General features: G+C 65.2%; 57 protein-coding genes and 1 pseudogene (2 of these 58 cut by a window edge). 15 read left to right on the top strand and 43 right to left on the bottom strand.

Annotated elements, in window-relative coordinates; all coding sequences use genetic code 11:
* Nucleotides 1–699, bottom strand: partial view of a polymer-forming cytoskeletal protein gene (locus AC6I65_RS05190; RefSeq protein WP_497902988.1) — the 5' portion only. It extends 156 nt beyond the left edge of the window; only the first 699 of its 855 coding nucleotides appear in the window; it begins with the start codon at nt 697–699; its stop codon lies off the left edge, out of view.
* A 122-nt stretch (nt 700–821) separates the two neighbouring features.
* On the opposite strand from AC6I65_RS05190, the gene AC6I65_RS05185 reads away from it, so the two are divergent.
* A complete protein-coding gene (locus tag AC6I65_RS05185) occupies nt 822–2,360 on the top strand; it encodes an outer membrane protein assembly factor BamB family protein (protein WP_497902987.1) in 1,539 nt (512 codons plus the stop codon).
* 133 nt (nt 2,361–2,493) lie between these two features.
* Entirely contained in the window at nt 2,494–2,688 is a 195-nt protein-coding gene (locus AC6I65_RS05180) for a DUF5800 family protein (protein ID WP_497902986.1), read from the top strand.
* 39 nt (nt 2,689–2,727) lie between these two features.
* Here the strand turns inward: AC6I65_RS05180 and AC6I65_RS05175 are convergent, their stop codons facing one another.
* The 3 genes from AC6I65_RS05175 to AC6I65_RS05165 all read right to left on the bottom strand — a co-directional run bounded on the left by AC6I65_RS05175 (nt 2,728) and on the right by AC6I65_RS05165 (nt 4,125).
* Nucleotides 2,728–3,309, bottom strand: a complete 582-nt coding sequence (locus tag AC6I65_RS05175) for an NUDIX domain-containing protein (RefSeq protein WP_497902985.1) — start codon at nt 3,307–3,309, stop codon at nt 2,728–2,730.
* A gap of 196 nt (nt 3,310–3,505) precedes the next feature.
* Nucleotides 3,506–3,799 carry a HalOD1 output domain-containing protein gene (locus AC6I65_RS05170; RefSeq protein WP_497902984.1) on the bottom strand — a complete coding sequence of 98 codons (294 nt, stop codon included), beginning with the start codon at nt 3,797–3,799 and terminating at the stop codon, nt 3,506–3,508.
* The gene (locus tag AC6I65_RS05165) at nt 3,796–4,125 is read right to left on the bottom strand and encodes a DUF7344 domain-containing protein (protein WP_497903165.1); all 330 of its coding nucleotides are present in this window, start codon (nt 4,123–4,125) and stop codon (nt 3,796–3,798) included. The genes AC6I65_RS05170 and AC6I65_RS05165 overlap by 4 nt, the downstream gene beginning before the upstream one ends.
* Nucleotides 4,126–5,088: 963 nt before the next feature.
* On the opposite strand from AC6I65_RS05165, the gene AC6I65_RS05160 reads away from it, so the two are divergent.
* The gene (locus AC6I65_RS05160) at nt 5,089–5,757 is read left to right on the top strand and encodes a helix-turn-helix domain-containing protein (RefSeq protein WP_497902983.1); all 669 of its coding nucleotides are present in this window, start codon (nt 5,089–5,091) and stop codon (nt 5,755–5,757) included.
* Between the two features lie 345 nt (nt 5,758–6,102).
* On the opposite strand, the gene nucS is transcribed toward AC6I65_RS05160, so the two are convergent.
* Nucleotides 6,103–6,864 carry an endonuclease NucS gene (gene nucS, locus AC6I65_RS05155; RefSeq protein ID WP_497902982.1) on the bottom strand — a complete coding sequence of 254 codons (762 nt, stop codon included), beginning with the start codon at nt 6,862–6,864 and terminating at the stop codon, nt 6,103–6,105.
* Between the two features lie 148 nt (nt 6,865–7,012).
* Between nucS and AC6I65_RS05150 the strand changes: the two genes are divergently transcribed.
* Nucleotides 7,013–7,609: a hypothetical protein gene (locus tag AC6I65_RS05150; RefSeq protein ID WP_497902981.1), complete on the top strand. Its 597-nt coding sequence runs from the start codon at nt 7,013–7,015 to the stop codon at nt 7,607–7,609.
* Between the two features lie 50 nt (nt 7,610–7,659).
* Here the strand turns inward: AC6I65_RS05150 and AC6I65_RS05145 are convergent, their stop codons facing one another.
* Nucleotides 7,660–8,139 carry a DUF7984 family protein gene (locus AC6I65_RS05145; RefSeq protein ID WP_497903164.1) on the bottom strand — a complete coding sequence of 160 codons (480 nt, stop codon included), beginning with the start codon at nt 8,137–8,139 and terminating at the stop codon, nt 7,660–7,662.
* 404 nt (nt 8,140–8,543) lie between these two features.
* Here AC6I65_RS05145 and AC6I65_RS05140 point away from each other — a divergent pair, with 404 nt between their 5' ends.
* Together AC6I65_RS05140 and AC6I65_RS05135 are read left to right on the top strand one after the other, a co-directional pair.
* Nucleotides 8,544–10,487, top strand: a complete 1,944-nt coding sequence (locus AC6I65_RS05140) for a beta-CASP ribonuclease aCPSF1 (protein ID WP_497902980.1) — start codon at nt 8,544–8,546, stop codon at nt 10,485–10,487.
* Nucleotides 10,488–10,611: 124 nt separating this feature from the next.
* Nucleotides 10,612–11,091, top strand: coding sequence for a DUF8130 domain-containing protein (locus tag AC6I65_RS05135; RefSeq protein WP_497902979.1), 480 nt, complete (start codon nt 10,612–10,614; stop codon nt 11,089–11,091).
* Nucleotides 11,092–11,235: 144 nt separating this feature from the next.
* On the opposite strand, the gene AC6I65_RS05130 is transcribed toward AC6I65_RS05135, so the two are convergent.
* A complete protein-coding gene (locus AC6I65_RS05130) occupies nt 11,236–11,988 on the bottom strand; it encodes a glycosyltransferase family 2 protein (protein ID WP_497902978.1) in 753 nt (250 codons plus the stop codon).
* Nucleotides 11,989–12,133: 145 nt separating this feature from the next.
* Between AC6I65_RS05130 and AC6I65_RS05125 the strand changes: the two genes are divergently transcribed.
* Entirely contained in the window at nt 12,134–13,102 is a 969-nt protein-coding gene (locus AC6I65_RS05125; protein WP_497902977.1) for a beta-ribofuranosylaminobenzene 5'-phosphate synthase family protein, read from the top strand.
* Nucleotides 13,103–13,155: 53 nt separating this feature from the next.
* On the opposite strand, the gene AC6I65_RS05120 is transcribed toward AC6I65_RS05125, so the two are convergent.
* On the bottom strand, nt 13,156–14,892 hold the full coding sequence (locus tag AC6I65_RS05120; protein WP_497902976.1) for a hypothetical protein: 1,737 nt from the start codon (nt 14,890–14,892) through the stop codon (nt 13,156–13,158).
* Nucleotides 14,893–15,040: 148 nt separating this feature from the next.
* Here AC6I65_RS05120 and dph5 point away from each other — a divergent pair, with 148 nt between their 5' ends.
* Together dph5 and AC6I65_RS05110 are read left to right on the top strand one after the other, a co-directional pair.
* Nucleotides 15,041–15,814 carry a diphthine synthase gene (gene dph5, locus AC6I65_RS05115; RefSeq protein ID WP_497902975.1) on the top strand — a complete coding sequence of 258 codons (774 nt, stop codon included), beginning with the start codon at nt 15,041–15,043 and terminating at the stop codon, nt 15,812–15,814.
* Between the two features lie 9 nt (nt 15,815–15,823).
* Nucleotides 15,824–16,432 carry a GrpB family protein gene (locus AC6I65_RS05110; protein ID WP_497902974.1) on the top strand — a complete coding sequence of 203 codons (609 nt, stop codon included), beginning with the start codon at nt 15,824–15,826 and terminating at the stop codon, nt 16,430–16,432.
* Nucleotides 16,433–16,447: 15 nt separating this feature from the next.
* Here the strand turns inward: AC6I65_RS05110 and AC6I65_RS05105 are convergent, their stop codons facing one another.
* The 14 genes from AC6I65_RS05105 to AC6I65_RS05040 form a co-directional block, all read right to left on the bottom strand.
* Nucleotides 16,448–16,894, bottom strand: coding sequence for a PTS fructose transporter subunit IIB (locus AC6I65_RS05105; protein ID WP_497902973.1), 447 nt, complete (start codon nt 16,892–16,894; stop codon nt 16,448–16,450).
* Between the two features lie 3 nt (nt 16,895–16,897).
* Nucleotides 16,898–18,607: a phosphoenolpyruvate--protein phosphotransferase gene (gene ptsP, locus AC6I65_RS05100; protein ID WP_497902972.1), complete on the bottom strand. Its 1,710-nt coding sequence runs from the start codon at nt 18,605–18,607 to the stop codon at nt 16,898–16,900.
* A gap of 17 nt (nt 18,608–18,624) precedes the next feature.
* A complete protein-coding gene (locus AC6I65_RS05095; RefSeq protein WP_497902971.1) occupies nt 18,625–18,897 on the bottom strand; it encodes an HPr family phosphocarrier protein in 273 nt (90 codons plus the stop codon).
* Nucleotides 18,897–19,361: a PTS sugar transporter subunit IIA gene (locus AC6I65_RS05090; RefSeq protein WP_497902970.1), complete on the bottom strand. Its 465-nt coding sequence runs from the start codon at nt 19,359–19,361 to the stop codon at nt 18,897–18,899. The genes AC6I65_RS05095 and AC6I65_RS05090 overlap by 1 nt, the downstream gene beginning before the upstream one ends.
* A gap of 24 nt (nt 19,362–19,385) precedes the next feature.
* Nucleotides 19,386–20,507 (bottom strand): fructose-specific PTS transporter subunit EIIC, encoded by a 1,122-nt coding sequence (locus tag AC6I65_RS05085; RefSeq protein ID WP_497902969.1) that lies wholly within the window; start codon nt 20,505–20,507, stop codon nt 19,386–19,388.
* 24 nt (nt 20,508–20,531) lie between these two features.
* Entirely contained in the window at nt 20,532–21,440 is a 909-nt protein-coding gene (pfkB, locus tag AC6I65_RS05080) for a 1-phosphofructokinase (protein ID WP_497902968.1), read from the bottom strand.
* Nucleotides 21,437–22,198 (bottom strand): HTH-type transcriptional regulator GlpR, encoded by a 762-nt coding sequence (gene glpR, locus AC6I65_RS05075; protein ID WP_497902967.1) that lies wholly within the window; start codon nt 22,196–22,198, stop codon nt 21,437–21,439. The genes pfkB and glpR overlap by 4 nt, the downstream gene beginning before the upstream one ends.
* A gap of 77 nt (nt 22,199–22,275) precedes the next feature.
* Nucleotides 22,276–22,452, bottom strand: a complete 177-nt coding sequence (locus AC6I65_RS05070) for a hypothetical protein (RefSeq protein ID WP_497902966.1) — start codon at nt 22,450–22,452, stop codon at nt 22,276–22,278.
* Nucleotides 22,449–23,576, bottom strand: a complete 1,128-nt coding sequence (locus AC6I65_RS05065) for an ABC transporter ATP-binding protein (RefSeq protein ID WP_497902965.1) — start codon at nt 23,574–23,576, stop codon at nt 22,449–22,451. The genes AC6I65_RS05070 and AC6I65_RS05065 overlap by 4 nt, the downstream gene beginning before the upstream one ends.
* 48 nt (nt 23,577–23,624) lie before the next feature.
* Entirely contained in the window at nt 23,625–24,545 is a 921-nt protein-coding gene (locus AC6I65_RS05060; RefSeq protein ID WP_497902964.1) for a carbohydrate ABC transporter permease, read from the bottom strand.
* Nucleotides 24,542–25,471, bottom strand: a complete 930-nt coding sequence (locus AC6I65_RS05055; RefSeq protein ID WP_497902963.1) for a carbohydrate ABC transporter permease — start codon at nt 25,469–25,471, stop codon at nt 24,542–24,544. The genes AC6I65_RS05060 and AC6I65_RS05055 overlap by 4 nt, the downstream gene beginning before the upstream one ends.
* A 38-nt stretch (nt 25,472–25,509) precedes the next feature.
* Nucleotides 25,510–26,784: a sugar ABC transporter substrate-binding protein gene (locus AC6I65_RS05050; RefSeq protein ID WP_497902962.1), complete on the bottom strand. Its 1,275-nt coding sequence runs from the start codon at nt 26,782–26,784 to the stop codon at nt 25,510–25,512.
* Between the two features lie 294 nt (nt 26,785–27,078).
* A complete protein-coding gene (locus tag AC6I65_RS05045) occupies nt 27,079–28,059 on the bottom strand; it encodes an isocitrate/isopropylmalate dehydrogenase family protein (RefSeq protein ID WP_497902961.1) in 981 nt (326 codons plus the stop codon).
* A 658-nt stretch (nt 28,060–28,717) separates the two neighbouring features.
* On the bottom strand, nt 28,718–29,563 hold the full coding sequence (locus AC6I65_RS05040) for a helix-turn-helix transcriptional regulator (protein ID WP_497902960.1): 846 nt from the start codon (nt 29,561–29,563) through the stop codon (nt 28,718–28,720).
* 351 nt (nt 29,564–29,914) lie between these two features.
* Here AC6I65_RS05040 and AC6I65_RS05035 point away from each other — a divergent pair, with 351 nt between their 5' ends.
* From AC6I65_RS05035 to AC6I65_RS05025, 3 genes and pseudogenes are all read left to right on the top strand, one after another.
* A complete protein-coding gene (locus AC6I65_RS05035) occupies nt 29,915–30,973 on the top strand; it encodes a class I SAM-dependent methyltransferase (RefSeq protein ID WP_497902959.1) in 1,059 nt (352 codons plus the stop codon).
* A 191-nt stretch (nt 30,974–31,164) separates the two neighbouring features.
* Nucleotides 31,165–31,966, top strand: a pseudogene (locus AC6I65_RS05030) (helix-turn-helix transcriptional regulator).
* 184 nt (nt 31,967–32,150) lie between these two features.
* Nucleotides 32,151–32,975 carry a class I SAM-dependent methyltransferase gene (locus AC6I65_RS05025; protein ID WP_497902958.1) on the top strand — a complete coding sequence of 275 codons (825 nt, stop codon included), beginning with the start codon at nt 32,151–32,153 and terminating at the stop codon, nt 32,973–32,975.
* Nucleotides 32,976–33,006: 31 nt separating this feature from the next.
* Here the strand turns inward: AC6I65_RS05025 and leuD are convergent, their stop codons facing one another.
* The 11 genes from leuD to AC6I65_RS04970 all read right to left on the bottom strand — a co-directional run bounded on the left by leuD (nt 33,007) and on the right by AC6I65_RS04970 (nt 44,285).
* Nucleotides 33,007–33,633, bottom strand: coding sequence for a 3-isopropylmalate dehydratase small subunit (gene leuD, locus AC6I65_RS05020; protein WP_497902957.1), 627 nt, complete (start codon nt 33,631–33,633; stop codon nt 33,007–33,009).
* On the bottom strand, nt 33,626–35,047 hold the full coding sequence (leuC, locus tag AC6I65_RS05015; RefSeq protein ID WP_497902956.1) for a 3-isopropylmalate dehydratase large subunit: 1,422 nt from the start codon (nt 35,045–35,047) through the stop codon (nt 33,626–33,628). The genes leuD and leuC overlap by 8 nt, the downstream gene beginning before the upstream one ends.
* On the bottom strand, nt 35,044–35,367 hold the full coding sequence (locus AC6I65_RS05010; RefSeq protein WP_497902955.1) for a DUF7989 family protein: 324 nt from the start codon (nt 35,365–35,367) through the stop codon (nt 35,044–35,046). Before AC6I65_RS05010 ends, leuC begins: the two co-directional genes overlap by 4 nt.
* A gap of 16 nt (nt 35,368–35,383) precedes the next feature.
* Nucleotides 35,384–36,457, bottom strand: a complete 1,074-nt coding sequence (gene ilvC / locus AC6I65_RS05005) for a ketol-acid reductoisomerase (protein WP_497902954.1) — start codon at nt 36,455–36,457, stop codon at nt 35,384–35,386.
* The gene (ilvN, locus tag AC6I65_RS05000; protein ID WP_497902953.1) at nt 36,450–37,106 is read right to left on the bottom strand and encodes an acetolactate synthase small subunit; all 657 of its coding nucleotides are present in this window, start codon (nt 37,104–37,106) and stop codon (nt 36,450–36,452) included. The genes ilvC and ilvN overlap by 8 nt, the downstream gene beginning before the upstream one ends.
* A 67-nt stretch (nt 37,107–37,173) precedes the next feature.
* Nucleotides 37,174–39,000, bottom strand: coding sequence for a biosynthetic-type acetolactate synthase large subunit (gene ilvB / locus AC6I65_RS04995; RefSeq protein ID WP_497902952.1), 1,827 nt, complete (start codon nt 38,998–39,000; stop codon nt 37,174–37,176).
* A 427-nt stretch (nt 39,001–39,427) separates the two neighbouring features.
* Nucleotides 39,428–40,672, bottom strand: a complete 1,245-nt coding sequence (locus AC6I65_RS04990; protein WP_497903163.1) for a LeuA family protein — start codon at nt 40,670–40,672, stop codon at nt 39,428–39,430.
* Between the two features lie 445 nt (nt 40,673–41,117).
* Nucleotides 41,118–41,573 (bottom strand): thioredoxin-dependent thiol peroxidase, encoded by a 456-nt coding sequence (bcp, locus tag AC6I65_RS04985; protein WP_497902951.1) that lies wholly within the window; start codon nt 41,571–41,573, stop codon nt 41,118–41,120.
* A gap of 70 nt (nt 41,574–41,643) precedes the next feature.
* Complete coding sequence (locus AC6I65_RS04980) at nt 41,644–42,546, bottom strand: DNA replication complex subunit Gins51 (protein ID WP_497902950.1); 903 nt, start codon at nt 42,544–42,546, stop codon at nt 41,644–41,646.
* Nucleotides 42,543–43,718, bottom strand: coding sequence for a DNA primase small subunit PriS (priS, locus tag AC6I65_RS04975; protein WP_497902949.1), 1,176 nt, complete (start codon nt 43,716–43,718; stop codon nt 42,543–42,545). The genes AC6I65_RS04980 and priS overlap by 4 nt, the downstream gene beginning before the upstream one ends.
* An 87-nt stretch (nt 43,719–43,805) precedes the next feature.
* Complete coding sequence (locus tag AC6I65_RS04970) at nt 43,806–44,285, bottom strand: GNAT family N-acetyltransferase (RefSeq protein ID WP_312912230.1); 480 nt, start codon at nt 44,283–44,285, stop codon at nt 43,806–43,808.
* Nucleotides 44,286–44,445: 160 nt separating this feature from the next.
* Between AC6I65_RS04970 and AC6I65_RS04965 the strand changes: the two genes are divergently transcribed.
* The 3 genes from AC6I65_RS04965 (at nt 44,446) to AC6I65_RS04955 (ending at nt 47,741) form a co-directional block, all read left to right on the top strand.
* Nucleotides 44,446–45,012 carry an archease gene (locus AC6I65_RS04965; protein ID WP_497902948.1) on the top strand — a complete coding sequence of 189 codons (567 nt, stop codon included), beginning with the start codon at nt 44,446–44,448 and terminating at the stop codon, nt 45,010–45,012.
* A gap of 104 nt (nt 45,013–45,116) precedes the next feature.
* Nucleotides 45,117–46,208 carry a DoxX family protein gene (locus AC6I65_RS04960; RefSeq protein ID WP_497902947.1) on the top strand — a complete coding sequence of 364 codons (1,092 nt, stop codon included), beginning with the start codon at nt 45,117–45,119 and terminating at the stop codon, nt 46,206–46,208.
* A gap of 69 nt (nt 46,209–46,277) precedes the next feature.
* Complete coding sequence (locus AC6I65_RS04955; RefSeq protein WP_497902946.1) at nt 46,278–47,741, top strand: RtcB family protein; 1,464 nt, start codon at nt 46,278–46,280, stop codon at nt 47,739–47,741.
* Between the two features lie 30 nt (nt 47,742–47,771).
* On the opposite strand, the gene AC6I65_RS04950 is transcribed toward AC6I65_RS04955, so the two are convergent.
* The 10 genes from AC6I65_RS04950 to AC6I65_RS04905 all read right to left on the bottom strand — a co-directional run.
* Nucleotides 47,772–48,014 carry a hypothetical protein gene (locus tag AC6I65_RS04950; RefSeq protein ID WP_497902945.1) on the bottom strand — a complete coding sequence of 81 codons (243 nt, stop codon included), beginning with the start codon at nt 48,012–48,014 and terminating at the stop codon, nt 47,772–47,774.
* Between the two features lie 108 nt (nt 48,015–48,122).
* Nucleotides 48,123–48,887, bottom strand: coding sequence for an isopentenyl phosphate kinase (locus tag AC6I65_RS04945; RefSeq protein WP_497902944.1), 765 nt, complete (start codon nt 48,885–48,887; stop codon nt 48,123–48,125).
* On the bottom strand, nt 48,884–49,870 hold the full coding sequence (gene mvk / locus AC6I65_RS04940; RefSeq protein WP_497902943.1) for a mevalonate kinase: 987 nt from the start codon (nt 49,868–49,870) through the stop codon (nt 48,884–48,886). The genes AC6I65_RS04945 and mvk overlap by 4 nt, the downstream gene beginning before the upstream one ends.
* A gap of 180 nt (nt 49,871–50,050) precedes the next feature.
* Complete coding sequence (locus tag AC6I65_RS04935; RefSeq protein WP_497903162.1) at nt 50,051–50,557, bottom strand: YkgJ family cysteine cluster protein; 507 nt, start codon at nt 50,555–50,557, stop codon at nt 50,051–50,053.
* Between the two features lie 280 nt (nt 50,558–50,837).
* The gene (locus tag AC6I65_RS04930; protein ID WP_253433598.1) at nt 50,838–51,008 is read right to left on the bottom strand and encodes a hypothetical protein; all 171 of its coding nucleotides are present in this window, start codon (nt 51,006–51,008) and stop codon (nt 50,838–50,840) included.
* A 141-nt stretch (nt 51,009–51,149) separates the two neighbouring features.
* Complete coding sequence (locus AC6I65_RS04925) at nt 51,150–51,578, bottom strand: DUF8009 family protein (RefSeq protein WP_497902942.1); 429 nt, start codon at nt 51,576–51,578, stop codon at nt 51,150–51,152.
* A gap of 76 nt (nt 51,579–51,654) precedes the next feature.
* Complete coding sequence (locus AC6I65_RS04920; protein WP_497902941.1) at nt 51,655–52,521, bottom strand: adenosylcobinamide amidohydrolase; 867 nt, start codon at nt 52,519–52,521, stop codon at nt 51,655–51,657.
* On the bottom strand, nt 52,514–53,626 hold the full coding sequence (locus AC6I65_RS04915; protein WP_497902940.1) for an aminotransferase class I/II-fold pyridoxal phosphate-dependent enzyme: 1,113 nt from the start codon (nt 53,624–53,626) through the stop codon (nt 52,514–52,516). The genes AC6I65_RS04920 and AC6I65_RS04915 overlap by 8 nt, the downstream gene beginning before the upstream one ends.
* Entirely contained in the window at nt 53,616–54,659 is a 1,044-nt protein-coding gene (cobT, locus tag AC6I65_RS04910) for a nicotinate mononucleotide-dependent phosphoribosyltransferase CobT (protein WP_497902939.1), read from the bottom strand. Before cobT ends, AC6I65_RS04915 begins: the two co-directional genes overlap by 11 nt.
* Nucleotides 54,656–54,723, bottom strand: the final stretch of a protein-coding gene (locus AC6I65_RS04905) for an NTP transferase domain-containing protein (protein ID WP_497902938.1). It continues 637 nt past the right edge of the window; 68 of the gene's 705 nt are visible here — the last part of the coding sequence; its start codon lies beyond the right edge, outside the window — the gene reads right to left on this strand; its stop codon occupies nt 54,656–54,658. Before AC6I65_RS04905 ends, cobT begins: the two co-directional genes overlap by 4 nt.

The following is a 54,723-nucleotide window of genomic DNA, read 5'->3' as shown; positions in this document are numbered from 1 at the left end:
CGTCACGTCGCCGTGAATACGGGTTCCCTCGCCGACCGCGATGTCGCCTCGAGCCCGGAGGCTGCCGAAGACGTTGCCGTCAGTACCAACGGAAATCGTCTCCGCGCGGACGTTCCCGTGAAGTCGACAGTCGTCGCCGATCCGGGCTGGCGTCGAGACCCGCCAGGCGTCGTCGCTGACGGTCGCGTTCCGCGGGATGACGAGCGGCTCGGTTTCGGGTTCGGCGTCGTCGTCGACGACCTCGGAGATGAGTTGCTGGGCGGCGTCCTCCTCGCCGATCAGGAGGAGGTGTTTGAGGTACATGAACAGGAAGATGATCGTCGGCATCGGGTTGCGGATAACGATCCAGCCGTTGGCCTCGAAGCCCTCCTCGATGTCGACGTCGTCGCCGATGTCGAGGTCGCCCGCGACCTTGAGTTCGCCGCCGACGTGGACGCGTTCACCGAGGTAGGCGTCCTCGCCGACGAGGACGTTGTCGGCCACTTCACACCACATGTCGAGCCGACAGTCACCCTCGGCTTCGATCGATCCGCCGAACTCGGCACCCTCGCCGGCGAGGACGTTTCGTCCGCGAACGCCGAACTCGACCGTCGACCGACCGCCGACGAGTACGTCGCCGCCGGTTACGAGGTCGTGCTCCTCGGCTTCCGTCCCAGTCGGCACGACGAGTTCGTCGAGCGGATCGCTACTGAACGCCACACTCTGAGCAAATGTGACCCCCGGGTAATAAACCCCGCGCGAGCGTCTGACGTGCGGCAGACGAGTCCTCGATTCGTCACCGGGCCAGTAGATTTTTGCCCGTAATCTGAAATGTACGTGCCATGGAGACGCCACTTTCTCGTCGTTCGTACGTGGCACTAGCGGGTGCGACCGGCCTGTCGGCTTTCGGCGGGTGCGCAGAAACCAACGCTCGACCCGAAAGCGGCCGGGACGCTGGTTCTGACGGCGAAGGCGAAGTAGAAGACGGGAACTCCGAGACCAACTCGAACGCGTTGGACGACGCCGCATCGACGTTCGCCGACGGTTGGTCGACGTTTCGAGGCGACGCGGCGAGGACCGGCGTCAGGCCCGGCGAGGCGGGCCCAGGCGATTCGGTTTCGGTCTCCTGGGAACTGACGACAGCGGCCCTCGTCGCCGATCTGGAGGGGATCGACGCACCGAGCGAGACGAGCGCTCCGAGGTCAATCGCCACGTCCTCACCGATCCTGACCGTAGAACACGTCGTCTGGACGGTCGCGTACGACTTCGATCCCGAAACGGGCGATCGTGAGGGCACTATTCGCCTGCTCGCGGCAACTCGAGGCGGCGGGGAGATCGCCTGGTCGCAGGAAGCGGGAAAGGAAGACGAGGTCAGTTACTTCCGCCACGCCCCGGCAATCGACGGCAGCGCGCTGTACGTACCCTTCTCGAGTGAGGGCGACATCGGAATCGCCGTGTTCGACCCGATGACTGGCGAGCAATGGGATCGGTTCGAGTTCGGCCTGTCCCCCACCGCCGGTCACCCGCTCGTAGTCGACGGCACGATTTACGTCCGCGACGGCGGAGATCGTCGGGGAAAACTCCGGGCATTCGACGCCGAGACCGGGCGGTCACTGTGGTCCGTCGAATGTGCCCACCCCGACGCGGCCCGACCCGGGCTCACCGCGACCGAAGGCACGATCCAGTACTTTTCGCGGGCCAATCCCGACGAGTGCGAGTACGTCGCTCGAGCGCGGTCGGACGGCGCCGAACGGTGGCGAGCGCCAATCGACCTCCCGGCCTCTCGCGTCCTGAGGCCGGGTTCGCCGACCGTTCTCTCGTCGCCGACGGTCGTCGGCGGCTCAGCCTACGCGAGCGGGACGCTCGACGCGATGCTCCAGCGAGATACCGCACCGCTCGTCTCGTTCGACCCGGAGACCGGGGAAGAGCGCTGGCAGTACGAACCGTCAGGCCTCGAGAGCGATGACGATCCGACAGTGGGGCCAAACACTCCCCAGAAAGTAATCGACCAGCTACCGCCGTTCGCCGCGATATACGGATACCCGGTGATCGTCGACGGCCTCGCGGTGGTAACGGGCTACGGAGACCCGGCCGATGGATCGAACGAAAACGGAAGCGAGACCGGGAGTTACGTGTTCGCCGTCGATACCGACGACGGATCGCTCGCGTGGACGCTCGCGATCGATGCGCCGTCGTTCTCCCCCGTCGCGGCCGGCAACGTCGTTTACGTGTCCACCGACGAAGGCGTGGTCGCCGTTTCCACGAGTGGGGAACGTCTCGACTCGGCCTCGATCGGATTGCCCGTCGTCGGCCAATCGCCCGCCATAGGTGGCGGCACGCTGTTCGTGCCAACGATAGAGGGACTGGTAGCCCTCGAGTGAGTCGAAACCGGCCACGTTGGGCCTCGATCCGCGGTTTCAAGAAACGATATCGAGAAGCGGACCAGCGTACTCGGCCCTCGGCCGTGATTCGCGGTTCGCATCTTTTTTGCTCGCGCGTCGCTTCGATGGCGGCATGACCACGCTCGCGTTCGACGATGCTGGCGTCGACGTCGTCTACGAAGGAACCAAGTTTCGCCTCGAGCGCGCCCTCATCGAGGAAGCCGTCGGGAAACCCTACCCCGACGTGACCGACCACGAGGTGTTGCAGATGGTGGCCGAACAGCCGAACCTGCAGGGCGAACCGCGGCGAATCGCCGACATCATCTGAACCCAATTAGCGCGAAGCGTTCAACCACATCTCGATCCGTCAGCGGGAGGCATGCGACTGCAGCTCGAGCGCCGACCTGGCCTCCCGCAGAAGCCAGGGCAGACTCTCGTCACCGAACCGATCCACGTGTGACTCCCGGAGGACGGACGCCGAGGATTCGAACTCGTCAGGGGTGAAAAAGCGGGCGTCCGTCGCGTCCGACCCGGCCTCGAGCGTCCCGCTCGTCTTCGACCGGGGGACGGCGTACTCGACGTTGACCATGTGCTGGTCCGGAACCGGCTCTCCCGCTTCGTCGTGGACGTAGACTAGATCGTCGGGGTCGACGACGAGCCCGGTTTCCTCCTCGAGTTCGCGGGCAACGCCCTCCCGCATCGACTCGCCGAGTTCGATTCGACCGGACGGCAGTTTCCACTCTCCGGTGGCGCGAAAGTCCTCGACCAGGAGCAGGGCGTCGCCGTCGATGACGACGGCGCTCCCGCCCGGCGTGGGGTTGTAGAAGACGTAGTCGTCGCACGACTCGCAGCGGTAGACCATCGGCGTCTCGACCCTCGAATGCATCGGCGAATCGACGCCCTCGACCGGCGACCCGCAGTAGGGGCAGTACGACGGAGGTTGATTCATGGCAATACGTGTCATTCTGTAGCATTGTAATGCTTCCGTCGGATCGTTTGTGATGAATTACTCGACCTGGGTTATTCTGTGTTGATTTTTGCGATTACAACTACTGAGATGTTCTGCACCCTCGGATCAAAAATCACGGCAGTGGCCGTCTATCCGACACTGCCCCCAGAGCCCGTTCTGGACCAGCCTCGGCCACTTATTCGACTGATCGGCCCGTGACGCGAATCTCGACCCCGCCATTCCCCCAGAGTTCGACCTTAACCCCGTCGGTGCCGAACGTCACGGTCGTTCTCGACGGTGCGTCGTGGCGAAAGAGGGAATTGAGCGCGTCAGCGTCTATGTCTTCGTAGAGGACGAAATCCGCTCGCAAGAGGTCTTCCCCCTTATAGTCCTCGATGGCGTCGAGCACCGCTTCGGTCAACGAGCGATCCTGATCAGGGGTGAACCATTCCCGTGTCTGGCTCGTTTGCCTGGGCTTGTCTTGCGTCATGTGCTACTCACTCCTCCATGGCAGTTGGTGGAACCGGACTCGGAGAAGCGCCCCGCTATCTGTTCGAGTTGCGAGTGACCGTGATATCGGACCGTTTTGGTCCGCCTGTTGTAGTCAACGAGTCCAGCGTCGTCCAGTTTGGGGAGTGCAGCGTGGTGGAGCCGGATTGCAACCTGCGTCTCGTCTGCGTGGTCACGTCGGGCGAGCGCAATTGCAAGGTCATCGACGGTGGCGTGGTCTTCGGACGCATTTTTGAAGTACTCGATGACAAAACGAGAGTGCCGATTGGCGAGCGCGAGGAGGAGCGTATCTCTTCTGGGAATCATTGGCGAGGAGTCGGTTTCCGTGAACATGGTGTACTTAACTCTGAAGTGACCGCTCCAGGTGAGACTTCATTTTGGTTATACAACTTCTTTATATAGCATCGAGTCCAGGTCTTCAACACAGTGAGGGGATTACCGAGGATTCTCCGTGTCCCCCGCTGAAGTCGAAAGGCAGTTTGCCTGCTGTGAGGTCCCGGTTGCTGCTTGTGCGTACGTGTTGTGAGTGGATGGTTCACCGGGTTCGGCGTGAAACAAACGAAGTCGTCGTGCTGAATGGACCCTCTGTATACTGCACGACGCTTCTGACAACGATTCGGTAATTAGTCGAGTCTCTACAAGATACAGAGCACGAATGATGCACGACATTTGGCTCAATCTGCGAAGACGGTGATCGCTCAGTACAGATAATAGACGTAACGCCAGTTCAGAAGAATAGAGAGTCTGCCCTGTAACCCAGATAATCACACCAAGGATAAGTTACTGTAGCCTGTGGTGAAACCATGAACTATTCTGTAGAACATGAGTATCCGTTTCTATCCCCTCAAGCAACTATCGAATGTACCGACTGTCAAAGTGAGGATGGGAAAGTGACTAAAGTAACATATGAGACTGGGAAGATCTATTGGGCATTCGTTTGCGAGGACTGCATCAGAGAGTACGTTATGAGTTCGAATATTGCTGAAATCGACCGTGTACGGCTATCGTGAGATTTGGTCTGTAAGCGTTCGTATGTAGTGATTGGTCTCTTCCTGAAACGGCGAAATAAATGGGCTGGCCGTACTGCATACACCCTTTGAGTCGCTCATGTCGTTTTTGAAAGGAGCCAGGCAATTCATTTGGTATGTGCAGAACTCAGGGCGCGTAGTTAGCACGGCGAGAGCGATCGAAGCGGATTGACGGAGTCCTTCGTCCCCTCCACATTGTTCCATGGAAGAGTTTTACAATCAGTGTGACATCGTCCGAGTCATGGCGACTGAGGCGACCTATATCGTTCCATCCGATCAGTTTCCCCTCGGCACCGTCTTCGCACAACTCCCGGACGTGACGGTCGAACTGGAGCGACTGATTCCGTCACAGGACGTGGTGATCCCCTACTTCTGGGTGCGAGGAACGGAAGTTGAGGACATCGAGGCCGCGTTTGATGCCCATTCGGGCGTGAGGGACATCCAGCTCGTTGATTCCGTCGATGGCGAGTATCTCCTGCGTGTCGAGTGGTCGCTCGAGTACGACGACGTGCTGAGCGTGCTGACCGAGACCGGCGTTCCGCTCATCAAAGCGACCGGCACGAACCAGCAGTGGACGTTCGACATTCGCGGGGACACGCGAAGCGATCTTGCAACCTTTCAATCTCGCTGTCGAGAGTTAGACATCCCGGTCACGCTGACGAAACTGCACGCCCTGACGCCGGTCGAAACCGAAACCGAGTCAGCACTCACTGACAAACAACAAGACACACTGGTACTCGCCTACGAGCGTGGGTACTTCGAATCCCCGCGCGAAGTGACGATGGAAGAACTCGGTAACGAACTCGGCATCTCTCAGCAGGCCATCGCATCTCGGCTCCGCCGGGGGATGAAACACATCCTCGAGAGCACCCTCCCCGAAACGATGGAGTCCAACCGACGACCCGTTTAAAAATACATTGTATACCCAAAAGCAGTACTGACGGCATTACCTGTCGAAGAAGGAATAACTCATGCCCAATGGAAAGAGCAAACGGACAGCCGTCACGTGTCTCAATTGCGGATCTGCCTATGCTGCGAAGCAATGGCCTGACGGCACGGCACAACCGATCGGGGCGAGAAACGGTTGTCAATGCGGGTCAACCGAATTTCAGGCCGTCGAAAAGACGAGTACTACGGGATTCCGTGAGAACTGAATTGACGGACGAGTGGGCTACTGAGCAAGTCTTTCACACAAAACCGTCTCTGGGGACTGGGTTGCAACAGTGACCTGGTATTCGCTATCGGTGTAACCGAATCAGTCCGCCGTCGGCTCGAGCGCGACGAACTCGAGGCCGTGTTGCTCGAGGAGCCGCCCTGCCCGACCGGTTACCGAGGGCGCGACGAGTATCCCCCGCAACTCGGCCTCGGTGTGGAGGTCGCGAGAGAGGGCGTCGACGTACCGGCGGAGCTGTCCGACGGCGTCCGGGCCGACGCGCCGCCGCTTGAGTTCGACGACCACCGTGCGTCCCGCGTCGTCTTCCCCGTAGATGTCCACGGCCCCGGCGGGCGTCTCGCGCTCGGTCGCCAGCGGCGTGAATCCGGGCTCGAGCAGGGCGGGATCCTCGAGGATGCGATCACGGAGGTCGGCCTCGGTGCCGATCACGGCGACGGAGTCGGGGTCGGACATCGCGAACGTCGACACCTGGAGGACGTCCTCGACGGTGACGACGAGTTCCTCCGCGGGCGTCGAGCGCGTACTGTGGAGGACGAGCGCGTCGTCTACGACCTGGACGGCGTGCTCACAACCCGGCGGCTGCCAGTTGATCGGCTGCTGGCCCTCCGCGGTATGAACGAGTGCGGCGCCATCGGGCTTGAGCATGACGTGACGATCGCCGGCCTCGAGTCGGCTGGCCGCCCGGCCCTCGTAGTCGACCGTACAGCGCCCGAAGACGGTCACGAGGGCGTCGTCCTCGAGGCCCCGCTGGACGGCGTCTCGAGCGGTCGCGAGGGAGGGAGACTCGAGGCTGGTGACGGGGGATCGTCGCGTCACGGAGTGGGGGTCGCTGTCGGTCGTCATGGCGAGGTCGGTGGCTCGGACAGGTGCTTTCGAGGGGGAGAGCGCACGTGTCGATCCAGGACTCGAACGAGTAAAAACCGCCCGGAACGGGGCTCCGTCTCGCGATAGCCAAGGCTTATTGGCGGCCAGGCCTCGAAACTAAGGCACGATGGATGCTGCCCCCAATCGACGACGGGTCCTCCAGGCGACCGGCGTAGCCGGTCTCGCCTCGCTGGCCGGTTGCAGTCAGCTTCGCTCCCAGGACGACTCACCGGCGGACGGCAACGAGACGAACGACACCGGCGACTCGAACGACACCGAGTACTCGAACAAGGAGCCGACGATCGACCCAGAAGACGGCATCGCCGCGGTCGTCGAACCGAGCGAGGAGGGGCAGGCCGAACTCGCCGCCCTCCGGCAGGAACTCGGGACGAAGATACAGGACGACGAGATCAGCCAGCAGGAAGCCCAGGCCCAGTTGCAACAACGACAGCTGGAACTCACGATCGAAGCCGTCACCGAGTTCGAATCGTACGTCGCAGACGCCGAGGGGCTCTCCGTCGCCGGCAGCATCGGCGAGTACGGGCTGATCCTGCTCGAGGGCGACGACGGCCCGCTCGTCGCCACGCTCGAGGACGATGCCGTCAGCGCGCTCTTGCCTGGCGGTCGGTTCGCAGAGGTGCAGAGCCAGCAGGTACAGCAAGGTCAACAGGGTCAGCAAGATCAGCAGGACCAACAAGAGAACTCGTCCGAAAACTCGTCCTGATAGCGTTCTGAACGCGTTTATCGTCGTAGACCGAGCGTAGCGATACGCGTCTATCGCACGCTGAACGGACTCTCGCGCTCCACCCACGGCCAACCCGGTAGTCGCTCCTGAAAGCCGGCCGCGAGCGCCGCCTCGAGGTCGTCGACGCCCGCATTTTCGTCGCCACCGTGGTGGTGGACGTCCGCGTAGTGGAACGTGGCCTCCCCGAGTGTCCGGAGCGGTTGTGTTCCGGCGATCGCGCCCGCGAGTTCTCGGCCGACGATTTCGTCGAGAACGAATCCCGGGTAGTCGCCCTCGACGTCGAGTTCCCTGAGGACGGCGATCATGCCGGCAACGTTGACCGCGAGGTCGCCGTCGGCGAAGACGTCGTCGACTGCCTCGAGGTACTGCGCCTCGGTGACGGGCTCGACATCGGTGTCGAAGAGGTCGCTAAAATCGTCTCGAACGGCGTTGATGAGCGAGACGACGGTCTCCGCGCGATCCCGTACCCAGTCGCGCTCGGCGACGACGCGCTCCGGTGTCAACGTCAGCGTGTCCATACCGACCCTACGGACTCGAGTGTCGTGGGTGTTCGGGCGGTCGGGGCGACGGGTCGAACCGCCCGGGTTGCGAAGACTTTTATACTACGCACCGGATAGGCTCCGATAAGCGGGTTCTTCCTGGAATCTTCCCGCACGAACCAGGCTAACCGACCTGGGAGCGTGCTCGTCACAGCACGACACCGGACACTCGAGACGATGATCCGATACGGTGGACCATTCGTACCCGAACCTGAACCGGAATCGACGAGGTCAGTTCACCCGACGGCTTCGAACCGGCCTCGTCGATTCGTGTGGGTAGACAGCGATCGACCGGTCACCCGCATCTGGTCCCGTGTCCTCGCCGTGACGGCACCTGCCCGGCGACGAGTTCACGCAAGCCACCTCTGGCGACTATGAGTACTGTAGAGCAGCAACTCGACGATTTGAAAGCAGAGATCACGAGCGAGTTACCGAACGACATCTCGGTCTCCTCGGTGAAATACGAAGGCCCCGAACTGGTGGTCTACACGCGCGATCCGAAGAAATTCGCCCGTCAGGGCGACCTCGTGCGAAAGCTCGCGAGCAAGCTTCGCAAGCGCATCACGATCCGACCCGACCCGGACGTCCTCTCCCCGCCCGACACCGCTCGAGCGAAGATCATGGACGTGATCCCGGAGGAGGCGGGCGTGACGGATCTGGACTTCCACGCCGACACGGGCGAGGTGGTCATCGAGGCCGGCAAGCCCGGTATGGTGATCGGTCGCCACGGCTCGACGCTTCGAGAGATCACGAAACAGGTCGGCTGGACGCCCGAAGTCGTCCGCACACCGCCGATCGAATCCTCGACCGTCTCGAACGTTCGCAACTTCCTCAAACAGGAGCGAAGCGACCGTCGGGACATCTTAGAGCGCGTCGGTCGACAAATCCACCGCGAGGAGATGTCCGACGACGAGTGGGTCCGCATCACGACTCTCGGGTGCTGTCGAGAGGTTGGACGCGCCTCGTTCATTCTCTCGACGCCCGAAACCCGGATCCTGATCGACTGTGGCGACAAACCCGGCGCCGAAGGCGAGGTGCCGTATCTCCACGTCCCCGAAGCGCTCGGTGCGGGCGCTCAGACGATCGACGCCGTGGTGCTCACCCACGCTCACCTCGACCACTCCGCCCTGCTCCCGCTCCTGTTCAAGTACGGCTACGACGGTCCGATCTACTGCACTGAGCCGAGCCGCGACCTCATGGGCCTCCTGCAACTCGATTACCTCGACGTTGCGGCCAAGGAGGGGCGAACCCCACCGTACGAGTCCGAACAGGTCCGCGAGGCGATCAAGCACACGATTCCGCTCGAGTACGGCGACGTCACGGACATCGCGCCGGACGTCAAACTCACCTTCCACAATGCGGGCCACATTCTCGGCTCCGCCGTCTCGCACTTCCACATCGGCGACGGCCTCTACAACGTCGCGTTCTCCGGCGACATCCACTACAAGGACACGCGCCTGTTCAACGGCGCGACCAACGACTTCCCGCGCGTGGAGACGCTCGTCCTCGAGTCGACCTACGGCGGGCGAAACGACTACCAGACCGACCAGGCCGACTCCGAGGAGAAACTCAAGAAGGTGATCAGGGAGACGGCCGAACGCGGCGGCAAGGTGCTCATCCCGGCGTTCGCGGTCGGTCGCTCCCAGGAGATCATGCTCGTCATCGAGGAGGCCATGCGCGAGGGCGACATTCCTTCGATGCCGGTCCACCTGGACGGGATGATCTGGGAGGCGACGGCGATCCACACCACCTATCCGGAGTACCTACGCGACGACCTCCGGGATCGGATCTTCCACGAGGACGAGAACCCGTTCCTCGCCGACGAGTTCAACCACATCGACGGCGGCGAAGACGAACGCCAGGACGTCGCCGACGGCGGTCCCTGCATCATCCTCTCGACGTCCGGGATGGTCACCGGCGGCCCGATCATGTCCTGGCTCTCCCACGTCGGTCCCGATCCCGACTCGACGCTCGTCTTCGTCGGCTACCAGGCCCAGGGAACGCTTGGCCGACGCATCCAGAACGGCTGGGACGAGATTCCGACGAGCGAAGTGGGAAGCAGGGGCCGAAACGGCAACGGGAACGGTCGCGGCACCCTCAAACTCAACATGGACGTCGAAACGGTCGACGGCTTCTCCGGCCACGCCGACCGCGCCGGCCTCGAGAACTTCGTTCGGACGATGAACCCCCGGCCCGAGAAGGTCCTCTGCGTCCACGGCGACGAACGCTCCGTCCAGGACCTCTCCTCGGCGCTCTACCACGAGTTCAACATGCGGACGTTCGCGCCGAAGAACCTCGAGACGTTCCGGTTCCTCTGAGTCGGCGCCCTCGAACGGCACTCGCGCCACTCGCTGCGGATAGAACGAATCGATCCCGGTACTGTCGACCGCGTCGTCTGCGATGTTTCGATATTGTTTTATAATTCTGACCATATTGTGGCGTATGAAGCGTCGGCGATATCTCTCGGCAACCGCAGCGGGTGCGGTAGCAGGCTTCAGCGGCTGTCTTTCCGTTTTCGATTACACCGTCGAACTGGCCGGGGTCGTCGGCATAAATCACGCCGAGGAACCGAAACAGCTCGAGGCCCGCGTCCTGGATGGGGATTCAGAGATTCTGACAACAGAGATAGAACTCGACGCGGCCGAACGAGGAGACGGGTACGTGCTCGCCAGTCACGAGAGCGTCGAGTGTCGATGGTCGGCCGAGGCGAAGTCGTTCACCGTCGAAGCACGAGCGGCGGGCAAGTGGCAGTCCGTCGACGTCGCGGACGAAGTCGACGGAAACTGCGCCGTCGTCGGTCTCGAATTCGGCCACCCGTTCGAACCGGACCTCCGCTTCAGAGTCGATCCGTGCGACTCGATCGATCGCTCGTCAGACCTGTTTTGTACCTTCGACGAGAGTGACGAGCATAACGGGGAGTGACGGGAGTAATGGTCGAGAGTGTCCGGACTCGAACCACTTCGAATTCCCGTTGCCGTTGGTACGGGTTCCGGCCTTCGTTTCTCAACCCGATGGTCAAGACGGTCGACGTCAGCGTTCCGCGCTCTCGAGAGTACGAGCCATGCGCTAGAAGTACGTCGCTGACGGTGACCGACCGGGTAGCAGATACGCCAGATAACCGCGAGCGTAGGTCAGGAAGAGACGCCCGTACCCCTCCCGCTCCTGTCGGCGGACGGACGTCCTGACCGCACACTCCCGGTCGTAGACTACCTCGCCCTCTCGACGGAGGCGCAGGGAGAGATCTGTGTCCTCGAGAAACGGGAGCGACTCGTCGAAGCCGCCTACCCGTTCGAAGGCCGTCCGACGCACGCTACAGTTGGGCCCAGGCTGCTGGACGAATCCAAGCGGCCAACTGAGTCGATACCACCAGTCCGAGAGGAGCCGAAAGCAGACACGGTGGCGAAGGCCGGGCTCGAGCGGCTCGAGCGGTCCGCCGACGCCCACTACGGTGGATTTCGTCGCTACCGAGTAGTGACGGCAGTGGTCGCGTACCCACGTCGGCGGAACGACGGTGTCTGCGTCGGTGAAACAGAGCACGTCGCCGGTCGCTCGTCTCGCACCGCGGTTTCGTGCGTGGGCCGGCCCTGGGGCCGTCTTTTCGGCCCCATTCCTGGACTCCTCGGATCGGCTCCCGAACTCGTCGCGAAGTACGCGGTCGACGACGGCGTGCCCGCGAGCGACGGCAATCGTCTCCGCCCCGTTCGCGACGACGACCACCTCGAGGTCGCCGTCGAAACGCTGGGCTGACAGCGAGTCGAGCGTCGCCTCGAGTCGGACTCCTTCGGCTTTCGCGGGCACGACGACCGAGGCGCTGACCATGCACCGGACTGTCGTTTCGAGGACAAAAATCGAGGTGATTCGTCCCTCGAGACCGCAGTCATGGATTCGGAACGACGGAGGCGGATCATCGGCGACCGTTGCCACCGTCGCAACCCCCTTTTCCGCGCGTTTCATAGGGCCAGCAATGTCGAGCGTGACCGTCAGCGCGGGTGCCCGCCTGCACTTCGGATTCCAGAACCTCTCGCTGGCCCGAGAACGCCTCTACGGCGGGATCGGAGTCGGCCTCGAGGAGCCCCGCGTGACGGTAGCGGCTGAACCAGCGGATTCCGTCCACGTCGAGGACCCGCTCGCGGAGCAGTACGCCCGGCGGGCGGTCGAGCGATTAGCCGTTCCCGGTGTTCGCCTCGCCCTCGAGGAACGGCTCCCGCGACACGTCGGGTTTGGGAGCGGGACGCAACTCGCCCTCGCCGTCCTGGCAGCGACGGCGGGAGCGTACGACCTCGAGCCGTCGATTCGCGACCTGGCACCGGCGCTCGGACGGGCCGGGCGGAGCGGGATTGGCGTCGCGACGTTCGAGGACGGCGGGTTCGTCGTCGACGCGGGCCACCCGACGGGCCGGTTCACCACCGAGCCGCCGGCCGAGGGCGACTGGACGGTTCCGCCCGTCGTCGCCAGACACGACCTCCCCGACTCCTGGCGGTTTCTGGTCGTCGTCCCGGACGTCGAACCCGGCCGTTGCGGCGAGGACGAGGACGCCAGCCTCCGCTCGGTCATCGAACACGCCGATCCGGGAATCGCCGACGACATCGCCGGCGTCCTCACGCGAAAACTGCTCCCAGCGGCCGCGGAAGGCCGACTCGAGGCCTTTGGCGAGGCGATCTCGACCATCGGCCACAAGAACGGTGCCTGGTACGCCGACGTCCAGGGCGGCGTCTTTCGCCCGCCCGCGGGCGAACTCGTCGACGCACTGGCCTCGAGTCCGGTCGTCACCGGCGTCGGACAATCGTCCTGGGGACCGACCGTCTACGGCGTCACCGACGACCGACACGCCGACGAGGCCGTCGCCGCGGCGAGGGACGCACTCGAGGGGACGGGCGTCGAGGGACGAGTTCTCGTCTCGCGGGCGACGACCGAAGGCGCGACTCGAGAGTGATAGAGCGGGAGCGATAGCGAGGGAACGACTCGAGAGCAATAAAGAAAAAACGCTCAGTTGCCGTTGTCCGACAGGTAGAGCGTTCGGTCGATGATGCTGACGGCCCCCTGTCCCCAGCGCTGGACTGCCGCGCCGTCGGCGTCCGGCACGTCGATGACGATCTGCTGGCCGTCGATCGTCACGTCGCCGTCCGGCGTCGACTCCTGGTCCGCGAAGCTCTGGAGCTGATAGGTGAGCAAGCGCTTCGTCGACCCCGTGATGGACACCGTTTTGGGGTCGAACGTGTAGGTCAACACGGCCCCGTCGTCGGTCTCCTCGGCGGACACCTCGAAGCCGTGACTGCTCAGCGAGAGGTCCGGTTTCTCCTCGTTGAGCGTCTCGAGTGCGCGGTCGACCGGAATCTCCTCGATGTCGTCCTCGGCGGTGTCGACGTGGTCGGCGGGATCGAACGGATCGAATGCAGCGGCCGCGTCGTCCGGTGCGTCCGAATCGTCTGTTTCGTCCGGTTCGTCCGCGCCGTTCAATTCGTCCAGGTCCTCTGGTCCATCATCCACAACCTCGACACTCCCGTCGTCGCTCGCTTCGTCCAGATCGCCCGATTCTCGAGGAGCGGGCGTCTCGAGGGACGGGTCTCGTTCAGTCTCGGCCACGGCGTCGGCATCTGCAGCGACCCCTTCCGAGAAGGTGAATTCGCCTCTATCGGCGTCGGTTTCTGGAGTCGGGTCAGAATCGCTGGCGGTCGCCGTGTCGAGGTGGTCGGGTTCGACGTCGCCGTTGGCATCAGAGGACGCCTCGAGTCCGGCCCCGTCGGAGCCGTCCATCGTCGACTGTCGGACGGCTTCGGGAAAGTCGGGACTATTCGCTGGCGGGGCGGCGTAGACGGTGGATTCGTCATCGTTCGCTGTCTCCGCGTCGTCATCTCCTTCGTCCGTTGCCCTCTGCTCGTCGCCGTCGTCCGAACCCGAGTCGTCATCCTCGCTGTCTGAACTCGAGCCCTCGACGTCCGGTTCCGGGGCGCTCTCGAGTTCGCCGGCGATCTGGGGGTACCTGGCGTCGGCGATCGTATCCCGGTCGAGCGGGGTAGCGTACCACGCCGTTCGATCCGGGGACGTGATGAACCTCCCGCGGTTGCGTGCGAGCAGTGCGTCGTCGGATTCGGATTGCGCGTCCTCGGTGTCGTCGAGTTCGTCGTCGCCGTCGGCATCGCTCGCGGCATCCTTCTGCTCGTTATCCTCGCCTTCCGACTCGAACGACTTGGCACCGTCGTCGTTCGACTCGCCTACATCGTCATCCTCGGGTCCGGGCGACTGGGTAGCCGTTTCGTCGTCCGTCGTCTCGTCAATCGCCGCGGAGTCGTCCACCGCAGAGTCGTCCGCTCGAGCCTGTTCGACCTCGGACGTCGGTCCTGCCTGTTCGGCCTGGTCCTCGTGTGCGGGCTGGGGTTGTGCGTGCGCCTGGCCCGCCGGTGTCTGGTGTGGCGCCTGCTGAGGCTGCTGGGGCTGGTGAGGCTGCTGTCCCTGCTGGGCCGGACCCTGCGTCCGCCCCGAACTGATCGTCCCGCTACTCAGATGCAGCTGGGTCCCACCGCCGGAACCGTGGGAAAATCCCTCGAGGTTGTGCCCGACGTCGGTCAACCCATCGTCCAGCGTGTCCTCGAGTTTGTCGACTTTGTCACCGACGCTACGGAGGGCGAGCGAGAGGTCCCAGAGGACGACGACCGCGAAAAACAATAGCGCCAGAAAGACCGTTACAGCGACACCGCCCAGAAATTGCACGTCCATCTCGACCATACTAGTAACTACATTCGAAATCTCCTGGTCGTACCTTAGTAGTTCGGACCGTTTCAGCGGTCGACTCACCGCTCGATACGCATGGCTGTAGCGCTCGAGAACGGGCGTGACTCGAAAGCGTATTCCACCCGCCGCCAAAAGACCCGGTATGCTCACGTTCGTCGGACTCGGCCTCTACGACGAGCGGTCGATCACCGTCGAGGGCCGGGACGCCCTCCGGAACGCCGACCGTTCCTACGCCGAGTTCTACACCAGCCAGCTCGTCGGGACTACCGTCGAGTCGCTCGAGAACCACCACGGCATCGACGTCGAGGTCCGTGACCGGGCAGGGGTCGAACAACATCCGGACGACATCCTCGAGGCCGCCGAGACCGAAGACGTCGTCTTCCTCACGGCCGGGGACACCATGATCTCGACCACGCACGTCGACCTCCGATTGCGTGCTCACGAACGCGGAATCGAGACCCGCGTGATCCACGGCATCACCGCCCAGACCGCAACCAGTTCGCTCACCGGGCTCCAGAACTACCGGTTCGGGAAGGCGACGACCCTCCCGTTCCCCTACGCCCACGGCGCCGACGGGTTGCCAGCGAGCGTCACCGAGACCATCGAGGCGAACCGCGAGGCGAACCTGCACACGGTCGTCTACCTCGACATCAAAGCCGAGCGCGGCGAGTACATGACCGCCGAGGTCGCCGCCGAGTTGCTCGCCGAGAAGTACCCCGACCTGGTGGGCGTCGTCGTCGCTCGAGCCGGCAGCCCCGACCCCCTGATCGAGGCCGGGACGATGACCGACCTCGCCGAGCGGGAGTTCGGCGACCCGCTCCACCTGCTCGTGATCCCCGGCGAACTGCACCTGCTCGAGGCCGCCGCCCTCTGTGAACTGGCGGGGGCGGATCGGGACGACCTCGAGATTGCCTGATTCGCACGAATGCCGGAGTCCAGTCCCCCGAACGACTGCCCCCCGAACGACAGTCCACCACTCGGCCTCGCACGCGGGACCGTCGCCCTCGTGTCACACCACCCGGGGTGGCTCGACGCGGCCGCGGCCGAACTCGAGCGACTCGAGCAGGCGTTCGAACGTGACGGGGTCGACGACCGCGTCCTCGGGTACGAGCACGTCGGTTCGACGGCCGTCCGCGGACTCGCCGCGAAGCCGATTCTGGATCTGCTCGTCCTGGTCGCGGACTTGGAGACCGTTTCCGGTCTGCAACCGGCGCTCGAGCGCCTCGGATACGAACGGCGACCGAACGACGGCGTTCCCGACCGCGTCTTCTTCGCGAAGGGGACGGAGACCGACCGGACGCACTACCTGGCGGTTGCGCCGTGGGGGAGCGACTGTCACCGCGAGCAGGTGGTCTTCCGGGACTTTTTGTGCGAGAACCCATCCACGGCCGAGGCGTACGAGACGCTCAAGCGACGGCTCGCGGGGCGTTATTCAGATGAACGGGCAGCGTACACCGACCGAAAGGAACCGTTCGTCGAAGAGATCCTTGAGCAGGCCGTCTCGGCGGGGTACGGACTCGAGGAACGGCCCTAGCCGGACGGATCGGCACTACGAGAAGAACCGCTTCAGTCGGGCGAGCAACCCGTTCGCTCGTTCGTCGTCTCGACCCGCGGAAACGCCCCTCTCGATGGCTCCCTGGTCGGGACGAGGGGGTTCCGAGCGCCTGTCGTCGGCCCCCGTGGTTCCGTCGTTCTTCGCTACCTCGACCGCCCGTCCGAGAAGCCCTTCAGCGTCGTCGACCGCGTCTCTCACCGGCGCGGCCACGAGCGGTTTCCCGTCGAACCGGTCGCGTTCGACCGACGTGGCGGCGGCGATGATGACGGCGTCGGCCGCCCCGATCAACTCGCCCGAGAGTTCGTTCTCCGTGCCCATGGCCCCCTGGACCTCGACGTCGATCTCGTGGCCGCTCGCCTCGGCGACCCGCTCGAGGTTCTCGGCGGCCATGTGACTGTGTGCGATCCCCGTCGGGCACGCGGTGACTGCGACGAACTTCATGGGCTAGCGGTCCGCTACGTAGTCACGAACCGTAGGTTTCGTGGTCGCCTCGAGCGCGCGTTCGACGAACGACCTGGCCTCGTCCGTGTCGACGTCGGTGACGCTCGCCTTCACCTCGGGAATCGAGAGGGGAGTGACGCTGAGTTCGTCGAGGCCGAGTCCGATCAGGAGTTCGGTCAGTTCCGGATCGGCGGCCATCTCGCCGCACATCCCGATTCGAGCGCCACCCGAGTGACCCGCCCGGACCGCACGCTCGACGATCCGAAGTACCGCCGGTTCGCAGGGATCGTGGAGGTGGGCGACTCGATCGTTCTCCCGAGCAGCGGCCATAACGTACTGGGTGAGGTCGTTAGTCCCGATGCTGAGAAACTCGACGCGTTCGGCGAACGCCTCGGCGAGCAACGCCGCACTCGGCGTCTCGACCATCGCGCCCAGTTCGGGCATCGCGTAGTCGACGCCCTCCTCGGCGAGCGCCCCGGCCGCCGATTCGACCGCCGCGATCGCCGCCTCGAGTTCCCCGATCGTCGACACCATCGGGAACAACACCGACAGCGAGCCCTCGCCGATGGCCTCCGCCCGGAGCAGGGCCCGCAGTTGCGTTTCGAATCGTTCGGCGTCCGGGCCGAGTGACCGACGAATCCCGCGCTCGCCGAGGAACGAGTGCTCCGCACCGGGGCGGTCGGGGGACAAAATCGGTTTGTCGCCCCCGGCGTCGAGGGTTCGGACGACGACGCGGCCCTCGGGAAACGCGTCGAGTACCTCCGCGTAGGTCTCGACCTGTTCGTCCTCGTTCGGCGGCGTCGGTCGGTCCAGAAAGAGGAACTCGGTTCGAAAGAGCCCGATTCCATCCGCGCCACGGTTGATCGCCGCCTCGAGGCCCGAGAGCGTGCAGACGTTGGCGTCGACCGCGATCGGTTCCCCGTCGGCCGTAGATACCGGCGCCGCGCGAATCTCGACGCCCCCTCCCCCCTCGGCGCGCGCTCGCTGTTCGGCCGTCGGATCGACGGTCACCGATCCGGCGTCGCCGTCGACGAGGACGTTCGCACCGGCCTCGATCGACCGCAGTTCCTCGCCCACGTCGACGACGGCGGGTATGCCGATCGATCGGGCGAATATCGCCGAATGAGCGGTTCGTCCGCCTTCGACGGTCGCGAATCCAGCCACTCGGTCGGGGTCCAGCCGTGCGGCGTCGCTGGGCGTGAGTCGTCGAGCGAGCACCACTGCCCCGTCTAGCAACGCACCGAGGTCGACGCGATCGTCGTCAGCGAGTACCCGAAGCAATCGATCGCGAACGTCCCGGAGGTCGTCGGCCCGCTCGGCCACTGCGCCGTCCGTCTCCTGGAACTGGTCGATCGGACCCTCGAACGCTCGACGGACCGCGTGTTCGGCGGGCAGTCGATCCGCGATGGCGTCCGCGACGGCGTCCGTGATCTGCGGATCGTCGAGGAACTGCCGGTGGGCGTCGAAGACCGCCGCTTCCGCCTCGCCAATCCGTTCGGCCGTTCGCTCGCGTTCGCGCTCGAGTTCCTCGCGAGCGCGCGCTCTGGCGTCGTCGAACCGATCTCGTTCCACCGCCGGGTCGACCGTCGCCGGCTCCGGCGGTGCCTCGAGGTCGGCGGCGGAACCGGAACGGGCCCACACCGCGGTCCCGACGCCGACGAGGGGAGCAACGCCCGTCCCGTCGATCGTTCGGCGGTGGTCGTCTTCGGGCATGGTTGGAGTCTCAGGGTTCAGGTCGAACGCTTCGCTTCGGGCGTCGAGAGCACCGACTGGAGGGCGTCAAGGGCAGCCTCGGCGTCGGCCCCCTCCGCGACGATTCGAACCGCCTGGCCGCTCGGAACGCCGAGGCTCGTCACCGCGAGGACGCTCTCCGCCTCGACGAGGTCGCCGTTCGCCGGCCCGACCCGTACGTCGGCGTCGAACCCGTTCGCGGTCCGGACGAACGCCGTGGCCGGGCGGGCGTGGAGTCCGTCCTCGGGCGCCACGGTGACGATCCGTTCCATCAGGTGATCACCTCCGTGAGCGCGTTTCGGACCTCCGCGGGCGACTCGGCGTCGTGAAGGCGCTCGCGCACCTCGTCGTGTACGAGCGCACGCGAGAGCGAACTGAGCGTCGCGAGGTGGTCATCGGCCCCGCTCTCGTCGGTGGGAGCGAGCAGCATGAACAGGAGCGTCGCCGGTTCGGCGTCCGCATCGCCGAGAGGGACCCCCTCGCTCGAGCGGGTGAACGCGACCGTCGCCCGCCTGACGACCTCGGTCCTGGCGTGGAACAGGCCGACGCCCTTTCCCACTGCAGGGCTCGTCTCGGCCTCGCGGGCGAGGACGGCCTCGAGTGCGACGTCGCGGTCCGTCACGCGGCCGGCCTCGACGGCGCGGTCGAGCAGGTACTCGATGCAGCCGTACGCGTCCGGGGGTGGCTCCTGGAGCGCGATGAGCTCCGGTGTGAGTACGGCGTCGATGTCGTCCATGCGTGTAGTATACCCGGGAGGGGTTTAATCAGTCACTCTTCCCCTGTCTCTCGATCTCGCCGCACTCGAAACGGCCTCGTAGTCGGGTTTGAGGGCCGTGACGACCACGGCCGTCACGACCGTTCCGACGGCGAGACACGCCAGGAACTGGAGCCATCTATTGGCCAAAAGCACGACGAGAACCCCGCCGTGGGGCGCGGGCATCGCCACGCCGAGCCACACCGCCGTCGCGGCCGCGGTCGCGCTTCCGAGCACGGTGCTAGGGACGACCCGGGCGGGGTCGTCGGTCGCGTAGGGGATCACCCCCTCGGTGACGAACGACAGCCCCATCGCCAGCGCGGGTCTAGCGCGTTCGTAGCGCCCCCACGGATACTTCTGCGGGGCGACGACGTTGGACAGCGCGAGTCCGAGCGGCGGCACCATGCCAGCGATCATCACCGCCGCCATCGGCGCGTAAATCTGCTCGGGAATCAGCGTCACGCCGAATACGTACGCGATCTTGTTGACGGGGCCACCGCTGTCGATCGCCATCATCGCGCCCAGAACGGCCCCCAGCGCGAGCGCTTCGAGACCGGCCGCGTCGCGGGCGAGGGCCGTAAGTCGCTCCATCGCGAGCGCGAGCGGTGGCGCGAGCAAAAAGAGCACGACCGGCGCGAGTACACAGGTTACCAGGACGGGAAGCAGGAGAACCGGGACGAGCGGTTCGACGGCCTTCGGGACGTCGAGGCGAGCGAGGGCGGCGACGACGACGCCGACGAGCAGTCCGACCCCGAGCGCCCCCAGATAGCCCGCCCCCGCCTGGCCGGTCTCGATTCCGACGATACGGCCCGCCTGCTCGACGACCGCACCCTGCTGGACGAGTGCGGCCAGGACGAAACCCGGCGCGAGCGCTGGTCGATCGGCGATTCCGTAAGCCACGTACGCGCCGAGTACCGGCACCGCGAACGCGAGCCCCGCACGACCGATCTCGGCGAGAAACCACGCGAGCGTGCCCGGTCGCTCGAGCGCCCCCGCTCCTCCGGCGATGTGAGCCGCTGCGAAGAAGACGCCGCCGATGGTGACGAACGGGATCATGAAGCTCACGCCGGTCATGACGTTCCGTCGAACCGACTCGAGATGGTCTGAGAGGGCGGTCGTGACGGTCATGTTCGTGTGCGCCTCCGGCGCGGATCACCTTGTAAAGAGCGGGACGTCGGTCGAGTCCGAGCGCAGACCAGACATCTCGGGGACGGTCGTCCCCGGGACCGAAACGACCTCCGCGGCGACGGTCACGCCCATGCGGAGGGCGGCGGTGCCGGACTGCCCGCGGACGAACGTCGAGAGGACGCCCGCCAGCAGCGCGTCGCCCGCGCCCACGGTGTCGACGACGTCGGTGTCCTGGGATTCTGCCCGATAGATCCCGTCCGGTGAGGCCAGCAGCGCGCCGTCGTCGCCCAGCGATGCAACGACGTGTTCGAATCCCTCGTCGCGGAGCGCCTGTGCCGCTTCCACGCACTCCTCGACGGTGTGGACGGGCATTCCCGTCGCCGTGCCGAGTTCGCGGCGGTTGGGTTTACAGACGAAGTACTCGCTTCGAAGTCCCTTCAGCAGGTCGCCCTGGACGTCCACGACGGTCTGCCACGGTCCCGCTCGAGCGATTCGATCGATCGTCGCCGGGCCCAGGTTCGGTGGAAGGCTCCCCGCGACGACGACCATCTCGGGGTCGTGCTCGCGGACCTTCGCGACGACCTCGCGGACGGTTTCTTTCTTGACGTTGTGTCCCGATTGGTTGATCTTGTACTCCTCCTCGTCCGTGAGAATCGTCGTGTTGAGACGGGTACAGCCGCCCATCTCGACGAAATCGTTCGGCACTTTCTGTCGGACGAGTTGCTCCTCGATGTACGTCCCCAGAAAGCCGCCCGTGAGTCCGGTCGCCAGCGTCTCGATGCCGAGTCCGTAGAGGTACTTCGAGACGTTGATCCCCTTCCCGCCGGGATCGTACTGAGACATACTCGCACGCTTGACGGCGTCGGAATCGAGTTTTCCCTCGACAGTGATGGTGTGATCCACGGCCGGATTGAGAGTCACGGTGAGGATCACTCGACCACCCCGTCGACGACGTCGACGCCCGCGGCCTCGAACGGCTCGCGCTGGGCGTCGGTGAGGACCGCATCGGTCACGAACGCGTCGATCGAGGCGTAGTCAGCGAAGTGGACGAAACTCCGCCGACCGAGTTTCGACCCGTCGGAGACGAGGACGACCCGCTGGGCCTTCTCGACCATCAACGACTTCATTCGCGCTTCGTCCTCGTTCGGCGTCGTCAGCCCCGACTCGGGGTGGATAGCGTTCGTTCCGAGGAAGACGACGTCGAAGTTCGTCCGCTCGAGGAATTCCTCGCCGGTGGGCCCGACGAGCGCCCAGGTCTGCTCGCGAAGCGTGCCGCCGGTCAGCTTCACGTCGCCGTGTTCGCCCAGTTCCATCGCGATGAGCGGCGAGTTCGTCGCGGCGATAAACGCGACGTCGGGCGTGGCTTTCGCGACTTCCATGGTCGTCGTGCCGGAATCGAAGAAGACGACCTGCCCCTCGAGGACCTCCTCGGCCGCACGCCGCCCGATGGCGCGTTTCGCCTCCAGGTTCTGCACCTGTTTTTGGCTGTAAGAACGTTCCTCGGCGACGCTGGTGATCGGAAGCGCGCCTCCGTGAGAGCGTTCGATCAGCCCGTCGGACTCGAGGTCCTGCAGGTCGCGACGGATCGTCGCCTCGGAGACGCCGAGTTCCTCGGCGAGTTCGGTAACGGTCTGTCCGTTCTCCTGGGAGACGACGTTGACGATTTCGCGTTTCCGTTGTTTGGGCAGCATGATTCGGGCGGGGGTAACGGTACTCGTTGGTTGAGTGTTCTCCGGCCCGGACCTTATGTGTTTTCGCTCGTTTCTGCTCATCTTTGACGGCTCGAGAGGATCGCGAGGACGAACGTGACGATGGCACCGACGCTCGATACGATCGCGCCGCCGTAGATCCCTTGCAGGTAGTTGTACGTCGCGACCAAGACGAGCGCGACGCCGAGTGCCAGCGGGGCGAACTCCGCTACCGAAGCCGTGTCGATCGACGTCACGCGAGTTGCTCTCCACCTTCCGTCGTGGGTCTGGTCTCGGAATCGAACGTGAGCGACTCGCCGGATTCGGAGTCGAAGTAGTGGAGCGAACGGCGGTCGAATTCGACGCTGACGCGATCGTCGACCTCTATCGGGCCGCCCGGTTCGACCGACGCTTTCATCGTTTTGCCGTCGCCCAGTCCGAGTTCGAGGACGGTCTTCTCACCCTGCGGTTCGACGACGTTGACAGTCGCTGGCAATCCGTCGGGACGTAACGTCACGTCCTCGGGACGGACGCCGAGAACGACCTCGTCACCGATCGACTCCTCGAGCGCCCACTGATACTCGTCGGGCACGCTGTGCTGGAAGGGGCCGAGGTCGAGCGCGAGGCCGTCCTCGCTCCGGTGGACCGTTCCCTCGAGGAAGTTCATGCTCGGCGATCCAAGGAAGTCCGCAACGAACAGGTTCCGCGGGTTGGAGTAGACGAACGTCGGCGGGCCGACCTGCTGGATCTGGCCACCGTCCATGACGGCGATCTGGTCGCCGAGGGTCATCGCTTCGACCTGGTCGTGGGTGACGTACACCGTCGTCGTCGAGAGCGTGTCGTGGAGTTTGTTCAACTCCGCGCGCATCTGGACGCGAAGCTTCGCATCGAGGTTCGAGAGCGGTTCGTCCATCAGGAAGACGTCCGGTTTGCGAACGATCGCTCGGCCGAGGGCGACGCGCTGTTGCTGGCCGCCAGAGAGCTCCGCCGGTTTGCGGTCCAGCAGGTCGTCGATCTGAAGCAGATTCGCCGTCTCCTGGACGCGCTCGTCGATCGTCTCCTCCTCGACGCCGTGCTGTTCCAGCCCGAATCGCATGTTCCCGCGCACTGTCTTGTGGGGATAGAGCGCGTAGTTCTGGAACACCATGGCGATGTCGCGCTCGTACGCGCGACGGTCGTTGACGACCTCGTCACCGATCTCGATCGTTCCCTCGCTCGCTCGCTCGAGACCGGCGATCAGCCGTAGCGTCGTCGTCTTGCCACAGCCGGAGGGCCCCACCAGGACGGTAAAGCTCTCGTCGGGGATTTCGAGGGAGACGCCGTCGACGGCGACGATGTCGTCGAACCGCTTGACGAGGTCCTCGAGTCGTACTTCAGCCATCTATACCACCGCCGGTGATCGTGTGTCGTAGGTGCATCGGTTTCGAATTCATTCTTTTACCGCCCCCTGCGTGAGCCCGCTGACGATGTACCGCTGGAAGAACAGCCCGAACAGGATGCCGGGCAACGCGGCGATCATGCCGCCAGCGGCGAGGTGCGCCCAGTCGATGAAGTCGTCGGCGACGAACAGGGAGACGGCGATCGGGAGCGTCTGCGAGGTCTGGCTCCGCGTGAGTACCAGCGCGAAGATGAACTCGTTCCACGAGAAGATGAACGCGAGAATCGCCGTCGCCGCGATGCCGGGCTTGGCAACGGGAAGGATCACTTTCACGAACGCCTCCCAGGTCGAACAACCGTCGACCATCGCCTGTTCGTCGAGCGACTCCGGCACCCCGTCGAAGTAGTTCTTCATGATCCAGACTGCGAACGGGAGGTTGAAGAACGTGTACGTCAGGATGAGCGCGACGCGCGTGTCGGTGAGGTTCCCGGTCAATCCGCCGATGAGCGGCGGGTTCGACATGATCTGGAAGAACGGGACGATCAGCGCAATCGGCGGAATCATCCGCGCGCCGACGATCGAGAGCAACAGCGCCTTGTTCCCCAGGAAGTCGTACCGGGAGAACGTGTAGCCGGTCAACGTTCCGAGCGTGACGCAGATGACGGTCGTCGTCGTCGCGACGATCAGACTGTTGATCGTATACGCTTCGAACGGCCGGTTCCGGAAGATGTCGACGTAGTTCTGTACCGTCGGCTCCTGCGGAAAGAACGTGATCGGAATCGTCAGCACCTCGCTCTGGGTCTTCAGGCTCGTGATGAAGATGTAGTAGATCGGGAACCAGATCACGATCACGTACAGGAGCAGTAGCCCGTAGGCGAGCAACCGTTCTCTGACGACGCTCGGCCACACGTCGTCCGTGACGAGGCCGGCGCGTTCGGCGACTCTGTTGAGACGTGAATCTTTCGTACTCATGAGTTGTAAGGAGTCCCTCCGAAGACCGAGTAGAGGATCGCCACGATGGCGAACGTGACCGCGAGCATGACGACACCCAGGGCGGCTCCCTCGCCAGTCCGCTGGAACTCCATGGACGTGCGGTAGAGCCAGGACGCCCACACCTCGGTGGACTTCCCGGGACCACCCTTCGTCATCACCCAGACCAGATCGAGTGCCCTGATGTCGAAGATGATCCGAATCGTCAACGCGACCATGATCGACGGTTTCAAGAACGGATACGTGACGTTCCGGAATCGCGACCAGCGGCTCGCGCCGTCCACTTCGGCCGCGTCGTACAGCTGCTCGGGGACGTTCTGGAGCCCCGCGAGCAGGATGATCACGATGAAGGGCGTGAAGACCCAGATGTCCGCGATGATCAGCGCCATCATCGCGAGCGTTCCGTCCGAGAGGAACGCGATCTTCTCCGAGAGCACGCCCGACTGGACGAGCAGACCGTTAATCGCGCCGTTTTTTGATTCGAACATCCAGCGCCACATGAGCCCGCTCATCACGTACGGGAGGATCCAGGGGACGATCACGGCGGTCCGGATCCATCCCCGGCCCTTGAGGTCCTTGTTGAGCAGGAGCGCGATCCCGAGTCCGAGAAGGAACGAGAACGTGACGCTGAAGCCCACGTAGATGACGGTGTTCCTGGTAAACGCGACGAAGTCCGGGTTCAGGACGCCGAGCGTGCCGCCCGATTCGAGCAACAGCCGTTTGAAGTTTCGCAATCCCACGAACTCCGACTCTTGCGTGAGCGGGTTTTCCCAGAACAGACTCGACCAGAAGAGCCTCGCGGTCGGGTAGACGATGATTGCGGCGATCCAGATCAGCGTCGGCCCGACCGTTAGCGGGATGAACAGCCGGTCGAGCGTTCGTCGTAACGACTTCTCTGGCGTTTCCATGATAGTAACTTCTAGCGGAGATAGTGCTCAGGTGCTCTTCACAGAATGCCGATGTCCTGATAGAGTCGGGTGATGTTTTCCTGTGCGTCCTCCAGTGCGGTCTGCGGATCCTTCTCGCCGAGCAGCGCTGGCGTGATTTGCTCGTCGATGTAGTCGTCAACCTGCGGTTGCTGAAGGTACGTCTCGCTCTTGGCGTGCTCGAGGTTGTACTTCATGTCCTCGAGCAACCAGGAGGGGTAGGCGTCCTGGATCTCGTCGTCTTCGTAGACGTCGGGGACGACGCACGGGTTACCTTCGACGAGCATGTTGTTCTTGCACGACTCGCGGTTCGTCATGAATTCCGCGAACCGCTGGGCAGCCGCTTTGTTCTCCGAGAACGCCGAGATACTGATTCCGTTCGTGTCCTGGAACGTGGCACGTCCACCGGGTCCTTCGGGCGGTTTCGCGCTTCCGATGCGGTCTTCGCCCCACTCCTCGATTGCGCGGGAGCCGAGCGGCGTCCACGATTCGACTGTCGCGAACTCGCCAGCGATGAAGGCGTCACCGACCGGCCCTTCGCCCATGCTCGAGATGCCGTCGGGAATAATGCCCTCGCCACGGAGTTGTGTGATGAACTCCATGGCCTGCTGGCCCTCCTCGCCGGCAAAGACCGGTTCGTTGTCGTCGTTGAACAGGGACCCACCAGCCTGATAGATCAGCTGTTTGAACGTGAATACGGATTTATCCGCCCACGTGAAGCCGAATCCGGCGCGGTCCCCGTCCGAGAGTTCCGGCCCCATCTCCAGTACGTCGTCCCAGGTGTCCGGCGGCGTCTCCACGACGTCCTTGTCGTAGAGGAACGATCCCCACTTCCCGAACTCGGGCGCCATGTACGGATCGCCATCGAACGTGACGAGGTCGGCGAGGCTGTCGGGGAAGTTACCCATGTGGTCGTCGTCGACGTCGATCGGCTCGAGCCACCCGGCGTTGACGAAGTCCGCGAGCCACCACGTCGGTCCGTTGAACGCGTCGACCTTCGGGCTCTCGCTGTTGAAGATGGTCGTCAGACTGGTCTTCAGGTTCGCCCAGGGAACCTCGTTGACGTCGACGGTAATACCGGTTTCCTCCTGGAAGCGTTCGATGTTGTCTCTGGTCCCCTCGTCGAACTCGAGGCTCCCCGCGTTGTAGAACGTGATCTCGTCCGCCGTTTCACCGTCGCCCCCGTTCCCGTCCGAATCGTCGCCGAGACAACCCGTGAGGCCCACGATGCTAGTGGCACCGAGCGCCCCCGTCGTCTTCATGACCTTCCTCCGTGTGTGCCGTTTCCCTGGCATACCATCACACATTCCTGAACGTGGTGATAAATCTTACGCAATATCGATCACGTTCGATCACTTCGGTGCGAATTCAACGTAGATAAGGTCGCATAATAGCTGCAGCGGGAGCACTATCGAGCAAAGTCTGCGATAATCGCCGAACGTAGTGCCAATTTTCGGTCGAATAATACGGTCAGTACGGGCGCTCGTAACCGTTTCAACCCGTGAACCACTTCTACGTCAGTCGAAGATCGTGTGCCGACGTGAAATTCGTCCGAAATCGATCACGATCGATCAAAAGAAGTCAGCCACTTACAGACGATCGACGATCGCCGCCGTCACTTCGTCCGTCGAGGCGTCGCCACCCAGGTCGCCCGTCCGCGGGCCGTCCTCGAGCACGCCTTCGACCGCCTCCTGGACGGCCGTACCCTCGTCCTCGTGGCCGAGGTACTCGAGTAGCATCGCCGCCGAGAGAATGGCGGCGGAAGGGTTGGCGACGCCCTGGCCAGCGATGTCGGGAGCGGTGCCGTGGACCGGTTCGAAGAGCGCCCGGTCGGGTCCGACGTTCGCGCTCGGGAGCAAGCCGAGACCGCCGACGAGCCCCGCCGCGAGGTCCGAGAGCACGTCGCCCGCGAGGTTCGGGCAGACGACCACGTCGAACTGCGTCGGGTCGAGACAGACGTGGGTGGCGAAGGCGTCCATCAGCACCTCCTGTGTCTCCATGCCCTCCGCGTCGGCCACGTCAACGACCGCATCGCGAAACCGACCGTCAGTTTCGCGCATGACGTTGGCCTTGTGAACGACCGCGAATTCGTCGAGGCCGCGGTCTTCGACGAACTCGCAGGCGAACTCAGCCAGTCGTCGCGAGGCCGAGTCGGTCACCACGCGCGTCAGCGTCGAGAGGTCGTCGCTCAGCCGGGTTTCGTGGCCCGAGTAGACCCCCTCGGTGTTCTCCCGGAGAAAGACGAGGTTCGTCTCCGGCCGAACCGCGTCGACGCCGGGGTAGGCCCTGGCGGGACGCACGTTGACGAACGAGTCGACGGCCTCGCGAAGTGGAAGAATCACGTCCGCAGCAGTTTCGCCCGCGGCACCGAAGAGCGTCGCGTCGCTCGAGGCGACGAGATCGTAGGTCTCCTGGGGAAGCGCCTCGCCGGTTTCGGCCTTCACGGCGTCGCCCGCCGCCGCCTCTCGAAACGAGAAGTCGATGTCCAGCGCCTCGAGTACCTCGAGCGCCGCCGGTGTCACTTCCTGGCCGATGCCGTCGCCAGGGACGACGGCGATGTCGTGGGTCATGCTTGCGGTCGTTCTGGAAGCCCAAAGAGGGTATCGAAAGCGGTATATTTGCCAGTCCTGGCCGGAAACGAGCGGTCGTATATCAAGATATCGTACAGTCTCGGGAACCCGAATAGCCAGAAAGGTTATCATACTCGCATTCGAGTATCTGCTTCATGGTGGTGCTCGGACGGACCCAGCTCGCGTACAGTACACTGAATACACTCGGGAAGCGAGAAATTTCGTACAGTGGGTTAGTGCTTCTGAACGTACTCTTCCTGTACCTCTTCGGGTGGCTCGTCGTCGTTCCGGTGGTGTTTACCCTCGGGTTCTTGCTCCACGCACGAACCCTGTGACGGAACCGAACGGGGCCTCGCGGTACCGTCGAATCGTCACCCCCCAGTAACCAGGTACCGCGGTCGCCTCGAGACACCCATTGACCAGAACGCGGAGGCTAACGACTGAGACGCATCGAGCGTTCGCCCTCGATGAATTCCGCGACGCCGGTGGAGCGATGCCACCACGGAATTCGTCGAGTCTACAGGTAGCAGGTGAGCCACCCAGCGCCAGCGCTGGATAGAACGTTTTCGAAGAGGACCCGAGTGGTTCCGACACGCGCGAATGGGTCGAGGTCCTCACGGCGAGACGGCAAGATTCGAGGACGACCCTGGCAAGACGGCTACAATGCGGGCCCGTCTCGTTCTCGAGACTGAGCAGAGTTGACGCCGACCGAGTGGTCTGGCCCGACCTCGTCAGGATCCACTGTGGTCGCTTCGTCACGGCACGTTTCGAAGAGGTCGACTGCCCACTCGTAGACGGCCTCGTCTTCGGTGACGAACCCTCCTTTGACGACGCCCTGCTCGTCAGTGAGGTCGATTCCAACCGCGCCGTCGACGATCCCGACTGAGATCGGAACGTCGTCGAAGACGGAAGCGTGGACGTCCGTTTCCTCGAGCATCTCGCGCAACTGCTTCGCGGAGGTCGGATGGGTCCGGATGGCATCGAGGACGTCCGGTGTGATCACCATCTCGAGGCGGGTGTCCCCGTGGACGGTCGATTTCCAGTCGTTTTCGATGAACTCCGGGGCGACCGTGCGTGTAACGCCTCGAATCCGGTCGCTAGAGCGGCGAAATTCGAGTATCCGTCGAACGATGGCGGTCGCGTCACTCTCCTCGAGAACGATGAGTTCGGCATCGCGAAGGCGTCGGACGTCGAACGTCACGAGGTCGGACGGTAGCCACTGCAGCGGTTCGCGGAGACGACGTTCGGCCTCCATTTCTCCCACCAAGCGAGTGAACTCGTCACACACCCATTCACCGGTCGGTGTCACCGTACACTCCTGTCCCGAGCGTGCGATCCAGTTGCGCGCTTCGAACTCCCGGAGAATGCGCGCGGTCGTTACCCGCGATGCACCGATCCGTTCCCGGATCTCGTCGTGGCTTTTGGGTGCCTCGACGAGGAGTCGTAAGACTGCCACGCGGTTCTCCGAGTTCGCGAGAAACGCGACGTCCTCGAGTGCGCCCATCGTGTCTATTGGTAACCTGCAACGTGGCATTAACCTATGGGATAGATGGCGGCGGTGGGATGGCTGTGTCCGGTGGCGGTTTGGTCAGGTCCGTCGCTATCGTATGGCCTGGTCACGGTGGTTGGTTCACGGTCGCCGAGGTCGTTGTGTCACCATCCGTTCGTCGTTCACGCCGTGATCAGCGACGACACCGTGACCGACGTAACCCCCGGAACGTCATGCGGATGCGAATCGACGAGTGAGACTGTACCCACACCGAGGCGGCCGTCGAGCCGCCTCGAGTGTGGGATGTGAGAATCGGGCGGCCGAACGCGATCGGCAATCCAGCCGACGACACCACGACGACCACTCATGACACTCGACGAAGAACGATTGAACCAGCACGTACAGACGGCGATTACCGACTTCGGAGCGACGGCACACGCGCCGCTCGTCGTCATCGGCGACGAACTCGGCCTGTACGAGACGCTCGCCGACGAGGGGCCGCTCACGTCGGCCGAACTGGCCGAGAAAACAGACACCGCGGAACGGTACGTCCGCGAGTGGCTCCCCTCACAGGCTGCCGGAGGGTACGTCACCTACGATGCGGAGACGAACCGCTACACCCTCACCCCCGAACAGGCCGCGATACTCGCTGACGAGACCAGCCCGGCGTTCATGGTCGGCAACTTCCGGGTCGCCCTGTCGGCGGCCAGAATCGAATCACAGCTCGTCGAGGCGTTCCGCACGGGTGAGGGCGTGGGGTGGCACGAACACGACGCGGACCTCTTCCACGCAATCGAACACTCCTGGCGGCCACAGTACTCGGCCAATCTGGTCGACAGCTGGATTCCCGCGCTCGAGGGGGTGGACACGACGCTTCAGGACGGTGGGCGCGTCGCCGACGTAGGCTGTGGCCACGGCGCCTCGACCATTCTGATGGCCGAGGCGTACCCAGAGTCGACGTTCGTCGGCATCGATCCCCACGAACCCTCGATCGCGGAAGCCCGGGAGCGAGCAGCGGAAGCCGGCGTCGCCGACCGCGTCAGCTTCGAGGTGGCGACCGCCAAGTCGTACAATGGCGCGAGGTACGACTTCGTGGCCACGTTCGACGCCCTCCACGACATGGGGGATCCGGTGGGTGCGGCGGCACACGTCCGTGACACGCTCACCGACGACGGTACGTGGATGATCGTCGAACTGTTCGCCAACGACCGCGTGGCGGACAACCTCAATCCGATGGGGCGGGCAGCCTACTCGATCTCGACGCTGATCTGCACGCCGTGTGCACTCGATCAGGAGGCCGAGCACGTGCTGGGCGCACAGGCTGGCGAGACCGGTATTCGGGAAGCCGTGACCGACGGCGGTTTCAACCGGTTCCGCCGGGCGGCCGAGACGCCCCTGAATCTCGTGTTCGAAGTCAAGCCGTAAGGCGAGACGAGCGAGCGATAAGGACCGGTGCAGGCGAAATGCTGTTTGTCCCGAACCGTTCGAGCACTGGGGCATAACCGAACTCGAGTATCGAGTAGCACGCTCAGACGATGCTGAGTAGACAGCGCGCATTCCGTCTCGAGGGAGACGAACACCGATACGTATTATACAGTGACATGTGTAGACATACCATGAACAATGCCCTCGACGAGATCGACTTTCTCGCCAGATCCACCCACCGAGTTGGTGTCCTGGAGGGGCTGACCGATGGTGCCCGCGAACGGCGCGATCTCCGCGCCGCGACGGGTGCCTCTACACCGACTTTGAAGACCGTCGATGGATTACCCGGGACGGGCCGATCTATTACCTGACGTCGCTCGGCGAGTTCGTCGCAGAGCGGTTCCTCGAGCTCCGCGAGGCGATGGAAATCGAACGAAGACTCCGGGACATCTGGCAGTGGCTCCCCCAGGAGATGGAGGGGTTCTCCGCCGACCTCTTCACCGATGCGGTGGTCTCGTACCCCGGCCAGGCTACCCGTACGAGCCGATCGAGCGGCTCACCCACCTCATCGAGGGGACCACTCGAATGCGGGGGTTCGACAGTATCGTGTTCAAGTCGATCAACAACGAGGCGGTGTGCCAGGCCGTCCTCGACGGGATGGAGCTCGAGTACGTGTACTCACCGACAGCGCTCGAGCAGACCCTCGCCTGGAATCCCGAGCGGGTGATGGAAGCCGCATCGTGTGACCACTGCACCGTTCTCGTCCACGACGACCTCCCCGACAGGTCCCGGTGTGGACTCGGCATCGTCGACGACCGCGCTGGCATCTGCTGTCACGACCCCGAAACCGGAGCACTGACGGCCGTAATCGATACGGATGCACCGGCAGCTCGAGAGTGGGCCATTGCCACCTTCGAACGCGTTCGCGACGAGGCGAGGGAAGTTGACCCACAGGCGTTCGAGACGCTCGACTCGCCGGACCTCCACCCGTAGAACGCGTCTGGGAGTCGAAGAAACTTCAACGACTAACGATACGTCAGGAACCACCGCCCCTGACGACCACGCCGGTCCACCGTGCAGAGACCAGCTGTCGTGTCTCCAACTGTTTCTTCACGGGGTGAAATATTTCACCGGATATGTAGATGTATCCAGCGAGCGTACTACGATTCGAGGAATCATGCCCGAACAAACAGAGATCCAGGACGAATGGACCGAAATCGCGCCAGGATACGACGAGTACGTCACCCCGTCGAACATGGCCATAGCGGAAGAGGCCCTCGAACGGTCAGGGCTCCAGCCTGGAATGCAAGTGCTGGACGTCGCGGCCGGCAGTGGCGCGTTGAGCATCCCCGCGGCTCGCGCGGGGGCACAGGTGCTGGCGACGGACATCTCCCCCGCCATGGTCGAGCACCTCGAGGCGCGTGCACGTGACGAGGGGCTCTCCACCCTGGAGGTTCGCGTCATGGATGGACACGCCCTCGAGCTCGAGGACGACACCTTCGACGTTGCCGGATCGCAGTTCGGCGTCATGCTGTTCCCCGACCTTCCGCAGGGGCTGGGCGAAATGACGCGCGTTACCAGACCCGGTGGCCGCGTGCTACTGGTCACGATGGGACCGCCCGCCGAAATCGAGTTTCTGGAGTTCTTCCTCGGTGCCGTGAAAGCCACCGTTCCCGATTTCGCCGGCCTTCCGTCAGACCCGCCGCCGTTACCGTTCCAGGTGGCGAATCCCGAGAAGTTGCACGGGGAACTGGCCGACGCCGGTCTCACGGAAATTCGCGTGGAGACGACGAATCATCAGCTGGCGTTTCACTCCGGCGCGCAGCTGTGGGACTGGGTGACCGCCAGCAATCCGATCGGGGCGGGTTTAGTAGCTAATCTGACGGCGGAGCAGAGAGACACGGCCCAGACGGTGCTGGACGACAAACTGAGCGAACGTTCCGACGGGAACGGTCCGGCCGTGTTGAACAACACCGTCAACATCGGTATCGGAACGAAGTGAGCCGATCTGAGGAAAGGATTGAGAAGCGGACCTACACTCGTTTCCCGTCTTCGACGTACGGGAGTGCCTCGGCGGTCTCGTCGACGGCCTCGGCGTTCGCCTTCATCAGCGCCGTGGTGTCCCAGACGCCCTCGACGAGGGCCTTTCGCTGGGCGTCGTCGACGCGGACGTCGACCGTCTTCCCCCCGTAGGTGACGGTTTCCTCGGCCACGTCGATGTCGATCTCGCCGTCAGGATTCGCTTCGACCCACGCCTGTACTTCCTCGACGACCTCGGTGTCGGCCTCGAGGGTGGGCATCCCAAGCGCGAGACAGTTCCCTGCGAAGATTTCGGCGAAGCTCTCGCCGATGAAGGCGTCGATCCCCCAGCGCATGAGCGCCTGGGGGGCGTGCTCGCGCGAGGAGCCACAGCCGAAGTTGGCGTTGACGACCATCACCGAAGCATCCCGGTTTTCGGACTCGTTCAGCGGGTGCTCTTTCTCGTTGTCGTCGTCGTCGAATCGCTGGTCGAAGAAGGCGAACTCGCCCAGACCGTCGAACGTGACGACCTTCATGAACCGGGCCGGGATGATCTGGTCGGTGTCGATGTCGTTGCCACGGATGGCGACGCCCGTTCCCGATACCGAATCGACGCTCGGGATCTCGAGTTCGTTACTCATTCACCGTCACCTCCTTCATCGCCCGCATGTCAGTCACTTCTCCGTTGATCGCCGCCGCGACGACCATCCGGGGGTTCATCAGTACTGTTCGGCCGTCCTTGCTCCCCTGGCGGCCGACGAAGTTCCGGTTCGAGGAGGAGGCACAGGCCTCGTCGCCCTCGAGCTGGTCTTCGTTCATGCCGAGACACATCGAACAGCCGGCACCGCGCCAGTCGAAGCCGGCCTCGGTGAAGATTTCGTCCAGGCCCTCCTCCTCGGCGGCCAGCTTGACCTGCTGGCTGCCGGGGACGACCATCGCGCGCACGTCGGGGTCGACGGTCCGGCCCTTCACGAGCCGAGCGGCCCGCCGGAGGTCCGGCAGGCGCGCGTTAGTACACGAACCCAGGAAGGCGACGTCGATGGGGTAGCCCTCCATCGTCTCGCCCGGTTCGACACGCATGTGCTCCTGGGCGCGGCGTGCCGTCTCGACCTTGTCAGCGGGGAGGTCTTCGGGCTCGGGAATCGGCTCGGTGACGCCGACGCCCTGTGCAGGCGTGGTGCCCCAGGTGACGACCGGCTCGAGTTCACTGCCGTCGATCGTCACGACGTCGTCGTACTCGGCGTCGTCGTCCGATCGGATCGACTCCCAGTACGCCTTTCGCTCCTCGAAGGCCTCTCCCTCGGGGACGCGCTCGCGACCCTCGAGCCACTCATAGGTGGTCTCGTCGGGGTTGACGTAGCCCGCGCGGGCACCGCCCTCGATGGACATGTTGCAGATACTCATCCGGCCCTCCATGTCGAGGCTCTCGATGGCCTCGCCGGCGTACTCGTAGACGTAGCCGACACCACCCTCGGTGCCGAGTCGGCGGATGATCTCGAGGATGACGTCTTTGGCTTCGACGCCCTCGGAGAGTTCACCTGTGACCTCGATCTTGCGGACCTTTTGTTTCTCCATCGCGACGGTACCCGTGGCGAGTACGTCCCGGATCTGGCTTGTGCCGATCCCGAACGCGAGTGCGCCGAACGCACCGTGAGTCGAGGTGTGGCTGTCGCCGCAGACGATGGTCGTCCCGGGCTGGGTCAGCCCCTGCTCCGGGCCGATGACGTGGACGATGCCCTGTTCGCCCGTATCGGGGTGAGAGAACTCGATACCCGACTCGCGGACGTTCTCCTCGAGTTCGGCCATCATCTCCTCAGCCGCCGTGTCGGCGTAGGGCCGTTCCTTGCTCGATGTCGGCACGATGTGATCGACCGTCGCGTGGGTCAGGTCCGGGTAGGCGACCTCGAGGTCGCGCTCGCGGAGCATCCCGAACGCCTGCGGGCTCGTCACCTCGTGGATGAGGTGGAGGCCGACGAACAGCTGGTCCTGGCCGGTGGGCAGGCGGGTGACCGCGTGGCGGTCCCAGACCTTGTCGTAGAGCGTTCCCTCGCTCATTCGTCGGCTCCGACCTCGCTCCCGCCGCGCTCGAATACCGCGTTCGCGTCGTCGGCCTCGCGCGGTGGCGTGTGACTCACGTCTTTCATGCGGTCGTCCCCCTCCGCGGGGTCGCTCGAGTCTCGTTCGTTCGTCCGGTCCTCGGGAACCGCGTTCGCCTCCCCACCGTCGGCGGCCACGATCGGCCCGCGGCTGAACAGCTGGCCGGTGGATTCGCCCGTGTAGGGATTGGTGTGGCTGACGTCGCCCATCGTTCGTCGGTTTCGATTTCGGTTCGCTTTCGTGTTCGCTGGGTTCGTGGAGTCGGTGGTTCGTGTCATGATTCGCGTCCTCGTCTCAGTCGTCCGCCGGCACTTCCGCCGGTTCGTTCTCGCTCGAGTCGTCCTCCCACTCGAAGAGGTCGCGCAGGGGCGCGCCGATCGATTCGATCTCGTGTTCCTCGTCGTGGCGCTTCAGCTGGGTGTAGGAGGGCCGACCGGCCTGGTTCTCGTTGATCCACTCGCGGGCGAACTCACCGCTCTGGACCTCCTCGAGTACTTCCTCCATGTTCTCGCGCACGGAGTCGTCGACGATGCGGTCGCCGCGGGTCAAGCCGCCGTACTCGGCCGTGTCGCTCACGGAGTACCACATGCCGCCGATCCCGTCTTCGTACATCAGGTCGACGATCAGTTTGAGTTCGTTCAGGCACTCGAAGTAGGCCATCTCGGGAGCGTAGCCTGCATCGACCAGCGTCTCGAAGCCGTGTTTGACCAGCGAGGTGACGCCGCCACAGAGGACGGCCTGCTCGCCGAAGAGATCCGACTCGACCTCCTCGCGGAAGCTCGTCTCGACGACGCCCGCGCGGGTGCCGCCGATGCCCTGGGCGTAGGCCAGCGCCTCCTCCTTGGCGTCGCCCGTGTAGTCCTGGTAGACCGCGATCAGGGCCGGGGTGCCGCCGCCGTTCTCGTAGTCGCGGCGCACGATGTGGCCCGGGCCCTTCGGGGCGGCCATCGTCACGTCGACGTGCTCGGGGGGCTGGATCTGGTTGTAGTGAATGTTGAATCCGTGGGCGAACATGATCGTGTTCCCCTCCTCAAGGCCGTCCTCGACGGCTTCGAAGACCGCCGGCTGGATCGTGTCGGGGACGAGGAACATGATCACGTCGGCCTCGGCAGTCGCGTCGTCGGGCGTCGTCACCCGCAGGCCGTCGTCCTCGGCCTGGCTCCAGGAACTCGAGTCCTCGCGCAGGCCGACCACGACGTCGAAGCCGCTGTCGTGGAGGTTCAGCGCGTGGGCGTGGCCCTGGCTGCCGTAGCCGAGGACGGCTACCGTCTTATCCTCGAGGTAGCTGGAATCGGCGTCCTCGCCGTAGTAGATGTTCGTCGTAAACGTCTCGTCTGCGTCGGTGTCGGTGTGGGTGTCGTCAGTCATCGTCTGCTGGAACGGTGTGTCGTTGGTCGGTTGGCTGTGATTCCGTCTGCCCGGCTGCCGTGTCGTCGGTCCCGCGGGCCATCGCGGTCGTCCCCGTCCGGGAAATTTCGCGGATGCCGAACTGGCCGAACGAGTCGATCGCTGCGTCGATCTTCTGGCGCGAACCGGTGATCTCGATCGTCGCCGTCTCCGGACTGGCGTCGACGGTCTTTCCGCCGTACATCTCCGCGACGGCGGCGACCCGATCCGGTCGCGTCGCGTTCACCTTCACGAGCGCCAGTTCGCGACGCATCGCGTCCGGCTCGAGTTCGCGAACCGCGATCACCGGGATCAGCTTCCGGAGCTGTTTTTTCGCCTGCTCGATCCCGGGATCGGGCTCCTCAACGACGATCGTCATGCGCGCGTGGGCCTCGTCCTCCGTGGGGCCGACGGTGAGGCTCTCGATGTTGAACTGCCGCCTCGAGAACAACCCCGAGACGTCCGAGAGCACGCCGGGTTCGTGTTCGACGAGCGCCGAGATGACGGTCCGCCGCGGCGGCCGCGCGGCCTCGACTTCCGGATCGACCCGGATGCCGAGTTCGTTGCGCTTGCCCGCCGGGGCCGGCCGTTCGTCGGGAGCGGGACCCTCGAGTCCACGTCGGTCGGTCACGCGGACCACCTCGAGTTAGGACCCGGCCTCGAGCGTCGCGCGCCGTCGAACCGCGTTCGTTCCCCGGTCATAGCTGGTCCTCCGAAAGCGCGAACCGTCCGTTGTCGCCGCCGCTCGGCACCATCGGGTAGACGTTCGCCCGTGGGTCGACGTGGGCGTCGATCACCGAAGGGCCGTCGTAGGCCAGCGCGGCCTCGACCGTATCGGCGACCTCGTCGTAGTCGTCAATGCGGAATCCCTTCGCGCCGAACGCCTCGGCCAGGGTGTCGAACTCGGGACACCAGTTGTACTCCGAGGCGGCGTGTCGGCCCTCGAAGAAGGCGTCCTGCCACTGGCGAACCATACCGATGTACTCGTTGTTGAGCACGACGACGGTGATGTCCATGTTCTCGCGGACGGCCACGGCGAGTTCCTGGATCGTCATCAGGAACGAGCCGTCGCCCTCGAAGCAGACGACCTCCTGGTCGTCCTCGGCGGCGAGTCGCGCACCGATGGCCGCAGGCAGGCCGTAGCCCATCGTCCCGAGCCCGTGGCTCGAGACCCAGGTCCGGGGTTCGGTGAACGTCCAGTACTGGCAGGCCCACATCTGGTGTTGGCCGACGCCCGTGGTCACGATCGCCCGGTCGCTCGTGGCCTCGTCGAGCGCCTCGACGACGAACGGTGGCTGGACCGGTTCGTCCTCGGGCGTCCGGTAGGCCATCGAGTAGTCGGACTTCCACTGCTGGCACTGGGCACGCCACTTGGTGGCTCGCGGGGAGTCCGTCACCTCGTCGGCCAACTGCTCGATCACTGTTTCCGCGTCGCCGACGAGCGGGTACTCCGCGTGGATGTTCTTGCTGATCTCGGCCGGATCGATGTCGACGTGGATGACCTCCGCGTCGGGTGCGAAGTGCTCGATGCCGCCGGTCAGCCGGTCGTCGAACCGGGTGCCGACGCCGATCAGGGTGTCGCAGTGGGTGATCGCCATGTTGGCGTACCCCGTGCCGTGCATCCCGGCCATCTCCATCGCGAGGTCGTGATCCTCGGGGAACGCGCCGAGGCCGGGCATCGTCGTCACGACCGGAATCTCGTGTTCGACCGCGAACACCCGCACGGCCTCGGTGGCGTTACCCTTGATGACGCCGCCGCCCAGCAGCAAGACCGGCTTCGCGGACTGCTCGATTCGGCGAGCGGCTAGCCGGACCGTCTCGGGGTCAGCGTGCTCCTGCACTTCGTAGGTGTCGGGCGTCCGCGGCTCGCCCGGTTCGTTCGAGGTCTCGCCCAGGGTCACGTCCTTCGGCAGGTCGACCAGCGTCGGCCCGGGTCGGCCCGCGCCCGCGAGCGCGAACGCCTCGCCGACGTCGTCGCCGACGCGGTCTGGATTGCTCGAGAACGTGTTGGCCTTCGTGATGGGCTTCGTGACGCCCGTGGTGTCGGTCTCCTGGAAGGCGTCGTTGCCGACCATCCCGGTCGGCACCTGGCCCGTCAGCGCAATCATCGGGTCCGAGTCCATGTCGGCGTCGGCGATGCCCGTCACCAGGTTCGTCGCGCCGGGTCCGGAGGTCGCGAAGCAGACGCCTGGGTCGCCCGAGACGATGCCGTATGCGTCGGCGGCGTGGGAGGCGCCCTGTTCGTGGGCCATCGTCACGTGTCGGATGGCCGAGTCGTAGAGCGCGTCGTAGACGGGCATGATCGCCCCGCCCTGGACGCCGAAGACGTACTCGGCGCCCGCGGTCTCGAGTGCTCGGATGACGGATTCAGCGCCCGTCGTCACCGGTTTCGTCGAGGCGTTGGTGTTCGAACTCGGTTCGGTCGAGGTGTCGGCCTCGGAGTCGGTGACGTGGTCGCGTTCGCGCTCGGTTTCCGCTGCATCCGCTTCCGTCCGCGGTGTCACCGGTGTCGCGCGTTCGCTCATCGATACCCTCCTGCCGCCGGATGGCGGCGATTTCGTGTGTGCTGTCGTGTCATCGTTCGGGGTCGCTGGGGACTGTCAGTGCTGCGTCGCTGGTCGCTGGGAAATCGGTGCAAAGTCGGGACAGGGAGGGTGAAGTGAGGCGCTAGGCGGCCCCTACAATAATGAGCGTCGCGACCGCGCCGCTGTCGGCATCGCGAGCCGATCTGGAAGCGCGGGTCGTCATTACTACACTGGTAGACGCCTCGAGGCATATAACCGTTGCCCGAGTGGCAAACGTTGCTCGGGTTCGAGTCAGTGGACGGGGGGCGACCACCACTCGAGGCGACGTCGGCACGCGCGGCGCTCGAGCGGCTAACTGATCCATCCGATCGAACGTCGATCCGCGACAGCCGACGCTGGCCGGCCGAAGCAACCGAAGGGTGCATCTTTACGCCTGCACCTCCTCTCGCTCCCGCTCGGGGAGCCGAGCGACGCCTTCCGCTTCGGCGAATCGCTCGAGGTCGGCGACCGTGACGCGACGCTTCTCGGCGCCGTAGTCCTTGACACGGCGGGTCACGGCCCGTACCTCGGTCTCGGTCGGGTCGAAGCCCGTCTCGACCAGTCGTTCGCGGACCGAGTGGGTTCCCGTGTGTTTCCCCAGGACGAGTCGGCGCCGGGCGCCGACCATCTCCGGGGTCATGACGCCGGGTTCGAAGGTGTCGGCGTTCTCGATGACGCCGGCGGCGTGGATGCCGCTCTCGTGGGAGAAAGCGTTCGCACCCACGACCGGCTTGTTCGAGGGGACCGGGACGCCGCTTCGTTCGGCGACGACCTGGGAGAGTTCGGTGATCCGCGTCGTGTCGATGCCTGTGTCGGCCTGGTAGACCGACTCGACGGCCATCACGAACTCCTCGTAGGCGGCGTTGCCGGCGCGCTCGCCGATCGAGTTGACCGAGACCTGTGCCTGGTCGGCGCCGGCTTCGATCCCCGCCAGCGCGTTCGCCGTCGCCAGCCCGAAGTCGTCGTGGGTGTGGACGTCGATCCGCGCGTCGGTGTGATCGGTGATCGTCTCGATCAGGTCGTAGAACCGCCGTGGGGTCGCGACCCCGCACGTGTCGGGGACGTTGATCCAGTCGGTTCCCGCCTCGGTGACGGCCTCGATGACCTCGAGCAGGAACGGTTCGTCGGTCCGGGTGGCGTCCATCGGCGAGAACATGCAGATCGCGCCAGCCTCGGTGACGCGCTCGACGGCGTCGATGGCGCGCTCGACGACGGCCTCGCGACTCGAGTGCATCGAGTCCTCGATCTGGACGTCGCTCGTGGAGACGAAGACGTGGACCATCTCGACGCCGGAGTCCAGCGCCGCTTCGATGTCTCCCTCGACGACGCGGGCTAGGCCGCAGGTCGTCGTATCCGTCGAGGAAGCGATGTCGCTGACGGCTTCGAACTCGGCCTCGGAGTTGACGGGGAAGCCTGCTTCGATGACGTGGGTTTCCATTTCGTCCAGCACCCGTGCAATCTCGCGTTTGTCGTCGTACGAGAACGAGGTGCCTGGGGACTGTTCGCCATCGCGCAGGGTCGTGTCGAAAACGCGTGCGGTTGCGATTTCGTCAGTAGAATCTAACGTGCCCTGGAAGAACTCGACCGCCCTGAGGGGTCTCAGAGCCGGTGTCGTTTGGTGTCGACATTGTATCCAACCCCAGGCTCGAGGCAGTATATAAACCTGGCGCTGAAACAGATGCTGGCAGTTTTTGCGCACCGATGTACGATCGTTCAGGTTCGGAAAATCGCACGACGTAAACGACCTATATCGAACGGGTAGACCTTATACGCCACCCAATGATACTATGCCAGTTCCGAACACGGTACGACGTAGCATTGTAAATTCCGCTCGATTTGTGGAGGACGTAACGATGTGGCCGGTCGCGCGCGCTGGGAGTTGGTCGTTCGTCCACCTGGGTAACATCGTCGCCCATCTGGATACGCATCGTCACCGACCGCATCGCCACAGCGCCTCGAGTGCTATCCCGAGCAGTCTCGAGGCGATCACTCAGTCGCGAGACAACTCGTTTCGAAAAGGTCGCGCGCCTGGACCGTCGCTGTCGTCGCGAAAACCGAAACCGAACAGTCCCGTTGACTCACTCGAGAACGTTCAGCACTTCGTCGGCGTGTCCCTCGGGGGTGACACCCTCGAAAACCGCCTCGATGGTGCCGTCCGGGCCGACCACGAACGTGTTCCGGAAGACGCCGTCGAACGTGTTCCCGAACATCTGCTTCTCGCCGTAGGAGTCGTACGCGGCCGACACGGAGCCGTCCTCGTCGGAGAGGAGGTCGAACTCGAGGTCGTAGTCGTCTGCGAAGTCCTCGAGGTCAGAGACGGGGTCGTCGCTGATCGCGACGACGGCCGCGTTCTCGGTCTCGAGGGTCGGGCGCGCGTCGCGGAACTCACAGGCCTCGACCGTACAGCCCTCGGTGTTCGCCCGGGGGTAGAAGTACACGATCAGGTGCTGGCCCTCGAAGTCGTCCAGGCGAACCGTCTCGCCGTGCTGGTTCGGCAGTGCAAAGTCGGGTGCGTCGTCGCCAGCCTCGAGCATGTCCGGTGATTCGTCTCGCGGGTTGTAGTGTTGTCGGTCCTCGGGGCATCACTCGAGAGTTACTCGGGAGTCACTCCAGCGGTTCGGCCGCCTCGCGCTCGACCAGCGGCGTCGCGTTCTGCTCGGGCAGCGTGACGACGTCGTCGGTCGCGAGGGTGTACTCGCGGTCGTCGATCCCGAGAATCGAGCCAACGTCGCGGGTGATGCGGACGGTGACGCGGTCGACGTCGGGTGCCACATCGCTCGGGTTCTCGCCGCCCGTCGTCTCGGTGCCGGGTTCGGCGTCGCCAGCGTCCTCGCGGTCCGCGGGCGGTTTGTCCGGCGGCGGTGGCGGGACATCGTCGCCAGCGTCTCCCACTCCAGTCGCGGTCCCTGCCTCGGCGGCATCGGCGGAGCCCGCGTCGTCGCTCGAGGGCAGGTCTCCGCCCATGGCGTCGGCGACGCTGACCGACCCCTCCGACGACGGGTTGGCAGTCGACTCGTCGCCCGCGGAACCGGCGACATCGGCCAGCGCGTCGCCGGGGTCGGCTGACGGATCGGGCACGGCCGACTCGCTCGAGGCGGTCGCCTCCGCGACCGCGTCCTCGTTCCCGTCGAGCACGTCGAGCACGCGCTGTTTGTTGCCCTGGATGCGGTCGACGAGGTCGGTGAACAAGTCCGACTCCTCCGCAGTCAGTCCCTCGTCGTCGGCGGGCATCCCGGCCGCGGCGAGGCTCGCCTGCTTGACGAGTTTGCCCATCCGACGCTCGTAGATGGCCTCGACGACGTCCTTCGCCGTCTCGATTTCGTCCGTCAGACGTCCAACCTCGGGCGAAGAGAAGGGATCGTCGGCGGCCTCGGCGACGCGTTCGCGTTCGGTCTCGAGGTTCGCGATGTACTCGCCGACTTCTTTGTAAAATGACGGACGCAGGTGCTGGAGGCTGTCCTTCTGACGCTCCTTGCTCTGCACCGTGCGTAACTCGTCGAGATTCATTCTTTCTCCTTTTCGGCGCGGCCACGCGCCATGAGAAACATGGCGACGTACTCCGGTAGTGACTGGTCACCCTCCTGGACTGTAAAGATATCGCCCCCCAGTTCGACCTCGCCGCCGCGGGTCACGTCGACGGCGATCTCGTGGCCCCGGAACGTCTCGGGGACGGCGTCGACCAGCGGGTCGAACTCGGCCAGGTCGTCCCTGTCGATTCGTCGCGTCTCGAGCGCGCTGCCGCCATGGAGGCTCCCCGGCAGTCGAATCAGGCGATTCGTGTCCGTCGTGACCGGTTCGTCGATCGGCGCGTTGTCGGCCTCGACGGCGTGCCCGGCGAAGCGCTCGGCGAGCTGAGAGACTGCCGTGTGGACAGTCACGTTACCTGCCTCGAGTTCCGCGCGGTTGTTCCGGGCGGCGTTGAGCGTCGCTTGCGCCTTCCCCTCGCCGATGCCGTCGAACGACTGCAGCTTCTCGAGGGCGGCGTCTTCCTCGAGGTCGAGCAGGTCGTCGACGTAGTCCATGAACCGCCGGTGGGTGCGCCGGCCCCAGCCGCCGTCGATCGAGAGGTGGCGACGCTGGGTAGGCGTCTTTCGGCCCAGTCCGGCGACGGTCTCGGTCTCGATCAGCGCGTCGTACTCGAGGCCGATCCCGCGGACGTAGTCGACGATCTCCCGGCGGTGGTCGCTCTCTAATTGTTGAACGCACTCGTCGCGGACGTGGACGTGATAGCCCCGCCCGCCCGAGAAGACGACCTCGAGGTCCTCGAAGGCGAAGTCGTCCTCGAGGAAGTCGAGCAGACGAAACAGGGCGACCTTGCACTTCTCGAGCATCTCCGCGTAGGAGTCCTCCCCGAGGGTCACGCTTGGCAGGTGGTCGGCGTCCAGGTCGAAGACCAGATCCGAGGAGCGCCAGTCTTTGGCGCTCATCGAGTTTGCGCCGGGGTCGCGGTAGCGGCCGACCGAGAAGTAGACGTGCTGGGGGCGCTCACGCTCGAGGAAGTCCTCGATCGAGCCGAGCTCGAGGAGTGAGCGGTGACGAACCATCCTGGTCTTGGGGCCTTCCGTCCAGGGAATGTAGCCCCACTCGCGTTCGTTCGCCTCCGGGGGAAGGGTGATCTCCGTCCGTCGGTAGTGGTCCCGAAATCGCCCCCGAAGATAGGCCCGCGTGCGCTCCTCCATTCGTCCCCGGTAGTCGGCGGCACTGGCATATAGGCGTTTCCGAATGGCCGTCGCTCGAGACGGTCAGGTCCGCATGCAGAACGAGAATCAGCGACGGATCAATTCCGAAATTCGATCCGACAGCCCGGCGCTCGAGCCGAGTTTGAGGTAGTAGGCGTCGCCGCCGTCTTCGTAGTAGTTGTCGATGCGGCGCTTGATCTCGAAGCCGAGGTGTTCGTAGAACTGGAGGGCGTTCTCGTTGGTCGTGCGGGCGTGGCAGGTGATCGAGCGGTGGTCCTCGGCGACCTGGGCGACGAGGCGTTTGCCGATGCCCTCACCCCGACAGTCGGGCGAGACGGCCAGAAAGAGGATGTAGCCGTCGCGTCGAACTGCGGCGAACCCGACGAGTTCCGTCCCGTTTCGGACGTAGCAGTGGACCGTCGAGCGCCGGTAGGCGTCGACGAAGAAGTTGCGTCGCTGCTTGAGCACCCCCTCGGCCTGGCTGATCGTCTCCTTGAGTTCCCAGGCCGAGTCGACGAACTCGTCGCTACCGGGTTCGACGACGCGACTGTCGATGTTGACGCTCACTAACCCATCGTACCACCGTCGCCAATATAATTCCACCGGCGGCCGGATCGGCGTTCCTCGCGGAAACGGAGTGAACGACGTCGTTGGCGGTCGCGAAACGATACCGCTCGAGCTTCGCGGAACCGATGCACATAGCACACTGGCGACGGAACGACTCCCCATGAGCTACGAGCTTCGCGCGCACACCGCGGACGTCGCCGTCGCCGCGAGCGGCGACACCCTCGAGGCGACCGTCGCCACCGTGGCCGACGGACTGGCGGCAGCCTCGTGCGACGAGATTCCCGGCGCCGACGCGGACAGGGAGTCGGGTGGCGATGTGGAGGGCGACTCGAGTGGCGAGGTGGAGAGCGACGCAGATAGCGACGATCGCTTCACACTCGAGGTGCACGCCGAGAGCCGCGAGGCCCTCCTCTTCGAGTACCTGGACGAACTCATCTACCTGCGAGACGTCCGCCTCGAGTTACCGGTCGACAACCGCGTTCGGACGCTCGAGCGGATCGGGGGGGATGTGGGGGACGAGAGTGAGGGCACGGGCGACGAGGGTGCACTCGAGGAAACAGCCAACGGAGACAGGTACGCCGACGACCGTTGGCGACTCGCGGCCGACGCTCGCGGGATTCCGCTGTCGACGATCGACGCCAGGGAGGTCAAAGCCGTCACCTACTCGGAGATGCGCCTCGAGGCCGTCGACGGCGGCTGGGAGGCATACGTCGTCTTCGACGTCTGAGTGAGGTAGGGCGACTACAGGGAGTTACTCGTAGCCGGACCCCCGGCCCCGTCTCGCCCGCTGCAACTCGAGTCCTTTTGTCGATCGACCGGATAGACACGACCATGCTCGACGGTCGACGACTTCGCAACCGAATAGCCGCCTCGTGGATCGCCGGAGTGGGTCTGGTCTGGCTCTCGACGTCCGTGACCGCCCACGAGGAGTACGTCGTCGACGAAGAGCGAGAGGCGTCGGCCCTCGAGTTCCTCGCGGACGGACTCGGCGATCCCGCCGTCCTCGGTCCGCTGCTCGCTGGTCTCATCGGCGTCGGTCTCGTCCTGGTGCTCTACCTGCGGGTTCGTCCCGTTCCGAACGACGTCGCCGCCTTCCGAACGGCCATGCGAGAGTACACCGAGTTCGTCCCCTGGTTGCTCCGGATCTCGTTCGGCATCCCGCTGATCGGGGCGGGGTTCTCGGGGTACTTCATCAGCCCCGCAGTGACGGTCGATGTCCGTCTGCTCCAGGTAGCCCTCGGCTTTCTGCTCCTGTTCGGTCTCGCGACGCGCCTCGTCGCCCTCGTGACCCTGGCGGCCTACCTCGTTGGACTGCTCGTCTGGCCGACGCTCCTGTTGCAACTCGAGTTCGTCGGCGGCCTGCTGGCCATCGCTCTCGTCGGAAGCGGACGGCCGAGCGCCGATCACGTCCTCCAGCGCGTCGCCGGCGGCCCGGGAACCGAGTACGGCCGAATCGACCGGATTCACGACGTGGCCCAGACGTTTCAGTCGCGAATCGACCCCTACGAAGTGTACGCCCCGACGATCGCCCGCGTCGGCCTCGGGTTGACGTTCATCACCCTCGGCGTCGGCCAGAAACTCCTGCGCCCCGGTATCGCCCTGGCCGTCGTCGACCGGTACGATCTGACGAGCGTCGTCCCCGTTCCGGCCGAACTGTGGGTGTTCGGGGCCGGGTTCACCGAGGCAGCCCTCGGCCTCGCGCTCGTCGTCGGCCTGTTCACGCGCGCCAGCGCCGCCGTCGCCATCGCCATGTTTTCGCTGACGCTATTCGCCCTGCCCGACGATCCCGTGCTGGCACACGTCTCGCTGTTCGGGATGGCCTCGGTGTTGCTCATCACCGGCGCGGGTCCCTACGCCGTCGACAACCGCCTCGAGTCCGTCGAAAGCAGACTCGAGGACACGGTCTCGACTGCAGCCAATTGACCGAGCGTCGGCGGGACTCGGCGGACGCGGTCACAAAGGTCTTTCAGCGACGGCGCCCCACTCTCGAGTATGACCACCACGTTCGACGCCGACGGCATCGTGCTCGAGCAGGTTCGCGAGCACGTCTGGGAGCTCCCACAGGAAGACGGCATGCGCGTCCCCGCCCGGGTACTCGCCAGCGAGTCGCTCCTCGAGGAGATTAGCGAGGACAAGACGCTCGAGCAGTTGCGCAACGCGACACACCTGCCGGGGATCACGAACTACGCGATCTGTATGCCCGATGGCCACCAGGGGTACGGGTTCCCGGTCGGCGGGGTGGGCGCGATGGACGCCGAGAACGGCTGTATCTCGCCCGGAGCGGTCGGCTACGACATCAACTGCGGTGTCCGGATGATGAAAACGAATCTGACCTACGATGACGTCGCCGGGCGCGAGCGCGAACTCGTCGACGCCCTGTTCGAGGCCGTCCCCTCCGGCCTCGGCGGCGGTGGCGTCGTCGAGACCGGCGTCGACACCGTCGAGCAGATCCTCGAGCGCGGCGTCGACTGGGCGCTCGAGGCCGGCTACGCGGTCGAGGACGATCTCCTTCACTGCGAGGACGAGGGCGTCCGAGCGGGCGCCGACGCGTCGATGGTGAGCCAGAAGGCGAAGGATCGGGGGAAGAACCAGGTCGGCTCCCTGGGGTCTGGGAATCACTTCCTCGAGGTTCAGCGGGTGACCGACGTGTACGACGATGGCGTGGCGGAGGCGTTCGGCCTCGAGCGCGACCAGATCGTCGTGCTCATCCACTGTGGCTCCCGCGGGCTGGGCCACCAGACCTGCAACGACTACCTGCGGAAGATCGAGCGCCAGCACGGCGGCCTCCTCAATCAACTCCCCGACAAGGAACTCGCCGCCGCCCCCGCCGGCTCCCAGCTGGCCGAGGAGTACTACGCGGCGATGAACGCCGCGATCAACTACGCCTGGGTCAACCGCCAGTTGATCATGCACCGGACCCGCGAGGTGTTCGCGGACGTGTTCGACCGCCCCTGGGAGTCGATGGAGATGGACCTCCTCTACGACGTGGCTCACAACATCGCGAAGAAGGAGGTCCACGAGGTCGACGGCGAAGACCGGGAGCTGTACGTCCACCGCAAAGGTGCGACGCGGGCGTTCCCGGCGGGTCACCCCGACGTGCCCGGGGCCTACCGCGACGTGGGTCAGCCGGTGATCATCCCCGGGAGTATGGGCGCCGGGAGCTACGTCCTCAGGGGTGGCGAAAACTCCCTCGACCTCACGTTCGGCTCGACGGCCCACGGCGCCGGCCGACTGATGAGCCGCACTCAGGCCAAAAATGAGTACTGGGGCGAGGACGTCCGCGAGGACCTCAAGTCGGGACAGGGGATCTACGTGAAGGCCCAGTCAGGGGCGACGGTGGCCGAAGAGGCCCCGGGGGTCTACAAGGACGTCGACGAGGTCGTGCGCGTCTCGGACGAACTCGGGATCGGCGACAAGGTCGTTCGGACGTTCCCGGTGTGTAACATCAAGGGGTGATCGTTATCCGAACCGGCGATCTCGGGTTCGTTAGTTGATTCGGAACGGGCTGTCGTCCTCGCCGCCCTCGTTGCTCCCGTCATTGTCACCATCTCCACCAACGTCACCGTCGTCGTACGGCTTTCTTGCCGTGATCGTCACCTCTGCTTCAGGAGCGTCCTCGTCCACCCACGGACTGTCGTAACTCGAGAGTTCGAGCCCGGTGACCTCCCAGCCGGCGTCTTCGATCAGGTCGACGAGTTCGCGCTGGTCGTCGAGCATGTCTCGGTCCATAGGCGCCGTACCACATCGAGGACGGTAGCCGTTGGGTTTCGTGTGCCGGGGTCGGCTCTAGAGAATCGCTGAACGTGAATGGCGTCCAGCCCGCGGTATTGTCGTCGATTACCCAATCGTCGTCCCCGCCCCGTCCCCGCGGAAGAACGCCGGCAGCGACTCGAGGCCGAAGATCGAGGCACGGCTCTCGAGGGCGAGCAGTGCCTGCACCTTCGCTGCCATGCCGCCGGTGACATCCGTCGACTCGCTGGCCCCGAGGACGGCCTCGACGTCGGCGTAGTCCTCGATGCGCTCGATCACGTCCCCCGCGTCGTCGAGCACGCCGGGAACCGTCGAGCACAGTCCCACGCGCTCGGCCTCGAGGGCCGTAGCGAGTTCGACGACCAACTCGTCGCCGCTGACGATGGTGACGCCCTCACCCCGGTGGCTCACGACGTCGCCGTGCAGGACGGGGACGAACCCCTCCGCGAGCATCGTCTCGACCGGCGCCGTGGGGAGGTTGAGTCGGCCCTCCGCGCCCCGTGATGCGACCGAAAAGGGGTGAACCGGAACCGCGGGGACGTCACGCTCGAGCAATCGCTTGAGGACGAATCCGTCGAGCGTCTTCATCGCGCCGTGGATCGCGTGGACGGCGCTCACGTCGTGCGTACCGTCAGTGGTGCTCACGCCGTGCTCGCTGGCGTGGACGTGGCCGAAGCTCCCGCCGCCGTGGACGATCACGAGGTCGTCGACGTCGCCCGACCCGAGCGCCATCGCGACGGCATCGGCGGCCGTCTCGAGGGAATCGGCGTCGAGCGTCTCGTCGCGGTCCTTGTCCGTGACGACGCTGCCGCCGAGTTTGACGACGGTCGTTTCGGTACCAGAGCTGGTCATGCGAGTCGCTTCACCCCCTCTTCGGCCAGTTCGGCCCGGAACGCGTCCTCACAGCCGGGCGTAAATCGCAGGGCCGTCTCCGTCTCCGGCGTCGGGTCGAGCGCGACAATACAGCCGCCCCCGCCTGCGCCGGTGAGCTTCGCCCCGTAGGCGCCCGCGTCGCGAGCGGCCCACACCATCGTCTCGAGGTCCCGCGCGGAGACGCCGAGCGCCGAGAGCAGGCCGTGGTTGAAGTTCATCAGTCGACCTACTTCCTCGAGGTCGCCCGCCTGGAGAGCCGTCTCGCCCCGTCGAACGACGTCGCCGATGGCCGCGACCGTGTCGGCAGCGAAGTCGTACTCCTCCCGGAGAGCGCGGACGCCGGCGACCAGTTCGCCCGTCTCGCCGGCGCCGCCGTCGAAGCCGATGACGAAGGGCAACTCCGGCGCCTCGATCGATCGGCAGTCGTCGCCCTCGACGCGGACGGCGCCGCCCGTCGCCGAGCAGAAGGTGTCGGCGCGGGAGGCCTGCCCCTCCTGGACCGCGTGCTCGGTCCGGTAGGCTCGCTCGGCCAGTTCGTCGGTCTCGAGGGTGAGCCCAAGTTCCCGCGTCGCGGCGTCGATCGCGGCGACGACGACTGCGGCGGAGGAACCCAGTCCCGCCCCGAGCGGAATGTCGCTCTCGATGGTGACGTCGAAGCCGACGTCGTCTTCACCGGTGACGTCGTGAACCTGCTCGATGGCGCCGTCGACGTAGCCCATCGCGGCGCTGATGAGCGGTTCGGGGACGTTCACGTCGTGCTGACCGTCGTGCTGGCCGCCGTACTCGACGGTGAAGCCGTCGATGCTAAGGTCGTCCGCCTGTACCCGGAGTCGGTCGTCCGATCGCTGTTCGACGGTTACCCGTGCCCGTCGCTCGATGGCACAGGGAACCGCCGGCTCGCCGTAGACGACCGCGTGCTCCCCAAACAGATAGACCTTCCCGGGAGCGCTCGAGACTGTCATGTGGGGGCGTTCGGACGACGACGGTTAATAGCTATCTTTCTGCGAGGAGAGAATCCTGCCGTTTACGGCGGGGAGGATGTCACCTTCTCGCCGTCGCGGTTCGCCACCGAAGGCCATAACTATACAATTTATAGTATTATCGAGATATGCTACGATCAGCTGCTACCGCCTCGAGACCCCTCAGAGCACCCGATCGCTGTCCGGGTTCTCGAGGTCCCACAGCAGTTCGGGCAGAAACGCCTCGAGGTTGTCGACGACCCGGCGCTCGCTCACGCCGAGGCCCTCACAATGGTCGTGCGCCGAGTCCCGAATATCGACGTGGAGGCCGTCGTCCTCGAGCCAGACACCCAGCGGGAAGACCGAACACCGCGTGGGCTTCCAGTCTTGCTCGAGGTGGAGCGAACACAGGCCGTCCTCCCGGAGGAAGGCACAGGCCTGGCCGTCCTCGGCGACGTGGTCCTCGCGGTCTTTGGCCTCCCGGGTGACGAACGGCTCGCCGCGAAACTGGGTCGTCGTCTCCGAGAGGTTCGCCCGCTGGGCCAACTCGAGGAGGTCACGGTCGTAGAGCAAGACGCCGTGGTGGCAACACCAGGTGCAGTCCTCGACGCACTCGAACGTGAGGTCGGGATCGAACTCGACGATCACCTCCCGATCGGGGTACACCTCGACCGGAAACGGCGGTTCCACGTCGGGTGCGAGGTCGCTCGAGTCGAGTTCGGTGTGCGTTTCGGGTGCGGACGGTCGGTCCAGGCCGAGGTGGAGTTCGGTCTCAGCGCGTTCGTGTTCGCGGACGGGATCGCTGTCGCCGGCGCTGTCTCCGGCGCCAGGGCTGGCATTACCGTCGCCATCCCGCGTCTCGCGATCACTCCTGGCGTCGCTGGTCACGCTCGACTCGAGGAGGCGCTGACGGAAGTGCCTTCCCACTCGAAAATCCGCACCTAGTCCGCCCCCGCGAACCGGTCTCGGCTCACTGCCCGACGACGAGGTAGGTCCGCGCCCCGCGGTGCTCGAGCGAGACGGCGTCGGTGTCGACGCTCGTGCGGACGAACTCCTCGACACCGGCGGCGTCGAGATCGGTGACGTCGATTCGCCGCGTGCGTTGCTGTCTCGAGTCGTCGTGGGTCGAAGCGGTGTGCATACGTTGGCATTCGACCCAACCCACGTGAAGTCGATCCGTCCGCAGTGAAAGTGAAAGTGGTTGATGGGTACGGGCTCGAGAGCGGCCGAATGGCCCGAAAACGACGCCTTTCTCTGCCGAACGTACTCATCGACGGCCAATTCAACCGAGCGTCCTCACCGACACCCGGTGTGACCCGTCGACGGTCTCGAAGGCCACCGACTCGACGATCGACTCCCGTGCTCGCTCGGCCCACGCCTCGAGCGCGTCGGCGCGTTGCTCTCGGACCGTTCCGGCACTCTCCTCGCCGTCGACGCGCTGTTCGACGTCCTCGAGCGTGGGATACGCCGCGACGGTTTCGGCGTCGAGCAGGGCCGCAGCCTCGAGGTGAACGGCACCGGTTTCCGGCGAATCGTCGATCCGGTAGACGTGGAGGCGGGCGCGCATGCGGCCGTGGAACGGCGGCGTCGCCCGGAGGATTGCCCGCCCGGAGTTCTCGCGGGTGTAGACGAACGCGTTCACCACGTCCTCGGCGGCAACGGCCAGCGACCGGATGATCGTCGGGTCCCGATCTCGATCGTCGCTCGGCATAGACGACAGGAGGAAGCGGATGGCCATATAGACCAGCGACACGCTCGAGGCGAACGCAGGGTTCAGGCCTCAGGCCTCAGGGACGAAAGACCGTCGCCCGCGCGTCCGTCGAGACGCCGTACTCGGCCGCCGACACGCTCGCCGGAATCGTCGGATCGGTTCCCTCGTACCGGGACGCCAGCGACGCCGTGATCGCCTCCCGAACGCACGCTCGCGCGGCCGCTCCGACGGCCGTCGCGCTGCCCGAGAACGCCCGACTGGACCCCGACGGGTCGTGCGCGACGACGATCGCGTCCGTCGTCGTCCCAGGAAAGCCCGTTCGCGCGAGAAGCGTCGCCGCCTTCGCCTCCGCCGCCACCGCGAGGAGGTTTTCGAGAGCCCCCGCCTCGAGCGCGTGGGTTGTCCCGACGATCAGGTTGACCGTGCCGGCGTAGCGCTCGTTTCCTCGCTCGTCCCCATCGTCCCTATCGTCCCCCGTGTTCGACCCCTCAGTCCGCTCGAGGGAATCGGGCTCGAGGCGTCCGTCGGGCAACGATCCGCCGGCCGGATCCATCGGCAACGCGGCCGGGTTCGAGATTCCGGCCGTAGCGTAGGCCGTGACCGACCTGCAGTGGGCGCCGCGCGCGTGCTCCAGGTCGACCCCGGTGAGCAGGGCGGGGTGGTCGCGTCGGGCGTCCGCAAAGCCCGCCCGCTCGAGGCGCTCCTGGACGTAGCGCTTGAGGTCGTCACAGTGCCAGCCCTCGGGAACCGAGACGTTGAACGCCCGGTCGGTTCGCGATCGGCCGCCGTTCCAGCCCGAGGAGAGCCACTCGACCCCGGGCCGGTGGACACAGAGGACGCCGTCGGTTCGCTCGGTTCTGTACCCGGCGTCAGCATCGGTGTCGGTGTCGACGTTGGCGTCGGCATCGGCGTCGGTATCGTCTTCAGCGTCGGTATCAACCATCCACCAACACCTCGAGAAGCTGATCGTTCGTGTCGCGGTCCTTGACCGCCACGCGGACGTGGGATTCGAGTCCGCGGAAGGATCGGGCGTCCCGGAGGATGATTCCGGCCTCGCGGGTTCGCTCGAGGAGGTCGTCGACGGGATCGGTCGGCCCGCCGTTGCGGTCGGCAGAACCGGCCCCCATACCGTCGCCATCGACGGAACCGACCGCATCCCCGCCGCCGTCACCGTCGACCTCGAGCAACAGGAACGGCGCGCTCGAGGGGGCCACCACGTAGCGGCTGTCCGCCAGCAGCGCCTCGCGCAGCCGTTCTCGCTCTTCGGCGACTCGCTCTCGCGTGTCGCGCACGAACGCCGTCTGCTCCATGCAGTACGCGCCGACGGCGGCCGCGGGCGAGCCGAGGTTCCAAGTGCGACGGGCCGCCTCGAGGCGCTCGCCGAGCGGGCCGAACGCGACGGCGAACCCCGCTCGGAGCCCCGGCAGCCCGAAGAGTTTGGTGAGCGAGCGGGCGACGACGACGCACTCGTCCCCCCGTCGAGCCATCGACGCCTGTTCGGTGAACCCCAGAAACGCCTCGTCGACGAGCAGGGTCGTCCCGGCCGCTCGGCACCGATCGGCTAGCCCCTCGAGGCGCGAGCGATCGGGGAGGTCGCCCGTGGGGTTGTTCGGCGTGCAGACGACGACCAGGTCGACGTCCCGCAGCGACTCGGCCTCGAGGTCACACACCGTCTCGTGGGGCACGAACCGCGGCCTCGCCCCCTGGAGACGAATCTCCCGGGCGTACTCGCCGAAACTCGGGTGTGGAACGACGGCCAGATCGCCTGGCTCGAGGGTCACCTCGAGAGCGAGGCGAATCGCGGCGAGGCCGCCCGGCGTCGGTACGACGGCGGACGGGTCACAGCCGACGTAGGTTCCTGCCGCGTCCCGGAAGGCCGGATACTCGTCGTCCGGATACCGCCGGGCCGTCTCGAGCGCGTCGGCGTAGACCGACTCGACGCCGTCCGGCGTCCGTGGATTCGTGTTCGCCGAGAAGTCGAGCAGCGAGCGGTCGGGTTCCCCGCCGTGTGGAACGCGCCCCTCGCCGTCGATGGCGTCAGGATGCATCGCCGTCACCCCTCACATTCGGTGACCGCGGGTCCTCCGCCGTCGTTTCACCGTTGACGCCCAATCGCTCGCAAACGGCTTCGATCCGCCGGCGAACAGCCGCCATCTCTCCGGGCGGAACGAGCGAGAGCGCCCCGCCCATGGCGACGCCCTCTTTCGCCTCCCCGGCGCAGTACCGGGCCATCGAGACGTGCTCGCTTCGCTCGAACGCAGGGTCGGTGACGACTACCTCGAGGTCGAACCGGTCGCCGGCCGCCTCGAGGTCGACGCTCGGATCGTCGGCCACGAACGAGGTGGTCGCGAGTCGGAGCGGCCCGTTGACGCCGGCGTGGCGGAGAACGGCCGCGACGGCGACCAGTTGCGTCCCCCCGGCCAGGGTCACGTCGACGCCGGCCTCAAGTGCCCCGGCCACAACGCCGGCGACGGCGGCCTGGACGGGGTCGCCCACCGCCCGGATCGCCGCCAGCGGATCGCCCGCGCAGTCGCCGGGCGCGAGGTCGCTCACCGCCAGTCCCGTCTCGACGACCGCTCGTTTGCGCTCAAGCGGATTCCGGGGGAGCGACGACGAGACGCCGATGGGCGCTCCGAGGGCGGTCGCGACCCCCAGGGCGGTCGTCGTCCCGCCCGGAATCGTCTCGCCGATCAGCACGCGGTCGTCGGGGAGCGTCGCGCCGAACTGGCGAGCCCGGTCGTAGATCCCCGCAGCGTCCGGTACAGCGACGGCCTCGCGAACGTCGGCGCCTGGATCGGCCGCGAGGTCGACCGTCGGGGCGGCCGTCGATTCGGACAGGCCGGCCTCGAGCACCGTCGCGTCGAAGCCGACGACCTCCCGAACGGCGCGGGTGATCGCCGCCGGGGTCGGGCACCCGGTCGGGCTCACCGGGGTGACGGGCGCGGCCGTCGGCCGACCGTAGACGAGGATCTCGGCGTCGGCCGACGGCGTGTAGCTCATCACTTCGGCCGACGCCCCGGCGGCGCTGAGCCCGTCGATGAGTCCCGTTTCGGTCAACCCGGCGGCGAGGAGGAGCCTCATCGGAACGCCTCCCCGTCGCCGTCTCCATCGCAGCAGTACGTCTTCGCCGCGCGGACATCGGTTC

It is taken from the genome of Natronosalvus sp. KLKA75 (genome assembly GCF_059736265.1).
The sequence above is the reverse complement of the archived record's forward strand: the minus strand, read 5'-3'. Positions and strand labels throughout refer to the sequence as shown.

What these genes read in the sequence shown, in the direction of transcription:
- AC6I65_RS05185 (WP_497902987.1), top strand. Translation starts at nt 822, where the DNA reads ATGGAGACGCCACTTTCTCGTCGTTCGTACGTGGCACTAGCGGGTGCG.
- AC6I65_RS05180 (WP_497902986.1), top strand. Translation starts at nt 2,494, where the DNA reads ATGACCACGCTCGCGTTCGACGATGCTGGCGTCGACGTCGTCTACGAA.
- AC6I65_RS05175 (WP_497902985.1), bottom strand. Translation starts at nt 3,309, where the DNA reads ATGAATCAACCTCCGTCGTACTGCCCCTACTGCGGGTCGCCGGTCGAG.
- AC6I65_RS05170 (WP_497902984.1), bottom strand. Translation starts at nt 3,799, where the DNA reads ATGACGCAAGACAAGCCCAGGCAAACGAGCCAGACACGGGAATGGTTC.
- AC6I65_RS05165 (WP_497903165.1), bottom strand. Translation starts at nt 4,125, where the DNA reads ATGATTCCCAGAAGAGATACGCTCCTCCTCGCGCTCGCCAATCGGCAC.
- AC6I65_RS05160 (WP_497902983.1), top strand. Translation starts at nt 5,089, where the DNA reads ATGGCGACTGAGGCGACCTATATCGTTCCATCCGATCAGTTTCCCCTC.
- nucS (WP_497902982.1), bottom strand. Translation starts at nt 6,864, where the DNA reads ATGACGACCGACAGCGACCCCCACTCCGTGACGCGACGATCCCCCGTC.
- AC6I65_RS05150 (WP_497902981.1), top strand. Translation starts at nt 7,013, where the DNA reads ATGGATGCTGCCCCCAATCGACGACGGGTCCTCCAGGCGACCGGCGTA.
- AC6I65_RS05140 (WP_497902980.1), top strand. Translation starts at nt 8,544, where the DNA reads ATGAGTACTGTAGAGCAGCAACTCGACGATTTGAAAGCAGAGATCACG.
- AC6I65_RS05135 (WP_497902979.1), top strand. Translation starts at nt 10,612, where the DNA reads ATGAAGCGTCGGCGATATCTCTCGGCAACCGCAGCGGGTGCGGTAGCA.
- AC6I65_RS05130 (WP_497902978.1), bottom strand. Translation starts at nt 11,988, where the DNA reads ATGGTCAGCGCCTCGGTCGTCGTGCCCGCGAAAGCCGAAGGAGTCCGA.
- AC6I65_RS05125 (WP_497902977.1), top strand. Translation starts at nt 12,134, where the DNA reads ATGTCGAGCGTGACCGTCAGCGCGGGTGCCCGCCTGCACTTCGGATTC.
- AC6I65_RS05120 (WP_497902976.1), bottom strand. Translation starts at nt 14,892, where the DNA reads ATGGTCGAGATGGACGTGCAATTTCTGGGCGGTGTCGCTGTAACGGTC.
- dph5 (WP_497902975.1), top strand. Translation starts at nt 15,041, where the DNA reads ATGCTCACGTTCGTCGGACTCGGCCTCTACGACGAGCGGTCGATCACC.
- AC6I65_RS05110 (WP_497902974.1), top strand. Translation starts at nt 15,824, where the DNA reads ATGCCGGAGTCCAGTCCCCCGAACGACTGCCCCCCGAACGACAGTCCA.
- AC6I65_RS05105 (WP_497902973.1), bottom strand. Translation starts at nt 16,894, where the DNA reads ATGAAGTTCGTCGCAGTCACCGCGTGCCCGACGGGGATCGCACACAGT.
- ptsP (WP_497902972.1), bottom strand. Translation starts at nt 18,607, where the DNA reads ATGCCCGAAGACGACCACCGCCGAACGATCGACGGGACGGGCGTTGCT.
- AC6I65_RS05095 (WP_497902971.1), bottom strand. Translation starts at nt 18,897, where the DNA reads ATGGAACGGATCGTCACCGTGGCGCCCGAGGACGGACTCCACGCCCGC.
- AC6I65_RS05090 (WP_497902970.1), bottom strand. Translation starts at nt 19,361, where the DNA reads ATGGACGACATCGACGCCGTACTCACACCGGAGCTCATCGCGCTCCAG.
- AC6I65_RS05085 (WP_497902969.1), bottom strand. Translation starts at nt 20,507, where the DNA reads ATGACCGTCACGACCGCCCTCTCAGACCATCTCGAGTCGGTTCGACGG.
- glpR (WP_497902967.1), bottom strand. Translation starts at nt 22,198, where the DNA reads ATGCTGCCCAAACAACGGAAACGCGAAATCGTCAACGTCGTCTCCCAG.
- AC6I65_RS05065 (WP_497902965.1), bottom strand. Translation starts at nt 23,576, where the DNA reads ATGGCTGAAGTACGACTCGAGGACCTCGTCAAGCGGTTCGACGACATC.
- AC6I65_RS05060 (WP_497902964.1), bottom strand. Translation starts at nt 24,545, where the DNA reads ATGAGTACGAAAGATTCACGTCTCAACAGAGTCGCCGAACGCGCCGGC.
- AC6I65_RS05055 (WP_497902963.1), bottom strand. Translation starts at nt 25,471, where the DNA reads ATGGAAACGCCAGAGAAGTCGTTACGACGAACGCTCGACCGGCTGTTC.
- AC6I65_RS05050 (WP_497902962.1), bottom strand. Translation starts at nt 26,784, where the DNA reads ATGCCAGGGAAACGGCACACACGGAGGAAGGTCATGAAGACGACGGGG.
- AC6I65_RS05045 (WP_497902961.1), bottom strand. Translation starts at nt 28,059, where the DNA reads ATGACCCACGACATCGCCGTCGTCCCTGGCGACGGCATCGGCCAGGAA.
- AC6I65_RS05040 (WP_497902960.1), bottom strand. Translation starts at nt 29,563, where the DNA reads ATGGGCGCACTCGAGGACGTCGCGTTTCTCGCGAACTCGGAGAACCGC.
- AC6I65_RS05035 (WP_497902959.1), top strand. Translation starts at nt 29,915, where the DNA reads ATGACACTCGACGAAGAACGATTGAACCAGCACGTACAGACGGCGATT.
- AC6I65_RS05025 (WP_497902958.1), top strand. Translation starts at nt 32,151, where the DNA reads ATGCCCGAACAAACAGAGATCCAGGACGAATGGACCGAAATCGCGCCA.
- leuD (WP_497902957.1), bottom strand. Translation starts at nt 33,633, where the DNA reads ATGAGTAACGAACTCGAGATCCCGAGCGTCGATTCGGTATCGGGAACG.
- leuC (WP_497902956.1), bottom strand. Translation starts at nt 35,047, where the DNA reads ATGAGCGAGGGAACGCTCTACGACAAGGTCTGGGACCGCCACGCGGTC.
- AC6I65_RS05010 (WP_497902955.1), bottom strand. Translation starts at nt 35,367, where the DNA reads ATGACACGAACCACCGACTCCACGAACCCAGCGAACACGAAAGCGAAC.
- ilvC (WP_497902954.1), bottom strand. Translation starts at nt 36,457, where the DNA reads ATGACTGACGACACCCACACCGACACCGACGCAGACGAGACGTTTACG.
- ilvB (WP_497902952.1), bottom strand. Translation starts at nt 39,000, where the DNA reads ATGAGCGAACGCGCGACACCGGTGACACCGCGGACGGAAGCGGATGCA.
- bcp (WP_497902951.1), bottom strand. Translation starts at nt 41,573, where the DNA reads ATGCTCGAGGCTGGCGACGACGCACCCGACTTTGCACTGCCGAACCAG.
- AC6I65_RS04980 (WP_497902950.1), bottom strand. Translation starts at nt 42,546, where the DNA reads ATGAATCTCGACGAGTTACGCACGGTGCAGAGCAAGGAGCGTCAGAAG.
- priS (WP_497902949.1), bottom strand. Translation starts at nt 43,718, where the DNA reads ATGGAGGAGCGCACGCGGGCCTATCTTCGGGGGCGATTTCGGGACCAC.
- AC6I65_RS04965 (WP_497902948.1), top strand. Translation starts at nt 44,446, where the DNA reads ATGAGCTACGAGCTTCGCGCGCACACCGCGGACGTCGCCGTCGCCGCG.
- AC6I65_RS04960 (WP_497902947.1), top strand. Translation starts at nt 45,117, where the DNA reads ATGCTCGACGGTCGACGACTTCGCAACCGAATAGCCGCCTCGTGGATC.
- AC6I65_RS04955 (WP_497902946.1), top strand. Translation starts at nt 46,278, where the DNA reads ATGACCACCACGTTCGACGCCGACGGCATCGTGCTCGAGCAGGTTCGC.
- AC6I65_RS04950 (WP_497902945.1), bottom strand. Translation starts at nt 48,014, where the DNA reads ATGGACCGAGACATGCTCGACGACCAGCGCGAACTCGTCGACCTGATC.
- AC6I65_RS04945 (WP_497902944.1), bottom strand. Translation starts at nt 48,887, where the DNA reads ATGACCAGCTCTGGTACCGAAACGACCGTCGTCAAACTCGGCGGCAGC.
- mvk (WP_497902943.1), bottom strand. Translation starts at nt 49,870, where the DNA reads ATGACAGTCTCGAGCGCTCCCGGGAAGGTCTATCTGTTTGGGGAGCAC.
- AC6I65_RS04930 (WP_253433598.1), bottom strand. Translation starts at nt 51,008, where the DNA reads ATGCACACCGCTTCGACCCACGACGACTCGAGACAGCAACGCACGCGG.
- AC6I65_RS04925 (WP_497902942.1), bottom strand. Translation starts at nt 51,578, where the DNA reads ATGCCGAGCGACGATCGAGATCGGGACCCGACGATCATCCGGTCGCTG.
- AC6I65_RS04920 (WP_497902941.1), bottom strand. Translation starts at nt 52,521, where the DNA reads ATGGTTGATACCGACGCTGAAGACGATACCGACGCCGATGCCGACGCC.
- AC6I65_RS04915 (WP_497902940.1), bottom strand. Translation starts at nt 53,626, where the DNA reads ATGCATCCTGACGCCATCGACGGCGAGGGGCGCGTTCCACACGGCGGG.
- cobT (WP_497902939.1), bottom strand. Translation starts at nt 54,659, where the DNA reads ATGAGGCTCCTCCTCGCCGCCGGGTTGACCGAAACGGGACTCATCGAC.